The sequence below is a fragment of the Veillonella sp. T11011-6 genome, from assembly GCF_002959755.1.
Lineage (GTDB): Bacteria > Bacillota > Negativicutes > Veillonellales > Veillonellaceae > Veillonella.
Map to the genome: position 1 here is coordinate 57,672 of NZ_PPCW01000003.1, position 55,880 is coordinate 113,551.

At 40.6% G+C, this 55,880-nt stretch carries 50 protein-coding genes, 1 tRNA gene and 1 pseudogene (1 of these 52 only partly in view); 46 read left to right on the forward strand and 6 right to left on the reverse strand.

Annotated elements, in window-relative coordinates; genetic code table 11:
- The 11 genes and pseudogenes from VRHSUH10_RS04310 to VRHSUH10_RS04360 all read left to right on the forward strand — a co-directional run.
- Nucleotides 1-779 carry the final stretch of a tryptophan transporter gene (locus tag VRHSUH10_RS04310; RefSeq protein ID WP_105089589.1) on the forward strand. It extends 817 nt beyond the left edge of the window, so only the last 779 of its 1,596 coding nucleotides appear in the window; its start codon lies beyond the left edge, outside the window; the stop codon is at nucleotides 777-779.
- On the forward strand, nucleotides 772-1,584 hold the full coding sequence (locus VRHSUH10_RS04315) for an energy-coupling factor ABC transporter ATP-binding protein (protein WP_105089590.1): 813 nt from the start codon (nucleotides 772-774) through the stop codon (nucleotides 1,582-1,584). The genes VRHSUH10_RS04310 and VRHSUH10_RS04315 overlap by 8 nt, the downstream gene beginning before the upstream one ends.
- A 9-nt stretch (nucleotides 1,585-1,593) precedes the next feature.
- Nucleotides 1,594-2,262 carry an energy-coupling factor transporter transmembrane component T gene (locus tag VRHSUH10_RS04320; RefSeq protein WP_105089591.1) on the forward strand — a complete coding sequence of 223 codons (669 nt, stop codon included), beginning with the start codon at nucleotides 1,594-1,596 and terminating at the stop codon, nucleotides 2,260-2,262.
- 257 nt (nucleotides 2,263-2,519) lie between these two features.
- On the forward strand, nucleotides 2,520-3,020 hold the full coding sequence (locus VRHSUH10_RS04325) for a GNAT family N-acetyltransferase (protein WP_105089592.1): 501 nt from the start codon (nucleotides 2,520-2,522) through the stop codon (nucleotides 3,018-3,020).
- Between the two features lie 125 nt (nucleotides 3,021-3,145).
- Complete coding sequence (gene hisJ, locus VRHSUH10_RS04330; protein ID WP_105089593.1) at nucleotides 3,146-4,009, forward strand: histidinol-phosphatase HisJ; 864 nt, start codon at nucleotides 3,146-3,148, stop codon at nucleotides 4,007-4,009.
- Between the two features lie 145 nt (nucleotides 4,010-4,154).
- Nucleotides 4,155-4,424: pseudogene (locus VRHSUH10_RS04335) on the forward strand (HisA/HisF-related TIM barrel protein); the annotation flags it as partial.
- Between the two features lie 247 nt (nucleotides 4,425-4,671).
- A complete protein-coding gene (locus tag VRHSUH10_RS04340; RefSeq protein WP_105089594.1) occupies nucleotides 4,672-6,504 on the forward strand; it encodes a carbon starvation protein A in 1,833 nt (610 codons plus the stop codon).
- Nucleotides 6,505-6,749: 245 nt separating this feature from the next.
- The gene (locus VRHSUH10_RS04345; RefSeq protein ID WP_105089595.1) at nucleotides 6,750-8,027 is read left to right on the forward strand and encodes an ammonium transporter; all 1,278 of its coding nucleotides are present in this window, start codon (nucleotides 6,750-6,752) and stop codon (nucleotides 8,025-8,027) included.
- Between the two features lie 105 nt (nucleotides 8,028-8,132).
- Complete coding sequence (locus VRHSUH10_RS04350) at nucleotides 8,133-8,495, forward strand: P-II family nitrogen regulator (RefSeq protein ID WP_105086369.1); 363 nt, start codon at nucleotides 8,133-8,135, stop codon at nucleotides 8,493-8,495.
- 290 nt (nucleotides 8,496-8,785) lie between these two features.
- Nucleotides 8,786-10,399 carry a membrane biogenesis protein AsmA gene (locus VRHSUH10_RS04355; RefSeq protein WP_105089596.1) on the forward strand — a complete coding sequence of 538 codons (1,614 nt, stop codon included), beginning with the start codon at nucleotides 8,786-8,788 and terminating at the stop codon, nucleotides 10,397-10,399.
- A gap of 119 nt (nucleotides 10,400-10,518) precedes the next feature.
- Entirely contained in the window at nucleotides 10,519-10,914 is a 396-nt protein-coding gene (locus VRHSUH10_RS04360) for a hypothetical protein (RefSeq protein ID WP_105089597.1), read from the forward strand.
- A 137-nt stretch (nucleotides 10,915-11,051) separates the two neighbouring features.
- Here the strand turns inward: VRHSUH10_RS04360 and VRHSUH10_RS04365 are convergent, their stop codons facing one another.
- Complete coding sequence (locus VRHSUH10_RS04365) at nucleotides 11,052-11,798, reverse strand: copper amine oxidase N-terminal domain-containing protein (protein WP_105089598.1); 747 nt, start codon at nucleotides 11,796-11,798, stop codon at nucleotides 11,052-11,054.
- 300 nt (nucleotides 11,799-12,098) lie between these two features.
- Here VRHSUH10_RS04365 and queF point away from each other — a divergent pair, with 300 nt between their 5' ends.
- From queF to VRHSUH10_RS04450, 17 genes are all read left to right on the forward strand, one after another.
- Nucleotides 12,099-12,596 carry a preQ(1) synthase gene (queF, locus tag VRHSUH10_RS04370; RefSeq protein ID WP_005387511.1) on the forward strand — a complete coding sequence of 166 codons (498 nt, stop codon included), beginning with the start codon at nucleotides 12,099-12,101 and terminating at the stop codon, nucleotides 12,594-12,596.
- A 40-nt stretch (nucleotides 12,597-12,636) separates the two neighbouring features.
- Nucleotides 12,637-13,458 carry a hypothetical protein gene (locus VRHSUH10_RS04375; protein WP_233187075.1) on the forward strand — a complete coding sequence of 274 codons (822 nt, stop codon included), beginning with the start codon at nucleotides 12,637-12,639 and terminating at the stop codon, nucleotides 13,456-13,458.
- A 213-nt stretch (nucleotides 13,459-13,671) separates the two neighbouring features.
- Nucleotides 13,672-14,586: a cysteine synthase A gene (gene cysK, locus VRHSUH10_RS04380; protein WP_105089600.1), complete on the forward strand. Its 915-nt coding sequence runs from the start codon at nucleotides 13,672-13,674 to the stop codon at nucleotides 14,584-14,586.
- Nucleotides 14,587-14,688: 102 nt separating this feature from the next.
- Nucleotides 14,689-15,297, forward strand: coding sequence for a serine O-acetyltransferase EpsC (epsC, locus tag VRHSUH10_RS04385; RefSeq protein ID WP_005387517.1), 609 nt, complete (start codon nucleotides 14,689-14,691; stop codon nucleotides 15,295-15,297).
- Nucleotides 15,298-15,561: 264 nt separating this feature from the next.
- The gene (locus tag VRHSUH10_RS04390; RefSeq protein WP_005387520.1) at nucleotides 15,562-15,996 is read left to right on the forward strand and encodes a DNA starvation/stationary phase protection protein; all 435 of its coding nucleotides are present in this window, start codon (nucleotides 15,562-15,564) and stop codon (nucleotides 15,994-15,996) included.
- A gap of 50 nt (nucleotides 15,997-16,046) precedes the next feature.
- A tRNA-Ser gene (locus tag VRHSUH10_RS04395) sits at nucleotides 16,047-16,137 on the forward strand.
- Nucleotides 16,138-16,328: 191 nt separating this feature from the next.
- Nucleotides 16,329-16,790, forward strand: a complete 462-nt coding sequence (gene tnpA, locus VRHSUH10_RS04400; protein ID WP_005380067.1) for an IS200/IS605 family transposase — start codon at nucleotides 16,329-16,331, stop codon at nucleotides 16,788-16,790.
- 306 nt (nucleotides 16,791-17,096) lie between these two features.
- On the forward strand, nucleotides 17,097-17,849 hold the full coding sequence (locus VRHSUH10_RS04405; RefSeq protein WP_105089601.1) for a hypothetical protein: 753 nt from the start codon (nucleotides 17,097-17,099) through the stop codon (nucleotides 17,847-17,849).
- Between the two features lie 19 nt (nucleotides 17,850-17,868).
- On the forward strand, nucleotides 17,869-19,131 hold the full coding sequence (locus VRHSUH10_RS04410) for an Nramp family divalent metal transporter (RefSeq protein ID WP_105089602.1): 1,263 nt from the start codon (nucleotides 17,869-17,871) through the stop codon (nucleotides 19,129-19,131).
- A 296-nt stretch (nucleotides 19,132-19,427) separates the two neighbouring features.
- Nucleotides 19,428-20,030, forward strand: coding sequence for a hypothetical protein (locus VRHSUH10_RS04415; protein WP_105089603.1), 603 nt, complete (start codon nucleotides 19,428-19,430; stop codon nucleotides 20,028-20,030).
- Nucleotides 20,008-20,751, forward strand: a complete 744-nt coding sequence (locus tag VRHSUH10_RS04420; RefSeq protein WP_105089604.1) for a YaaA family protein — start codon at nucleotides 20,008-20,010, stop codon at nucleotides 20,749-20,751. The genes VRHSUH10_RS04415 and VRHSUH10_RS04420 overlap by 23 nt, the downstream gene beginning before the upstream one ends.
- A gap of 4 nt (nucleotides 20,752-20,755) precedes the next feature.
- Nucleotides 20,756-21,874, forward strand: coding sequence for a [FeFe] hydrogenase H-cluster radical SAM maturase HydE (gene hydE, locus VRHSUH10_RS04425; protein WP_105089629.1), 1,119 nt, complete (start codon nucleotides 20,756-20,758; stop codon nucleotides 21,872-21,874).
- Between the two features lie 92 nt (nucleotides 21,875-21,966).
- Nucleotides 21,967-22,632, forward strand: a complete 666-nt coding sequence (locus tag VRHSUH10_RS04430) for a hypothetical protein (protein ID WP_105089605.1) — start codon at nucleotides 21,967-21,969, stop codon at nucleotides 22,630-22,632.
- A gap of 134 nt (nucleotides 22,633-22,766) precedes the next feature.
- A complete protein-coding gene (gene fusA / locus VRHSUH10_RS04435) occupies nucleotides 22,767-24,833 on the forward strand; it encodes an elongation factor G (protein WP_060925032.1) in 2,067 nt (688 codons plus the stop codon).
- Nucleotides 24,834-25,188: 355 nt separating this feature from the next.
- Nucleotides 25,189-25,665, forward strand: a complete 477-nt coding sequence (locus VRHSUH10_RS04440; protein ID WP_060925033.1) for a YhcH/YjgK/YiaL family protein — start codon at nucleotides 25,189-25,191, stop codon at nucleotides 25,663-25,665.
- Nucleotides 25,666-25,669: 4 nt separating this feature from the next.
- Nucleotides 25,670-26,563 carry a DMT family transporter gene (locus VRHSUH10_RS04445; RefSeq protein ID WP_105089606.1) on the forward strand — a complete coding sequence of 298 codons (894 nt, stop codon included), beginning with the start codon at nucleotides 25,670-25,672 and terminating at the stop codon, nucleotides 26,561-26,563.
- 88 nt (nucleotides 26,564-26,651) lie between these two features.
- Nucleotides 26,652-27,593: a DMT family transporter gene (locus VRHSUH10_RS04450; protein ID WP_105089607.1), complete on the forward strand. Its 942-nt coding sequence runs from the start codon at nucleotides 26,652-26,654 to the stop codon at nucleotides 27,591-27,593.
- 52 nt (nucleotides 27,594-27,645) lie between these two features.
- On the opposite strand, the gene VRHSUH10_RS04455 is transcribed toward VRHSUH10_RS04450, so the two are convergent.
- On the reverse strand, nucleotides 27,646-27,963 hold the full coding sequence (locus VRHSUH10_RS04455) for a Fic family protein (RefSeq protein WP_316062022.1): 318 nt from the start codon (nucleotides 27,961-27,963) through the stop codon (nucleotides 27,646-27,648).
- Entirely contained in the window at nucleotides 27,903-28,091 is a 189-nt protein-coding gene (locus VRHSUH10_RS04460) for a hypothetical protein (RefSeq protein WP_060925036.1), read from the reverse strand. Before VRHSUH10_RS04460 ends, VRHSUH10_RS04455 begins: the two co-directional genes overlap by 61 nt.
- Nucleotides 28,092-28,226: 135 nt before the next feature.
- Between VRHSUH10_RS04460 and VRHSUH10_RS04465 the strand changes: the two genes are divergently transcribed.
- From VRHSUH10_RS04465 to dcuC, 3 genes are all read left to right on the forward strand, one after another.
- Nucleotides 28,227-29,522 (forward strand): amidohydrolase, encoded by a 1,296-nt coding sequence (locus VRHSUH10_RS04465; RefSeq protein WP_105089608.1) that lies wholly within the window; start codon nucleotides 28,227-28,229, stop codon nucleotides 29,520-29,522.
- Between the two features lie 177 nt (nucleotides 29,523-29,699).
- The gene (locus VRHSUH10_RS04470; protein WP_105089609.1) at nucleotides 29,700-30,944 is read left to right on the forward strand and encodes a M20 family metallo-hydrolase; all 1,245 of its coding nucleotides are present in this window, start codon (nucleotides 29,700-29,702) and stop codon (nucleotides 30,942-30,944) included.
- Between the two features lie 108 nt (nucleotides 30,945-31,052).
- A complete protein-coding gene (gene dcuC / locus VRHSUH10_RS04475; RefSeq protein ID WP_105089610.1) occupies nucleotides 31,053-32,306 on the forward strand; it encodes a C4-dicarboxylate transporter DcuC in 1,254 nt (417 codons plus the stop codon).
- Between the two features lie 163 nt (nucleotides 32,307-32,469).
- On the opposite strand, the gene VRHSUH10_RS04480 is transcribed toward dcuC, so the two are convergent.
- Nucleotides 32,470-33,648, reverse strand: a complete 1,179-nt coding sequence (locus tag VRHSUH10_RS04480) for an MFS transporter (RefSeq protein ID WP_105089611.1) — start codon at nucleotides 33,646-33,648, stop codon at nucleotides 32,470-32,472.
- Nucleotides 33,649-33,697: 49 nt separating this feature from the next.
- Nucleotides 33,698-35,911: an SEL1-like repeat protein gene (locus tag VRHSUH10_RS04485; RefSeq protein WP_105089612.1), complete on the reverse strand. Its 2,214-nt coding sequence runs from the start codon at nucleotides 35,909-35,911 to the stop codon at nucleotides 33,698-33,700.
- Between the two features lie 590 nt (nucleotides 35,912-36,501).
- On the opposite strand from VRHSUH10_RS04485, the gene VRHSUH10_RS04490 reads away from it, so the two are divergent.
- From VRHSUH10_RS04490 to trpA, 6 genes are all read left to right on the forward strand, one after another.
- Nucleotides 36,502-37,971 (forward strand): anthranilate synthase component I family protein, encoded by a 1,470-nt coding sequence (locus VRHSUH10_RS04490; RefSeq protein ID WP_105089613.1) that lies wholly within the window; start codon nucleotides 36,502-36,504, stop codon nucleotides 37,969-37,971.
- Nucleotides 37,971-38,537, forward strand: a complete 567-nt coding sequence (locus VRHSUH10_RS04495) for an aminodeoxychorismate/anthranilate synthase component II (RefSeq protein WP_105089614.1) — start codon at nucleotides 37,971-37,973, stop codon at nucleotides 38,535-38,537. Before VRHSUH10_RS04490 ends, VRHSUH10_RS04495 begins: the two co-directional genes overlap by 1 nt.
- 534 nt (nucleotides 38,538-39,071) lie before the next feature.
- Nucleotides 39,072-40,082 carry an anthranilate phosphoribosyltransferase gene (gene trpD / locus VRHSUH10_RS04500; protein WP_105089615.1) on the forward strand — a complete coding sequence of 337 codons (1,011 nt, stop codon included), beginning with the start codon at nucleotides 39,072-39,074 and terminating at the stop codon, nucleotides 40,080-40,082.
- A gap of 3 nt (nucleotides 40,083-40,085) precedes the next feature.
- Nucleotides 40,086-41,612 (forward strand): indole-3-glycerol phosphate synthase TrpC, encoded by a 1,527-nt coding sequence (trpC, locus tag VRHSUH10_RS09590; RefSeq protein WP_105089616.1) that lies wholly within the window; start codon nucleotides 40,086-40,088, stop codon nucleotides 41,610-41,612.
- A 172-nt stretch (nucleotides 41,613-41,784) separates the two neighbouring features.
- Nucleotides 41,785-42,978: a tryptophan synthase subunit beta gene (trpB, locus tag VRHSUH10_RS04510; RefSeq protein ID WP_105089617.1), complete on the forward strand. Its 1,194-nt coding sequence runs from the start codon at nucleotides 41,785-41,787 to the stop codon at nucleotides 42,976-42,978.
- Nucleotides 42,971-43,762, forward strand: a complete 792-nt coding sequence (trpA, locus tag VRHSUH10_RS04515; RefSeq protein ID WP_105089618.1) for a tryptophan synthase subunit alpha — start codon at nucleotides 42,971-42,973, stop codon at nucleotides 43,760-43,762. Before trpB ends, trpA begins: the two co-directional genes overlap by 8 nt.
- A gap of 138 nt (nucleotides 43,763-43,900) precedes the next feature.
- Here trpA and VRHSUH10_RS04520 read toward each other — a convergent pair whose 3' ends face one another.
- On the reverse strand, nucleotides 43,901-44,191 hold the full coding sequence (locus VRHSUH10_RS04520; RefSeq protein ID WP_105089619.1) for a hypothetical protein: 291 nt from the start codon (nucleotides 44,189-44,191) through the stop codon (nucleotides 43,901-43,903).
- A gap of 165 nt (nucleotides 44,192-44,356) precedes the next feature.
- On the opposite strand from VRHSUH10_RS04520, the gene VRHSUH10_RS04525 reads away from it, so the two are divergent.
- The 9 genes from VRHSUH10_RS04525 to tnpA (VRHSUH10_RS04565) all read left to right on the forward strand — a co-directional run bounded on the left by VRHSUH10_RS04525 (nucleotide 44,357) and on the right by tnpA (VRHSUH10_RS04565) (nucleotide 55,734).
- Nucleotides 44,357-45,280, forward strand: coding sequence for a DUF805 domain-containing protein (locus VRHSUH10_RS04525; RefSeq protein ID WP_105089620.1), 924 nt, complete (start codon nucleotides 44,357-44,359; stop codon nucleotides 45,278-45,280).
- Nucleotide 45,281: 1 nt separating this feature from the next.
- On the forward strand, nucleotides 45,282-45,851 hold the full coding sequence (locus tag VRHSUH10_RS04530; RefSeq protein WP_105089621.1) for a DUF805 domain-containing protein: 570 nt from the start codon (nucleotides 45,282-45,284) through the stop codon (nucleotides 45,849-45,851).
- Between the two features lie 217 nt (nucleotides 45,852-46,068).
- Entirely contained in the window at nucleotides 46,069-46,704 is a 636-nt protein-coding gene (locus VRHSUH10_RS04535) for a DUF805 domain-containing protein (protein WP_105089622.1), read from the forward strand.
- 101 nt (nucleotides 46,705-46,805) lie between these two features.
- Nucleotides 46,806-47,336 (forward strand): DUF805 domain-containing protein, encoded by a 531-nt coding sequence (locus VRHSUH10_RS04540; protein WP_105089623.1) that lies wholly within the window; start codon nucleotides 46,806-46,808, stop codon nucleotides 47,334-47,336.
- A gap of 425 nt (nucleotides 47,337-47,761) precedes the next feature.
- Nucleotides 47,762-50,596 carry an isoleucine--tRNA ligase gene (gene ileS / locus VRHSUH10_RS04545; protein WP_105089624.1) on the forward strand — a complete coding sequence of 945 codons (2,835 nt, stop codon included), beginning with the start codon at nucleotides 47,762-47,764 and terminating at the stop codon, nucleotides 50,594-50,596.
- 693 nt (nucleotides 50,597-51,289) lie between these two features.
- Nucleotides 51,290-52,420 (forward strand): inverse autotransporter beta domain-containing protein, encoded by a 1,131-nt coding sequence (locus VRHSUH10_RS04550; protein WP_105089625.1) that lies wholly within the window; start codon nucleotides 51,290-51,292, stop codon nucleotides 52,418-52,420.
- A gap of 24 nt (nucleotides 52,421-52,444) precedes the next feature.
- Complete coding sequence (locus VRHSUH10_RS04555; RefSeq protein WP_105089626.1) at nucleotides 52,445-53,710, forward strand: inverse autotransporter beta domain-containing protein; 1,266 nt, start codon at nucleotides 52,445-52,447, stop codon at nucleotides 53,708-53,710.
- Between the two features lie 62 nt (nucleotides 53,711-53,772).
- Entirely contained in the window at nucleotides 53,773-55,023 is a 1,251-nt protein-coding gene (locus VRHSUH10_RS04560) for an inverse autotransporter beta domain-containing protein (protein WP_105089627.1), read from the forward strand.
- 246 nt (nucleotides 55,024-55,269) lie between these two features.
- Nucleotides 55,270-55,734, forward strand: a complete 465-nt coding sequence (gene tnpA / locus VRHSUH10_RS04565; RefSeq protein WP_038125930.1) for an IS200/IS605 family transposase — start codon at nucleotides 55,270-55,272, stop codon at nucleotides 55,732-55,734.
- Nucleotides 55,735-55,880: the final 146 nt, after the last annotated feature.

The following is a 55,880-nucleotide window of genomic DNA, read 5'->3' on the forward strand; positions in this document are numbered from 1 at the left end:
TGGTCTTTGTAGATGGTAAAGCGACTACGCAAATGGAAATTCCAGAGCTTGCGAACCATATCGGTGTTGTTCTTGCCGACTATGATACGCAACTCGTAACGATGACAGTTCGTGAAGAAGTAGCTTTTGCTATGGAAAACCGCGGTTATGATCGTGAAACGATTAAAGCTCGTTCTGAAGAGGTGTTTAAGCAAGTTGGCCTTGTAGGCTTAGAAGATCGCAAGATTACAAGCTTGTCTGGTGGTCAACGCCAACGTTTGGCCATCGCTTCCGTATTGGCTACGAACCCAACAGTTCTTGTGCTTGATGAACCAACAAGCTCCCTCGACCCAGATGGGACTGCCGAATTATATCGCCTCGTAGGTGATTTAAATCAAAAACACGGTATTACCGTTGTTGTTATCGACCATGATTTGCACGCTGTATTGCCGTATGCAAACCGCATGGCTCTCATGGTGGATGGCTCTATCGCATGTGATGCGGATGTACCGACTACACTTCGATACATGTACGAACACAATATTCACGTAGATGCATTGCCATCTGTGTTCACAACGTACATGGAACTTGAACAAGCGGGCTTCCACAGTGATGAACCTTGGCTTAGCATCGAGTCTGCTATCAAGGGCTTGCACCAAATTGAAATGGCTCACGCTATTCAAAACGAGGTGCATGGTGAAAGCAAGTCTCCAGCTAATCAATCTAATACAGTAGAAAATAAACAACCAATTCAACGCGTTGATGATGTACAAGGAAAGGACGGTGGCGCTCATGCTTAAGGTTGAAAACATCCGCTTTGGCTATGTGCCATCCGTAGACATCTTCCGAGATGTGACTTTCACCATCGAAGGCGGCGAATATATTGCTATCGGTGGTCGTAATGGTTGTGGTAAAACGACTATCACTCGTTTGCTCGTAGGTCTTGAAAAGGCTAGCGAAGGCCGCATGTACTATAACGGCACAGATATTACATCTATGCCACCATCTAAACGTGGTCAATTTATCGGTTATGTATTCCAACAACCGGATCGCCAAATGTTCAGACCAACAGTAGCCACAGAGGTTGCTTTCGGTCCTGAATCACTAGGTCGCAGTAAATCTGAAGTGAAACGCATCGTTGATGAAGTGTTGGAACGTACAGGTATCGCTCACTTACGTGAAGCCTATCCTCCAACATTGCGTCGTGGCGAAAAACAACGCGTTGCTATCGCATCCGCATTAGCAATGCAATCTAAAATCCTCATTCTCGACGAACCAACAAGTGGTCAAGATGGTAAGGAAACTAAAGAGTTGTTAGCTTTATTGCGTCAACTTAATCAAGAAGGTATTACGATCCTTCTCATTACACATGATATGGAAATCATGGCTAGCGAATGTAGCCGTGCACTCATCATGGGTAACCAAACCGTTGCCTTTGATGGCAGTCCAGAAGAATTATTCAAGAAATCTACAGACGAATTGCAAGACCTAGGCCTTACAAAACCGCCAAGTGTGGAACTTTCACTAGCGGTACCATCTCTAGGCTATTGCAAATCTATGGATGAATTGAAATCTAAGTTAGTGGCTCAGTTGAGCGGGAAATAGGAGGGACATATGGAACGTTTAGTACCGTTAACAAAAATCTTGATGACCCTCGCCGTATCCGTGTGGGCCATTCTCTTGCGCGACTGGCAATCTCTATTGGCCTTAGTCGTTGTAGAACTTGTCGTGTTATTCGTTGCAGGTCTATTGATCAAACAACGTAAGGCCGTAGTGGCATTGACTAGCTTTGCCGTATTCCTTGGGGTTGTTCAATTCCTCGGCAGCGGTGATGTAACATCTGCTATCGTATCTGGCTTGCGCATGCTCGCCATGACGCTTGTATTCATCTGCTTGTTGGCAACTACAAAATTGCAAGACCTTACAGCGGCGCTCGTAACACAATGCAAAATTCCTTATGAATATGCATTTATGTTCACTGCCGCACTTCGCTTCGTGCCTGACTTCATTGCTGAAAGCCATGCAGTACAAGAGGCACAAGCTTGCCGTGGTTTATCCTTAGAAGGCAACTTCATTAAACGCATCAAATCCTATGCGTCTGTAATCCAACCATTGCTCTTAAAATCCTTGGGCCGCTCCGAAACAATGGCGCTATCCCTAGAACTACGTGGCTTTGGCGGTCCTACACATAGCTTTGCAGCATCTGTAGGATTGAAAACTATTGATTACAGCGTGATTGGGGCTTTGATTGTTATTACAGTACTTTTATTTCTAGTAGTTTAATCTTCTCATATATTTACAATTAAAACTTAAATACATAAACTGAGTGGTAAAAATTGATATTTTTACCACTCAGTTTTGTTGTATTGGGGATATAGAAGTAAAATATGCAATTTTTACTTCTTAAAAATGCAGAAATGTGAAATGGTATGTACTACGAATAGTTCATCCTTTTTCTTGCGTATTGGAGTTATTTTTATATATTATGTTATATAGAAATAATTTTAGTTTTGGAATACCAGCTATTTTGAGGAATTCTTATGAGTGAATTAGTAATACAACCAATTACAAAGGATGATATACCATCTTGTTTAGATATTTATAATTACGAGGTTGTAAATGGCGTAGCCACCCTTGATCTTGAACCTCGTACGTTGCCAGAATGGCAGGAGTGGTTTGAGGCGCATCAGACAGCGGAGCACTGCATTTTTGTAGGGCTTATGGACGATGTTGTAGTAGGCTATGCATCGCTTTCACCATATAGAACAAAGGATGCTTTCAAAAGTACCGTCGAATTATCTATTTACATCCACGAAGATTATAGAGGTAAGGGCGTGGCATCTAAATTGATGGCCCATATATTAGAACATGCCAAAGAAACGGACACATTACATACGGTAGTGTCTGTTATTACTGCAGGAAATGCAGCGAGTACGGCATTGCATGAGCGCTTTGGATTTACCTATTGTGGTCTAACACCTCAAGTTGGTTTTAAACATGGTAAATATCAGGATACCGAAACATACGCATTATTGGTATAATAAAACGTAGATAATAATACATATATAATAAACGATATATAAATGGAAATATTAATTAGATATATTAATAAAGTACAGAAGATAGATAAGGGTTCGCTACGGGTTAGGGCGAATAGGGTGATTGAATGAACATGAAAGATGAACGACAGTTCGTTGGCTATAGCAAGTATCGCAGCCGACTTGTGGACGGTCATGTACATACAGAGTTGTGTCCCCATGGTAGTGGGGACCGGACTGCAATGATGATCGAAAAGGCTATTGAGTTGCGTATTGAGAAAGTATGCCTTACAGAGCATGCGCCATTGCCAAAGGCTTTTGCCGTTGAATACGGTGGTGACCAAAAGGCCTATGATACAGCGTCTTTGAAATTGAACCAAGTAGATACCTACTTAGAATTAGGTCGCCAACTACAACGTGCTTATGGCACACATATCGACATCTCTCTCGGTTTTGAAGTGGATTATATTCCAGGCTTTGAGACAGATATTCAAGAGTTCCTCAACCGTTATGGTCCGTTGACAGATGATAATATTTTATCCGTTCACTTCATGGAAGGCGTGAATAATGCCTTTTATTGCTTAGACTATAGCCCTGAAGAATTTGAAAAGGGCTTTGGTCCGTGGATTCAAAAGCAATATGAGTTATATTACAAATATTACTCCACCGTGCGCCAAGCCGTACGTGCTGACCTCGGTGAATATACGCCAAAACGAATTGGTCACTTTGATTTAATTAAGAAATACCAACACCACTTTGGCTTTGAGCGTCACTTAGATCGCCGCAATGCACAGGTGGTAAGCGATATCTTGCATATCATGCGCGTACAAGGTCGCGAACTAGACTACAATATGAGCGGCTTCTTCAAACCGGATTGCCGTGAAATGTATCCAAGCCGCTTTATTCAAGGTATGGCTGCTATCATTGGGGTACCATTTGTACTAGGCTCTGATGCACATAGCATAGCTGATATAGAAAAAATTTGGGGCTAGATTGATGAGAAAGTTTTTTCTTGGGATTATTATTCTCATAACTCTAATAACAGCTTTTATAGCTTATATGTTTTATCATGAACCATCATCTGATGAGCTAGTTGGTCGCAGTGTGGCTTTAGAATGAGCAACAGAAGCGGTAGGCCATGGTGCAGGTGAGTTATTGGTAACGAGTATCGATAGGCATGGCACGGGGCTTAGCTTTGATATTGAATTATATCAAGCTTTAGCAGAGGTTGTAGATGTACCTGTAATAGCCTTTGGCGGTGCTGGGAATATACAGCATTTTGTGGATTTATTTACAAAAACAAATGTAACTGGAGCCCTCGCTAGTGCATTGTTACACAATAAGGTTTTAACTATAAAAGATATTAAAAAGGCTCTTCACAAAGCAGGCATCGTCGTAAGACAATAGATAATTACTATCAAAATAAAACGCTAAAAGCATTCTCTTATTAACGGAGAATGCTTTTTAATTATGCTTTTAACTCATAATGTACATTCAAAATGAGAAATCGATAATTGACACTTTTATGTTTAGATATACAATAATTATTGTAAGTACTAAAAGTTTAGAGAGCCAATGTGGCATGGATGTGCAAAAGATTTATCAGATATTTTTATATAACACCATGTCACACAAGACAATTGGAGGTGTTTATATGGTTATGAATGGTATTTACTTAGTTATAGCCTCCGCGTGTATTCTAATTTTAGCGTACCGCTTTTACGGGGCTTTCATAGCGGCGAAAGTATTAACATTGGATGAATATCGTCCAACGCCAGCTATGGTTCACAACGACGGTCACGATTACGTGCCAACTAACAAATGGGTAACATTTGGTCATCACTTTGCAGCGATTGCTGGTGCAGGTCCTCTTGTAGGTCCTGTTATCGCAGCCCAGTTCGGGTATTTGCCTGGTGCATTATGGATCCTTATCGGTTCCGTATTAGCCGGCGCTGTACATGACATGGTTATCTTGTTCGCATCTGTTCGCTATGATGGTAAATCTATTGCGGATATTGCACGGGAAGAAATCAGTAAATTTGCTGGTTTCGGTGCTATGCTTGCTACATTGTTCCTATTGATCATCACCCTTGCTGGTATGGCCGTAGTAGTAGCTAACGCATTGCATAACTCCCCATGGGGTTTCTTCTCCGTATTTGCTACAATTCCAATCGCTATTTTCATTGGTATTTATTTGAAATGGTTGCGTCCTGGTAAAATTCAAGAAGCAACTATTATCGGTGTAGCGTTGATCTTCGCAGCTATTATCTACGGTCCAAACGTAGCAGCTAGCGAATATGCTTCTTGGTTCACATATGACTTGCAAACTATTGAAATCATGCTTGCAGTCTATGGTTTCTTTGCAGCAGCATTGCCAGTATGGTTATTGCTTGCTCCTCGTGACTATTTGTCCACATACCTTAAAATCGGTACAATCGGCGCATTGGCTCTTGGTATTATCATCGTAATGCCTGAAATTCAAATGCCAGCTGTTACTCCTTATATCTGGGGCGGCGGTCCTGTATTGAAAGGTTCTGTATTCCCTTACATTTTCATTACTATCGCATGTGGTGCGTTGTCTGGTTTCCATACTGTTATCGCAACAGGTACAACACCTAAAATGCTTACTAATGAAAAAGAAATCTTGCCTATCGGCTATGGTGCAATGTTAACAGAAGGCTTCATCGCTATGATGGCGTTGATCGCAGCTACTGCATTGCATCCAGATGATTACTTCGCAATTAACTCCACTGTTGAATCCTTCAAAGCCTTAGGCCTTCAAGTTCATGAATTGCCAGCATTGTCCGCAATGGTTGGTGAAGACTTGATGCATCGTCCTGGTGGCGCCGTATCCCTTGCAGTAGGTATGGCTCATATCTTCTCCAGATTGCCTAACATGGATCACTTATTGGGTTACTGGTATCACTTCTGTATCATGTTCGAAGCATTGTTCATCATGACTTTGATCGATGCTGGTACTCGCGTAGGTCGTTACTTACTTCAAGAATTATTAGGTCATTTCCATCCTAAATTCAACGACCAACATTGGGCTCCTGGCGTTTATGGTTGTGCAGCTTTAATTTGTATTTTGTGGGGCTACCTAGTTCTACAAGGTAACATCGGTATTATCTGGCCTCTATTCGGCGTATCTAACCAATTATTAGGTACTATGACATTGGCTGTAGGTACTACAGTTATCATGCGACTTGGCCGCAAACGTTATGCATGGGTAACAGGTATTCCTTGTATCCTCATGGCTATCGTGGCTATCGCTGCAGACTTTGAAAACGTATTTAACAGCTATATCCCAGCTGGTAAATGGATCCTAGTAGCATTTAGTGCTGCCATGTTCCTCATGATTCTTATCGTATTAGTAGAAGCAGTTCGTAGCTGGATTCGTTTGGCGGACATTCCTCAAGACTATCGCACTCAAGAAGAAATTGAAGCTGAAAGCCTTGTAAAATACGGTAAACAAGCAAAAGCATAATAGCTTGTTTTATTAAACATTTAAAAGGGCACTCATAACGAGTGCTCTTTTTTATATAATTAGTGTATTTCATAGAAATCTATGGAGCTGAAAATAAAATTCTATAGAATTTATTGACATGAATAGAAATGTAATATAGGATGTATGTAGTGATGTTTATTACTACAATAAAATAGTTAGGTAACGGTGCCTTGCATGCAGAGTTTCTGCGAGCAAGGCGCTTTTTGTATGGAAAGGAGTATCTTATGGTCAATATGATTGATACGGGCAACACAGCATGGGTCTTGTTGTGTGCTGCTTTAGTATTCTTTATGACACCTGGTTTAGCGTTGTTTTATGGTGGGATGGCGCGTAGTAAAAATGTGCTAGGTACGATCATGCAGAGCTTCTTTTTGATTGGTGTCATCTCTGTTGAGTTTATTTTGATTGGCTATACGCTAATTTTTGGTGATGATCTACATGGCATCATCGGTGACTTTAGTAAATTTGGCCTTGGTGGTGCGGAGACAGCCGTCTTAAGTGATACACATATTCCTGAGCTTGCCTTTGTAGCATTCCAATGCATGTTTGCTGTTATCACACCAGCCATCATGAGTGGCTCTATTACAGGGCGTATGCGCTTTGCCCCCTTTGTAGTATTTGCTTTGCTATGGTCTATCTTTGTATATAATCCGGTGGCCCATTGGATTTGGGGCGGTGGCTTCCTCAGTGATTTAGGCGCATTAGACTTCGCCGGAGGACTTGCGATTCACGTGTTATCCGGTGTGTCTGGTTTGACCTTGTGTATGCTGCTAGGCCGTCGTCGCGGCTATGGACGCATGCCTATGCTGCCTCACCACTTGCCGATGACAATTCTTGGGGCCGCTATTCTATGGTTCGGTTGGTTTGGCTTTAATGCAGGATCTGCTCTTGGCGTAGGATTCCTTGCGGCTAATGCAGTGTTAACTACACAAATCTCTGCAGCTGTTGGTATTGTGGGATGGGTGCTAGTAGAAATGATGCACCGCGGTAAACCTACTGTATTAGGGGCTGCCTCTGGCGGTGTATCTGGCCTTGTAGCCATTACACCAGCGGCAGGCTTTGTAATGCCTATGGCGGCCATTATAATTGGCTTTGTAGGTGCTGTTGTGTGTTATCTTGCTGTCGCAATTATTAAAAACCGCCTTGGTTACGATGACTCTCTTGATGCATTTGGTATTCATGGCGTAGGTGGCACGTGGGGCGCTATTGCTACAGGTTTATGGGCTACCACAATGATTAATCCTGATGGGGCCAATGGTTTGTTCTATGGCGGCTCCTTATTAGGCCCTCAATTACTTTCACTTGTTACTGCCTATGTATTTGCCGTTCTAGGTACATTTATACTATTTAAAATCGTCAGCGCCTTTATGGATATGCGCGTTAGCATTGGCTCTGAATCACTTGGCATCGATATTAGTGAACATGGCGAAGGTGCTTATAATCAATCTGAATTTAAAAGCTCAGGGCGATTTATTTCGTCCAATCAAACGTCATTGTTATGATTTGTGATAGATACATAGTAAGGTACAATTGGATGTATATATGCTGTAATTGGTGAAAGTTAGGTTATATAATGCGTACTTCTGTACCACATAGGAGATAGATATATGAAACGAATGAAAAAGGTAGATATAATCGCTCGTGCAGAGCAGCTAGAGGATTTAAAAGAGGCGTTAAACAAGATTGGTATTCAAGGCATGACGGTGTCACAAGTCTTTGGCTGTGGCTTACAAAAGGGCCATACCGAAGTATATCGGGGCCAACAATATGATGTGAATTTAATTCCTATGGTAAAAGTTGAAACCGTTGTGTGTGATGTGCCTGTGGATCTCGTGATGGATACAGCACGTAATACATTACAAACTGGTGAAGTAGGGGACGGTAAAATTTTTGTATACGATGTAGAAGACGCGATGCGTATACGGACAGGTACAAGAGGCACCAAGGCCGTAACCGACGACGAAGCATGATAAATGAATACTAAAATAGAAAAGAGACGAGGTTTACCCTCGTCTTTTTTCTGTTTAACTCTTTTCGAGTAATGCTTCATATCATTATTATTATCAGAGTTTAGGAATATATTTTATTTTAATGGGACACCTTTGTAACAAACGTTATGAAATGAGTGGTCTATACATAATGAGCGACTTAGCTCGCTTTGGAGCGAAGTTGTATAGACCACTCATTTCAATATACCGGCCGCTACGTTTTAGGGCCCCATTAAAATAAAATTATAAATGCATCATGATATAATAATGCTATGAAACATTACATACGTTCCTATTGGACAAAATATAAACAATTGTATAAGAAAGGTCTAAAAGGCATTGCTGCTTTTCTTGCCATTGGAGCGATTATTTTCTTTGTATTGGCTACGATAGCGAGTCGTGGGATGGGCGTTATCTTCAACGAGGTTATGGCTCGACAAACGATGATGCGTGGTTCTGTAACCGTAGAGAGCTTAACTGCAACGCCGTGGGGGACATTATCCTTTACCGATTTGGTGTGGAAGGATCCAGAAGGTCGTGAATTACTGACCGTTCCAAGTGGTAAGATTCGCGTTAATATGTGGGACGTAGTCACTCGTAACTTTAAGGCTTCTGCCATAAACGGGATCGAGTTAAATGATGCGACCATTGTGGTCGATTTGGACGATGATAACCGGCTCGACTTCGTACCTGCCTCGCCAGATGTGAATAAGCCTCTCGATGAGGTAGAACCGCGTCCTAAGCCGCCTAAAAAGACTACGCAAGATCGGCAAGAGGAATTGGCGAAGAAGGTTCGTAATTTTAATTGGGAAGGCCAACATTTGGACCTTACCATTACACTTAGAAATAATCAGTTAGAAATCTTTCAGAAAAATCGTCACTATGTGATGAAGAATGTAGAGGCTAAAATTCATCTTGATAGTAAGCGCGCTATTCGCGTTGATATGGAAACTGGTAAGTTTGGTGGAACCGCTATTGGTGATGGAATGACACTAAAAGGACGCGTTGATTTAAAGGATGTGTTGAAGCATCGCATGCCTCAACTGGATTTACAGTTTGATGTGAAAGGCGTAGACCCAGCATCCCTTGGTTTTGGCGATAATATTCACGATGCTATGACCTTGTTGACAAAGGTAACAGGTGATTTTAATCGACCGTTGGCTAAAGGCCGTGTAACGATGCCTATTTTACGTATTCCTGCGCTTACCTTTGAAAACGTCGTGGGTGATGTAACGTACCAAGATGGCATTTTAAATTTTGAAAATGTTAATGCTAATGTATACAGTGGCAAATTAGAGGCAAAAGGGGTATACAATTTAGATACAAGAGCCTATACGATTACAGGTGTAGCTAAGGATTTAGATAGTAGCGAAGCCCTTAAAACACCTGAGTTCGTCGTTCCTGTATCGGCTAATTTGAACTTTAAGAGCGAAGGGAAGCCTCGTGATATGGAGGTATGGGGGAATTTCTGGTCTGGTGAAGGCCATTATATGCTCATTCCAATTAAAAATATTACAGGAAACTTTCACAATAAGGGGCGTCATTTATCCTTTAGTGATGTGACAGTTAATACGAATATTACGACCATTTCCACAGATGCGTTGCGCATCGATAATGGGCAGCTCACCATGGGGCCTCTCAACATTACATCCCATGGGGGCAGTAATTTTATCCTCTATGACGAGTCCTTCGATGAGATTGATGAGAACATGGATCGGATTAAAGTTGGGATGAAGCAAGCTGGTGAAAATAGTAAGCGTGCCTCTGATTCAGCTAAAGGTATAGATAGTATCAAGGTTCCCGATGATGTAAAAGAATCTGTTGGTGATGTAAAACGCCAAATGAATGAGGTGAAAGATGCTTTCAAAGGTATCAAAATAAAGTGATAAATGAAATATAAATGATATTAACTCTCTTTCATTGTGCATTTATTTAGATGGTTTATAATAAATCTCCGTTATCATAATTTTTGATAAAATACTTTTGTGTTATTTGGAGGTTTTTTATGAAAGCATCAAAACAATTCTCTATCGTTTTGGCCGCAGCTGTACTTGCTTTTGGCGCTGTTACAGTAGCACCACAACAAGCAGACGCTTCTTATGGCTACAAATATACTGATTCCCAACGTCCGCCAGTATCTACTCCAACAGGTTATGTTAATCCAGCTATGGGTTCTACAGTAACTGTTACAAATCCTGCACCTACTACAAATAAATTGACTACTCCTAAAGCTAGTACTACTATTGAAAACATTACTGTGACTAATGTTGCACCAAAATACTCTGATTACAATGATATTGCAGCATACTCTCTAGCAGTAGCTGACTATTTCATGGCGAAGATCATGGCTATATATGGTAGTGGTAATACGGCACTTAACCGTTATGGTTTTGGCAGATAATATAGTCATCAAATTTAGTAAAACTAATTTCGAATAATTATATATGCTATATAATAAAAAGGTCCCGTATGGGACCTTTTTATTTGCATAAATTTTTTAATGCGTTGAGAGCTTGCTCAACAATCTCTTAATTTCGGTTATCGATCTAATCCGTTAGCACGTTGGTATTCAGATTTGTCTGTAGATTGAGCTTGATCATCTGTAGTTACAGTATCTTTAGCTAAGGATTTCTTAATTTTAATAAGAGGTTTTTCTGTAGCCTTTGGATCTTCTTTTTTCTTTACATCATTTTGAGCTGGTGGCAAGAATGTGTTGAGTTCATTCTTGTGAGATACCTCTGTGTTTGTAGTAGATGCTAATTGTGCACGTTGAGGGGCGATGAAGATTTCATCCTTTGTAATTTTTACATCGTTCAATAATAATTTGAATACTTGTGGTTTTACAAAGATAGTACCATCTACCTTGCGAGCTGTAGGCAAGAAGGATTCGGAAGTATCAAGGTTAATGATTTTTAATTTACCATGACGGACAACTTCTGCAGAATCTGGTTGGATTGCCAGTGTAGCAATGTTCATGTCCACTAATGCTGTTTTAGTAGGCTCATCCCATGCCACCTTATAGCCTAAAGCTTCAGATACTTGGCGTAATGCTACGAGTGGCTGACCATCTACATAGATTACATTTTGTTGACCGTTGATAGGTTCAACCACTTTACCATCTACATTGATATGATGAGCAGTTGTAACAGATGCCGGTTTTTCAAGGTTCATAGCTGGACCTGGATTCTCCATGCCAATAGCCGCTTGTGCAGGTTGTGCCGTGCCAAATGTGAAAGCTAATGCACCTACAGCGATGCTAGATAAAATAAGCTGTTTTAATTTCATAAGTGACCTCCATAAGGTATTATATCGTTCTGAATAAACTAACATTACCAAATGTATATGAATATTTTATTATAAATTTTAATTTTACACAATCTATATGTGAGCGCAATATAATTGAACTAGAGTATGGGGATAGGATAGTTTATGCAGAGACATAGGATGAACTGGTCATTTAACTATAGTCTGAAATCGTTTATCTCTATAAGTAGTGTATTCTTTTGTATGCTATAATTAAGTATTACATGAATTATTCAATATATTTAATTATAGAGTTTTAGAAGATATAGAAAGAGGTTCCTTATGGCATCCGGCAGATCTGAAAAAGAGTTACAAGGGGTAACGATGTTAGGTCACAAGACCGATTACCCAACTGATTATGCACCACAGGTATTAGAGGCATTTGATAACAAGCACCCAGACAACGATTACTTCGTTAAGTTTAATTGTCCTGAGTTCACTAGCTTGTGTCCTATGACAGGTCAACCTGACTTTGCCACAATCTATATTTCTTATGTACCAGATAAGAAAATGGTTGAGTCCAAGTCTTTGAAATTGTATTTATTTAGCTTCCGTAATCATGGGGACTTCCACGAAGATTGCATCAATATCATCATGAAAGACCTCATCAAGTTGATGGATCCTAAGTACATCGAGGTATGGGGCAAGTTTACACCACGCGGTGGTTTGTCCATCGATCCATACGCAAACTACGGCAAGCCTGGTACAGAGTGGGAGAAGACGGCAAAAGAGCGCCTTCATTTTCACGACATGCAGCCTGAACGCGTAGCATACCGTTAATATGGTATATGAATATATAACAATGGGCACATCGTTCATAATGTTTTTTATGATCGGTGTGATCTTGTCTATTCACCCTGCATCCATAATCGTAGGGGAGCATACACAGTTGTCACATCTTAGCAGATGGACTCGGTGGAATGGGTATCTTATTTTTATATTGACCCTATTTATCGTGGATGTACTCATAACAAATGGCATATATGCTGCATTTTATGATGTGTATGGTAATTTATCGTCTTTGAGTGAGCTAACATTTGACCCGATGGCGATATTCTTTAGTGAAAGCTTCCAAATAGGCGTTGTTTTCGTCTTTGTTTTAGTTTTGTTACAAGTGTTAGGCCTCGTCGATTTGGCTCATGGTGAAAGAAACTTATCATTTCATTATGACCAACTACATCAAGGCAAAGAGCAACCTTCCTGGATGGAGCGGTACATGGCCCGTGAAAAGGGCGGGTTGGGCTTAGCTTTTGTAGGATTGCTTTACATGATGCGGATGACCATGAGAACTATGTGGCCTTATATTATATGCCTTGTGTGGTTCAAGCTTATAGCTATACTCACTAATGTGTTACTTTCACCAGTCATCAATCGATTAATGCATGTTGAATTGATGGCATCAACGCATATCATATTGGACCCTTATGTAGCGACATATTTGATAGTAGGATTTCTATGGGGTTATGTAGCACTGCACTATGACATAGACAAGGCTTATAACGTAGCGAATAGTACTGTGATAGCCATCATTCCACGGCTTACCGTTATAATAGGGGCAGTCATCTTTATTGGGCTTGCGCTAGCTATTATTATGGTGCCTATTACCTGGAATGTGGTGGTAGACACGTTGACAAAGCTATAAATAAACCTAGTTATTTCCTGTATTTTTAGGGTTTTAAAAGCGGTTCTCATTCTCTTGACAATGCATAGATGCAGGTGATAGAGTATGAGTGTATTTATGAGAATACACAAATGGTTATATCCAGTGTATAGAGAATAACAAGGTGAAATTCATATCGTCCTTGGGATGTTCCTGAGGACGATTTTTATCATCTATCGCCAAAAGGAGGATCAGATGAGCATAGTCACAAATCAAACAACTGAACTGATTGGTAAAACTCCGGTATATCAATTACCAAACACCAATATCTATGTAAAACTTGAAAAATATAATGTAGGCGGTTCTGTGAAAGACCGTGCTGTACTTGGCATGTTGCAAGACGCTAAGGAAAAAGGACGCCTTCACGAAGATAGCATTATCGTTGAAGCTACAAGCGGTAATACAGGCATTGCTCTTGCCATGGTGGGCGCTATCTTGCATATTAAAACTGTTATTATTATGCCTGAAAGCATGAGTAAAGAACGCCGTGAACTTATTAAGGCCTATGGTGCACAGCTCATATTAACGCCGAAAGAAACGGGGATGAGAGGTGCTCTTGAACGCGCTAATGAAATTTTAGATAAATATCCAAATGCTTTCACATTGGGCCAATTCGTAAACCCTGCAAACCCAGATATGCATTATCGTACAACTGGTGCTGAAATCGTAGAACAAGTGCCAAATGTAGATGTATTCATAGCTGGTATCGGTACTGGGGGGACTTTCACAGGCGTTGCAAAACGTTTGAAAGAACATAATCCTAACTTGAAAGCCATCGCCGTAGAGCCAACAGGTTCTCCAGCCATTACGGAAGGTAAGGGCGGCCCTCACAAAATTCAAGGCATTGGGGCAGGCTTTATTCCTGAAAACTTTGATCAAAGCTTAATGGACGGTGTACAAACTGTAAGCGATGAAGAGGCTTTCAGCGAAGTGCAAACCTTTATGCGTGAAAGCGGTGTTTCTATTGGCCTTTCCTCAGGGGCTGCTATCGTTGCGGCAAAGCGTATTGCGCGGGAAGAGCCAAAGGCTAATATTGTGGTGATTGCGCCAGATGGGGTAGAAAAATATTTATCCCTTTTGGACTTCGCCAATAATGAATATGTAAAGTAACGGATTTCGCATAGATAAAGCATCTTATGTATAGGAATACATACCACATATGTTGTATACTATATATTATATATGAGTAGAGTTATTTGAGATGGAGTCGCTATGATACAAGGTTTACGCGAATTATGGGGCAAAATTCAATATAATATTAAGCGCGTAATGGATTCTGACCCGGCAGCAACGAATGTGTGGATGGTCATTTGGACATACCCGCATATTACAGCCTTGTTTTGGCATTTCTTTGCGCATCGCCTCTATAAGGCGGGTTGGCCAACCTTGGCTCGTCGTGTAGCACTTCATTCTCGTCACGTAACCGGCATTGAAATCCATCCAGGTGCTACCATCGGTCGTGGTTTATTTATCGACCATGGCATGGGTGTCGTTATCGGTGAAACGGCAATCGTAGGGGATAATGTGACCTTGTTCCACCAAGTGACGTTAGGCGGCATGTCTTCTAAAAAGGTAAAACGTCATCCGACCATCGAAGACGAAGTGCTCATCGGTACAGGCACGAAAATCTTAGGGGATATTACTATTGGGGCGCGTACTAAAATCGGTTGTAACCTCGTTATCAAACACGATATCCCTAAAGATATGGTTATCTTTGAAACGGATCCGGAAAATATGTATGTCCGTAAACCTCGTCGTACTAATAATGGCCAGGCAGAGGAAAAGAAAATTCCTGACGATTACATAGAATACTATATTTAATATAGTGTAATAAAACCGCATATAATATAGAAGGATAGAACCTCTAACTATTAGTTGAACCAGTAGTTAGAGGTTTTTTTATAAAAATATTCAAAAAAATCGATTTAATGTATTGACAAGGAAAATCATTATTGATAAAATAAGTCATGTAATCAATACTGATTACAAATTAGATAAACGAATTGATGGCATAGAAGCCGACTGGGTTTATTCTAGATTTTGAATAAACTATATTTGAGAATTAAAAGAAAAAGGAGAATTACTATGAAAAACTTACAGCAAGTAAACCAATATTTAGCAGATCTTTCCGTATGGAACGTAAAATTACATAACCTACATTTCAACGTAACAGGTCCACAATTCAAATCCATTCATGAATATTTGGAATCCATCTATGATGAAGCGTTTGAATACTTCGATGCAGTAGCAGAACACGTGAAAATGCAAGGTCAATTCCCATTGGTTAATTCTGCAGAATACGCTAAATTGACTAAAATTGAAGAATTGGGTCAAGAAGATATCCCTCAAGCGAAAGTAATTGAAATTCTTCTTAAAGACTTCAAATACATGAATGATCAAGCTGTAGCAATCCGTGCAGCTGCCGATGAAGAAGGTGACTTCTTGCTCGTAAGCATGATGGAAGATCACGTTGCATACTATGTAAAACAAATCTGGTTCATTGAATCCATGTTGAAATAATACGATTGACAATGCCTTATTGGGTATGATATGATTACCCAGTAAAGCATGGAGGATTACTCAAGAGGCTGAAGAGGACGGTTTGCTAAATCGTTAGGGCGGGTTACCGTCGCTAGGGTTCGAATCCCTAATCCTCCGCCATGCTGAGACCTCACATCACGCGATGTGAGGTCTTTTTGTTATTGTCTTTAGACTGGTTCGCGACGTAGTCGCGAATCATTAAACCACCCGCTATGCGGGTGCGGCAACGAAAGTTATACAAAAAAATCACCTTGCTTAAGTATAATGTAGGTGTTCAAGCCGCATTATATGCAAAAGAAAGGTGATTTTATATGGCAACAAAGACACAGAGCCTTGCGCACACAAAATGGTTATGCAAATACCACATAGTATTTACACCTAAGTATAGACGTAAAGTTATATATAATCAATACAGAAATAGTTTACGTGAAATATTGAGACGTTTATGTGAATATAAGGGCGTCAAGATAATAGAGGGGGAGCTTATGGCTGATCATGTGCATATGCTAGTATTAATCCCACCTAAAATATCAGTATCATCTTTTATGGGATACTTAAAAGGGAAAAGTGCACTAATGATGTTCGATAAACACGCAAACTTAAAGTATAAATTTGGAAATAGACACTTTTGGTCCGAGGGGTATTATGTTAGTACGGTAGGTTTAAATGAGGCTACAGTAAAGAAATATATACGTGAGCAAGAGTTACATGACCAAATGAAAGATAAACTTAGTGTAAAAGAATATGAGGACCCTTTTAAGGGTAGCAAGTAATACACATCCCCTTTAAGGGGAACGTTACGAGTCAATGGCTATGCGGCTTGAACGTAGTGAAAGCCAGCGCCTTTAGACGCTGGCCTAGTACTACGGGCTTATAGCCCGTGAGCAAACCACCCGTTTTACGGGTGGTTCTGATTTATTGTGGAATTTACTGGGTATAGACCTAAAGGTGTAAGGGCTCAAGTGAGCCTGAGGTCTTATAAATATTGATTTATACAGGTGTGTAAGGTTATAGAGTTGACGTATGATAAGGGGTTTCATATAATAGATTGTATCAAATGTAATTTTAAGGAGACTCTTATGAATACAAAATATACACGTCACATACATTTACTTCGTCGCACTGTTGGTATCGGTGCATTATGTCTCGTTGCTTCTGTTGGTTTTGTTCATGCTGAAAGCATTTCTATTCCAAGTGCACGTCCTATGGTAGATGGGGTGAGTGCTGATGTAGAAACTGTTAGTAGCTCTAGCAAAGCACAACATCACGTGAGTGCAGGTGTGATTACGCCAAGTGATTGGACGTATACAGCATTACAAACATTAGTTAAGCACGGTGCTATTACAGATACACATGGTTTTGTCTTTGATGGCAATACAAGCTATACAAAGGATGAACTCATGCCTCTTATCGATGAAGTTGTAACTAAACGGGAGCAAATGAACGATAACGACCGCCAATATGCATTGCGTATTTATCAAGAAAATATGCGTGATGTAATGGATTATCGTATTGCTCGCGATAAGAAGGTTACGCAAGAGCGCCGTCAAAAATTAGACGAAAAACGTGCTGAAAAAGCTAAGAAATCTGGTAAAACATACCAAGTATCTAAATCGCAACAAGAGGCTTTAGATACAGCTAATGACGAAGTGGCAAAACCAGAAGAGCGCGCTTTAACTGATGAACAAATCAAAGAAAAAATGAAGAAGTTCAAAATTGATGACTCTCGCGTTAAAGTAAATAATAATGTGCGTATCCGTTATACAGGTGGTAAGGATACAAAATCTAAAACCGATGCTCGCATGCAAACGGAGATGACTTTCACTCTATAACCCTATTTAAGGAGTTATAATGATTGATTTTTTAAAGAAACAGCTGTTTACCGTCCACCAAAACGGTAAGCAACAGGTGAGCGAGGTCTTTAAATACATAGGGCCTGGCATCATCGTCACAGTTGGGTTCATCGACCCTGGCAATTGGGCGGCCAATCTAGCTGCTGGTGCTAGTTATGGCTATGAACTATTGTGGGTAGTTACGCTATCTACGATTATGCTCATTTTATTGCAACATAACGTGGCCCACTTAGGCATTGTACGAGGGCAATGTTTATCCGAATGTGCTTATGAATTCTTGCCGCGTTATGTATCTCGATTCGTATTGAGTACGGCGGGCATTGCAGCGGCAGCAACGGCACTGGCCGAGTTTATCGGTGCAGCTATCGCATTGAAAATGCTTTTTGGCATTCCTCTTTTGATAGGCAGTATCTTGACGGCTGTAATCTGTACCATTATGCTCATTACCAATTCCTATCGGAAGCTAGAGCGCATCATTGCAGGATTCGTATCCCTCATTGCGTTGGCGTACCTCGTAGAGGTCAATATGGTCAATGTAGATTGGGCGGCAGCTGGTATAGGTTGGGTAGATCCTAAGGTTCCTAATGAATCGATGCTCGTTATTTTGAGTATCTTAGGGGCTGTTATTATGCCTCACAATTTGTTCTTGCACTCAGAAATCATTCAAAGTCGCCAGTTCAACACACAAGATCCTTCTGTAATGAAGCGCCAATTGCGTTATGAATTTCTAGACACCCTATTATCTATGGGTATTGGCTGGATGATTAACTCTGCCATGATTTTATTGGCGGCGGCAGTGTTCTTTGCTCATGGCATTGAAGTAACGGAGCTTGAACAGGCTGAGGAGTTGTTACGACCTCTCATTGGACCTGCAGCAGGTACAATCTTTGCTATCGCATTGCTCTTTGCGGGCTTTGCATCGTCTGCTACGGCAGGTATGGCAGGGGCGAGTATCTTTGCCGGTATGTTTGGTGAGTCTTACGATATGAAAGACTTCCATACAAGATTAGGCTTGGCACTAACATATATTCCAGCATTGCTTTTGATTGTATTCGTTACTGATTCATTCCAAGCCTTGTTAATCTCTCAAATGTTCTTGAGCTTGCAATTGCCTATTACGATTTTCTTGCAGCTATATATGACTAGTAGCCGCAAGGTAATGGGGCAATATGCGAACCATACATATACGAATGTGCTATTATGGGGCATTGGTATTGTGGTAACCGCTATGAACATCTACCTACTCTATGTAGGCGCATAACATATAAGCTTATAGTAGGTGTATAATACACAATCTCATATTTGCATGAAGCTAGTAGACTAGTCGTAAGGCTGAGAAGATAATCGAATCGTTAGCTCATAATGTAAAGCTAATAATGATAGAGAAAAAGACCGCGTTGGCGGTCTTTTTTCATATTCGGTTATGTATATTGATTATGTAAAAAGCGTATCCAAGAATACCCATGTGGGCTATAAAATATGTTACAATTAAAGATAGTATAAATCTGTAGGGAGAATTCCCTCACCAGTGTAATAGATAGAAATTAGGAGGACCTAATGGCAGACGAAGTAAAAGTACAAGATGCAATGCAATCTGATTTTAGTGTTGTAGTAAACGACATTGCAGAGGAATTATTAACGCGCCTAAATATGGATGAGGATGGCTCTGTTATCGACATGTTCCAAACAGGTTCTTTTGATCCTTGGCAATTATTCGTGTTCTTTGGCGCTTTAGAAAAAGCTCTCGTTGATTTTAGAACTGATAAACGCAAGAAAACAGTTATTGTTCACGCCCAACCTGAGGCTCTTATCGGCATTGGTCGTGTGGTAACACCTGTATCTACTATGCTCGAGCATGTGTTGATGTCTCGTTTGAACGACATGAGTGAAGGTCGTTTGGAAACTGGTATGCTTACAGTATCTGCTGGCAGCATCGACTACGAAGGTGTTAATCTAAAAGGCCGTCACGTTGTGATCGTATGCGACCTTGTAGATGATGATTCTGATTACCTCAAAGAATGCATTAATTTATGTAAAGAAATGAAAGCTAGCCATGTAGTGGCTGTGCCTCTTATGTTGTGGAATCCTGAGTTGATCGACAATTTGACAGAGGAAACTATCAAGGCGGAATTATCCCATGAAAATCGTCCTCTCTCCTAGTAAGACAAAAACGATTACTACTGTTGGCAGTGATGGGGCAGTACATAGTGCAGTTCAGGACGGTCAATTTCAACCGCACATTACGCAAGACCTTGTAAAACATGTACAGTCCCTAGATGTGGCGGCCCTTGGTAAGGCTTTGAAACTCAAGGATGATAAGGCACAGGCGTTCTTTGATTTTTACCAAGACTTTAAGTCCCATCCTGTTGGGCATGCTTGTGAAAGCTACGATGGTATTGCTTTTAAATATTTGAACTGGTCGAATTTGTCTGAAAAGGCTAAGGCCTTTGGTGAAAGCCATCTTGTTGTGATGTCTGCCTTGTACGGCGTTGTAGAGCCTATGATGGGCGTACGCGATTATCGACTAGATATGGTCGATAAGGTAGGTATTAATTTATACGATACGTGGCGCGAAACGGTGGATGCATACTTTCACAAGGAAGATTGGATCCTCAATCTAGCGTCTAAAGAATATGCGAAAATGGTGAACCATCCAAAGGTGGTAACTATTGAATTTTGGGAATTGCGAGGAGACACATTTAAACAGATGAGTACGTCCTCCAAAATGAGTCGTGGCATGATGGCTCATGCATGTTTGATGAAGCAAGTGAAACATGTACGAGATTTGCCCCGTGAAATTAATGGATTTATCTGTGTTACAGATATTGAATCCATTACCATACCAAGCGAATCGATGACGATTCGTTATGAAAGGAAGTGATTGTTTGCAAGTGCAAGATATTCTCGGGAAAGACCTCGTTGGCGATGAATGGCTAACAGAGGATGAGCTAAGATTTCTCATGTCTGTAACTGATGAAGAACAGTTGCAGTTAATATATAAAAAGGCTTACGAAGTAAAGGCGAAATATGTACAACCCGTAGCGTACTATCGTGGCCTCATCGAGTTCTCGAACCGATGCATCAAAAACTGTAATTATTGCGGTATTCGTCGTGAAAATGATAAGACGGAACGCTTTGATATGAATCGTGAAGATATTATCAAGATGGCACAGTGGGCCTATGACCATGAATATGGTTCTATTACGCTCCAATCTGGTGAACGCTGTGATGATGTCTTCGTTGATTATGTGGTGGATTTAATTCGCGATATTAAAGCCATCGGCGATGGTTCTCTAGGCATTACGATGTGCGTAGGGGAACAAAGTGAAGAGGCGTACCGCCGCATGCGTGAAGCCGGTGCTAGTCGTTATTTATTGCGCATTGAAACAACAAATAAAGAACTGTACCATAAAATTCATCCTCAAGATGAATTGCACTCCTTTGAAACGCGCGTTGAATGCTTACGTAGCTTGCGCCGCGTAGGCTTCCAAGTAGGTACAGGCGTCATGATAGGTTTGCCTGGTCAAACTGAAGAAGACCTAGTAAATGATATCTTGTTCTATCGTGACATGGATATTGACATGATTGGCATGGGACCTTATGTGGTACATCACGATACGCCGCTAGGCCAAGAAGCATTAGCTATGGGCATCGATGATGAAGCTGGTAAATTGCGCCGTATTCAATTAGGCCTTAAGATGATTGCGTTAACCCGTCTGTTCTTGAAAGATGTCAATATTGCAGCTACTACGGCATTACAAGCTTTGGATAAACTAGGCCGTGAAAAAGGCCTTGCTGCAGGTGCCAATATTTTGATGCCTATCATTACCATTCCGGAACATCGGGCAAAGTATTTGCTATATGATAACAAACCTTGTGTAGATGACAATGCAGACAAATGTAAAGACTGCTTAACGCGCCGCGTTATGTCCATCGGTGATACCGTAGGTTGGAAGCAAAATGGTGACTCCAAACATTACGGCAAGCGTACGGGAGAGTTTTAGTTTTCTCTGTGTAGCTAATTCATTGATTCTATTATAAGTTTTGGGGTAGTTTTACCTATATATAGATGGGGCCCCATTACATGAGGTGTATTATGAAGACAAAATGGTATTCTGATTTTTGGCGGTTGTTTGTGAGTCCTTTTAGCGGCGGTATTGATCAAGTTGTACAATCGGGGACATTGCAAAAAGGATTCTGGGGCACTGTATTTCTGTGGGCTATTCCATATATTATATTAGCTTTATTTGGGACTATGCTAATTCCATTTCTCCCTCATAATGAATTTACTGGTTTAACCTATTTACTCGGTATCGGTGCCAGCTTTATGTTCATCTTTGCATGGCTTATTTGTATCGGCTGGTCCTTTGTGGTGGTGGCCATCGGTTCCTATGTATATAACTGGGTTATCACTAAGATGGGTGGTACCGACAATGTACAAGCTATTATGAAAGTTAGTTGGTATCTACAAGGGTATGGCGTACTATTATTTAGTATTGGTTATACGATAATCTTGGTTTTAATGGGCATGTTAGGTTTAGCATTCGATAGTAGGGCTTTTGCTGGTGTCATCTATTTTGTAGGAACAATAGCCTTATTTGTTATATCCATTTGGGTATCCTTAGAACTTATGGCAACACAAGTAATGCTTACTAAAATGAAAGTATTCATTGCTAGTATCTTAACGTCCATAATCTTCGCTATAATTTGGGCACTTTTCATGGCACTTCTTAGTGGCTGTGCCTCTTTAATGGGTAGATAATACTGATTTATAAATTAATATTAATAAAGAGTCCTCTTTTTTTGATAAATTTTTTCGGAAAAAGAGGACTTTTCTATTTGGGTGTCGAAATGTATTAGCAAAAGCCGTAATTTGCCATTAAGGAGGCGATTCCGATGAAAGAGTACAGTAGTGATAAAATTAGAAACGTTGCTGTTGTTTCCCACGATGGTGCAGGTAAAACAGCTCTTGTTGAATCCTTGTTGTTAACCTCTGGTGCGGTTGATTTCGTAGGTAAAGGCCAAGACAATAAACATATTATGGACTTTGAACCTGAAGAAATTAAACGTAACGTAACAATTCAATTGGGCATGGCTCCATGTGAATGGCATGACCACAAGGTTAACTTCGTAGATACTCCAGGCTATAATGAATTCCATGGCGAAGTTCGTGCCGCTTTGCGTGCGTGCGATGGTATGTTAATGGTACTATCCGCCACATCTGGTGTAGAAACTGACACAGTTCGCGCTTGGGATTATGCAGTGGAATTACAAATGCCACGCATGGCATTTATCAATAAAATGGATGTTGATGGTGCCGATTTCTTCGGTACTATTGAAAGAATGCGGGAATTATTTGGTAAGGGCATTATGCCATTGCAGATTCCTATCGGTGAAGGCGCCAACTTTGAAGGCGTCGTAGACGTAGCAAAAATGACTGCGTTTACTTACAAGGACGGCCAACCAACAGAGATTGCTGTACCAGCTCACCTTATCGAAAAGGCTCAAGAAATTCGGGAAATGACCGTAGAAGCCGCGGCTGAAGGTAGCGATGAATTGTTGGAAAAATATTTAGAAGGCGAAGAATTATCCTTAGAGGAAATTCGCCAAGGCTTGCGTGAAGGGATGATTAGTGGCCGTGTGTGCCCAATCATGTGTGGCAGTGCCACATCTCGTATTGGCCTAGATCAAGTATTGGATCGTATGATTCGTTACATGCCGGATGCAACTAAAAAAGTGATGACCGCAACTGATGCGGAAACCGGCGAACAATGTGTAGTACATGTAGATAAACCTTTAACTGCATTCGTATTTAAAACATTGTTAGACCCATTCGCAGGCAAACAAAGCTTTGTACGTATCTTCTCTGGTGAACTAAAAGAAGGCGATCGCCTTTATGATGTAAACCAAGGTGTAGAAGAAAAATGGGGCAAGATGGTTACCCTTATCGGGAAGCAACAAATCCCTGTATCTGCCGCTAAAGCTGGCGATATCGTAGTGATACCGAAATTAGCTAATGCTAAAACTGGTGATACTTTAACTGCTCCTGACTTTAAAGTAACATACGATGCTATCCGATTCCCTCAACCTCTATACACAGTGGCATTAGAACCTGTGAAAAAAGGTGAGGAGGAAAAATTAGCTGGTGCTGTTCTAAAAGTAGCAGAAGAAGATCCTACTTGTGTAGTAGTGAAAAATGCTGAGGCCCGTCAACTACAAATCGATTGTATGGGCGAGGTTCATCTCGAGCATATCCTCAACAAAATGGATCGTAAATATGGCGTACAAGCTAAACTTGTGACTCCATACATTCCATACCGCGAAACCATTAAAGGCTCCGCTGAAACCGAGTCTAAATATAAGAAACAAAGTGGCGGTCATGGTCAATATGGTCACGTTAAGATTCAAGTGGACCCATTATATGATGGTAGCGAATTTGCGTTTGTAGACAAAATCTTTGGTGGTGCTGTACCTAAACAATACATACCAGCAGTGGAAAAGGGTGCCAAAGAAACCCTAGATAAAGGCTTAATTGCGGGATATCCTATGATTGGCGTGCAAGTGACACTCTTGGATGGATCTTACCATAGCGTAGACTCCTCAGAGTTAGCATTCAAAGTAGCTACGTCACAGGCTATCAAGGATGTAATTCCTAAGGCGAAACCAGTCCTATTAGAACCAATCTATGAAGTTAACGTGTTTGCGCCAGATGCTTTCATGGGCGACATCATGGGTGATTTAAATAGCCGTCGAGGTCGTGTATTAGGCATGGAACAAAGTGAAAGAACAGGTATTTCTGTTGTTAAAGCTCAAGTACCATTGGCTGAAATGGCCGACTATGTGACAGCATTGCGCTCCATCACTCAAGGACAAGGCGTATTTAACCGTCAGTTCTATACTTATGAAGAGGTTCCACATAAGCAAGCGGAAGAAATTATCGCTGCTCGTAAGACTCAAGAATAAAGTAAGACCATGTCCACGTACTGTATCAAATACAGTTAGAATCACTACAACTGAATAGATAATTGCATATCGTAACAACTTAATAGCATAACAATTGACGTAAGTCATAAATTTGAATAGTATTTTACACGAGCCCTCCATATATGTAGCGTATGGAGGGCTTTTACTATATTTGAAATAGATTAGGATAGAGCTTAATCGATACCGGAGAATATGGGGACCTAATCATTGGTATGTATAGATGCAGTGGAAATCATAGAATTGCTAGTCCTTTATGTATATATGTGCTAACATTAAGATAATATAATTGCTTATGTATCGTGTGTTATTTCCATATATCGGGAAAGGATCATATATGTTTTTCTCTAGCATTACTGCAGATTATACAAAAATGGGTTATCCTAAAGCCATCGTACGAGCTTTAGATTTCTTAAAAAATACAGATTTGAAAGCATTGCCAGGCGGTCGTCATGCCATTGAAGGGGACATGATGTACGCCAATGTAGACGATGTAGAAACAAAATTGTTTGAAACTACAAAACCTGAGTCTCATCGCAACTATGTAGATATTCAATTCATGGTAGATGGGGAAGAAAATATGGGCTTTTTCGTAGATAAAGGCCTCGTAAAGCCTGTGGAGTCTTATCCAGATCGTGATTGCTATTTCTACCCAAACGAAGCTGTTGATGAAGGACATATCCACTGTCCAGAAGGGTACTATACAGTATTCTTCCCATCTGATATCCATAGACCACTATTAGCTGTTAATGATAAGCCTATTAAAATTCGCAAGGTTGTTGTAAAAGTACATGTAGATCTCTTAGGCGACTAATCCTATGAAGCGATATGAAATTATAGGTGTCTTACTAACCCTATTAGGTGCTGTTTTATGGGGCGTATCAGGTGCTTCAGTACAGTTCTTAAGTAACTTTAGGGATATGAACTTGGAATGGCTAGTCACCATGCGATTAATTACAGCAGGACTATTGACTGTTATCTATGCATGGTTTAAATATGGTAATTCTATCTTCCATGTCTTTCGTAGTTTAAAAGATACAGCAGGCCTTATCGTTTTTGGCGTATTTGGCATGGCTTTATGCCAATATACATACTTTAAATCCATTGCTTTAGCAGGGGCCGGTATTGCGACGGTGCTTCAATACTTGGCGCCATCAATGATTATTATTTATATGCTTGCCCGTTATGGTAAACGTCCTTCTAAAGGGGAGATTATTTCTGTTATATTGGCCTTGGTAGGTACGATTTGTTTGATGGGGAATGATGGCTTTTCTTTTGAAAGCTTCCCTCTTGCAGTGCTTATGTGGGGCCTCTTGTCGGCTGTAGGCGTCGCTGTATATAGTGTTTCTCCCGTAGATTTACTATATAAATATGGGACCTTACCGATTGTAGGCTTTGGTATGCTCCTCAGTGGTATTGTGGCGGCTATCTTGTTCCACCAACCAAATTCGTATGCCTTGTGGGATGTATGGACAGTTATTGGCTGTTTCAATGTTGTCTTTCTTGGGACCATTGTATCCTTTAATGCTTATTTAGAAGGTGTTAAACGAATAGGTGCAGTACCAGGATCCATCTTGTCGTCTATTGAACCGATTTCGGCGGCTTTCTTTGGATGGGCATTTTTAGACAACCAATTTAGTGCATTAGGGCTAATTGGCATGGCCATGATCATTGCTACTGTTATTATAATTGCTCTAGAAAAACGTACATAGTTTGAGGTCTCTTTGCTGGATATTGCGGTTTAGAGGCCTCTTTGTTATGATTGTACATAATATAAAAGTAGTTGTGATAGGAGGTTGTATGGAGAAAAAACAATGGAAAGGTATGGCCCTTGCCATTTTAGGTGCCCTATTTTGGGGGCTATCAGGCACATCTGTACAATTCCTAGAAAATGCAAAGCATATCAATGTGGAGTGGCTACTAGAAGCGCGTTTGCTCATAGCAGGTATATTGACGATAGGACTTGCTTATATAAGGGATGGTAAGCGTATTTTCTCTATCTTTACAGAACCTAAGGATATAGGAAAATTATTAGTATTTGGTATTTTAGGTATTGCTTTATCTCAGTACTCATATTTCAAGGCCATTGCCATTTCAGGCGTCGGTATTGCTACGGTCCTTCAATATGTTGCGCCTACGCTGATCATTATCTATTTGTTTTTGAGATACTTTAAAAAGCCATCTGTACCAGAGTTTTTCTGTATTGTATTAGCCTTAGTGGGAACACTCTGTATCGTCATGCAAGAAGGGCTAGATGTTTCAAACTTTAATGTGCTTGCTTTATTCTGGGGGCTTGTATCGGCAGCTAGTATCTGTGTATATACATTGCAACCTATTGAGCTATTAAAGAAATATGGCACTACATCCATTGTGGGCTTTGCCATGTTTATCTGTGGTATTTTATCTTTAGCTATGTTTCAACAAGTAGAATCGGAAGCCCTCTGGGATGGCATGACCTGGTTAGGATTATTCGCCATCATCATACTTGGTACGGTCGTATCCTTTAATGCTTATATGGAAGGGGTTAGACTCATTGGTGCTATACAAGGCTCTATACTTTCATCATTAGAACCAATCTCAGCAGCAATCTTTGGATGGGTATTGCTAGGGAATCGTTTTACGCTGGTCGGTATTTTTGGCATGATTTGTATCATTGCAACCGTATTCATTATCGCTTGGGATCGACACCGTCAAATCAAACGAGAAGTACTAGAAAAACTGAATAAAGTAGAAATGAAATAAACAAACGAAAACACATATACCATGAGGTATATGTGTTTTTTGTAATCAAATGTTATATTTTTTCTAATATTTTCTCAAATAATAGTTCTAGTTTCTGTAAGTCGCCATGTACGGTTCCGTCCATATAGGTATTATATACAGTATCATCTTCAGAAACACGAATTTGAGCTTTATACCCCTTTGATAATGCTAATACTCGAATAACTTCACGTTGTGTGCGACCATTACCTTCCCTAAATGGATGAAAGAAATTTAGGCAATCTAAGATTTTAGCTAAGTTCTTAATTATACTTTCTTTTGTATTGGTTCTTAGCCAATTTGTAGTTCCTTCCTTCTGTTTGTAACATAATTTTTTAATTCTAGAACTGATTCAGTTGTAGGAGTGAAGTCTTCAATCATAGATGAACCTACGGCATACCAAACTGCATCAAAGTCCTCATAATTATCAAATTGTACATCTAAAATGGTGAGTTTTTCTTTATTAACATTTAATGTCATAGGCACCTTCTTTGTTACTATTATTATATCATAGCTAGTCTCTTTATATTGTATACATGACCTATTTGGTTGACTATTTACTTATCTATTCATATAGTTAATATATAAGTACTAATTAATTTTTAGGAGGTTCCTATGTCTGTAAAAGATTTCGTACAACAACGCCGCGATGATTTTATCGCTATGCGTCGAGATTTTCATATGTATCCAGAGCCAGCTTGGCTCGAATATCGTTCTGCCGCTAAAGTAGCTGAAAAGCTAATTGCTTTGGGTTATGATGTGGCACTCGGTGCAGAAGTGCTTGATTTAGATTCTCGTATGGGCTTGCCTAGCGAGGATGTTATGAAAGCAGCAATGGCTCGTGCTATGGATGAAGGTGCTGATCCTGAACTAGTAGAGAAGATGGGCTATGGTAAAACAGCTATTGTGGCAACTATGAAGTTTAGTGATGATGGTCCTGTAGTAGCGTTCCGTGCAGATATGGATTCCAATGATGTAATCGAATCTAAAGCATCTAACCATATTCCTGCTAAGAATGGTTTCCGTTCCCGCCATGAGAAGGCTATGCATGCTTGTGGTCATGATACACATATGACAATGGGCCTTGGCCTTGCTGAATATATTGCTACACATAAGGATGGCTTGAAGGGTACTATTAAACTAATCTTCCAACCAGCAGAGGAAGGCGTACGTGGTGCTAAAGCGATGGTAGAGGCTGGCGTAGTAGATGATGTTGACTTGATGTTCGGCATGCATATTGGATTTAATGAAAATCTATCCAATTGTTTTGCGTGTAGCGACCATGGTTTCTTAGCGACAACAAAACTTGATGCGGTGTTCCGCGGTTATTCTGCTCATGCTGGAGGCTCTCCAGAAAAAGCACAAAATGCTATGCTTGCAGGCTGTACAGCCGTTATTAACTTACAAGCCATTGCTCGCCATAGTGGGGGCGCATCTCGTATGAATGTAGGCGTTTTTGAAAGTGGTACAGGTCGCAATGTTACTCCTGATGTAGCGACACTTAAATTAGAAACTCGTGGTGCTACTACAGAAATCAATGATTACATGATTGAACGTACTAAAACGATTATTAAAGGTGCTGCAGAAATGCATGATTGCACCTTTGAAATTACAAAACAAGGTGAAACTCCTGCAGGACGTATTAGCGATGATTTAGCTCGCGAAGTACAATCTATCATTGAACCATTAGGTATCTTTAAAGAAGTTCCATTCGATTATAGCGGCGGTGGCAGTGAAGACTGTGCCTATTTCTTAAACCGTGTTATTGATCGTGGTGGTCGAGCAACCTATATGGTATTGGGCTCAGCTATTAAAGCACCTCATCATAATCCATTATTCGATATCGACGAAGAAGATATGCTAAATGGTATTGTTGCATTAGGTACTATTGCAACTCACTATTTAAAATAAGAATTATTGACTGATAGATTAATTTCTAAATAGTGATTCGATATATCTATGATATAGATCATAGTTATTCTGTAGTACTAGTAGAATGGATATGGTATACAGTTGCCAATATGTATGATATTCAATTGATACCATATAATTTATCAGTAATTGATGTATTCGATTGTGAGGTGTTATATGATTCAACGAGAGCGTTTAGCTAACGATTTTGAAGCTATGTCACAGTTTACTGGACCTGGTGAAGGCATTCATCGTCTTGCTTTTACCGATGCAGACTGGGCAGGTCGCCAATATATTATAGATCGCATGATTGATGCGGGACTAACTGTTGAAACGGATGGATTTGGCAATGTCATTGGCTATAAGCTTGGTAAGAATCCAGAATTACCAGTAGTCATGGTTGGTTCTCATACGGACAGCGTGCCTAATGGGGGCAATTATGATGGTGTTGTGGGTGTATTATCTGCTATCGAAGCGGTTCGCAGTATGATTGATGATGGTTTTGAACATGACCATACCATTGCAGTAGTAGACTTTATGTGTGAAGAGTCTAGCCGCTTTGGAGCAGCCACATTGGGTAGTAAAGCTATGCGCGGTGAATTGACATTACAAGATTTACATCGCTTAGTAGATAAACAAGGCATTTCCTTGTATGATGCATTGAAAGAGCGTAATTTAAATCCAGATGCTATTGAGCATATGGAATATAAGAGACCTGTAAAGTCTTTCACAGAAATTCATATCGAACAAGGTAAGGTGTTAGAGCACGAAGCGAAACCTATCGGCGTTGTAACTGGTATTGCCGCACCAGAACGGTTCTATGTAACCATTCGTGGTAATGCCGATCATAGCGGTGCTACACCGATGAACTTGCGCCATGATGCGCTCTGTGGGGCGTCTAAAATTATCCTTGGCATCGAGGAAATCGCCGCTATGCAAGAGGAGCCTCCAGTAGTTGGCACAGTCGGTGTTGTTGAGGTTATGCCAGGAGCGATGAACGTCATTCCTGGAGCGGTGAAGCTAGGAATAGATATTCGCAGTATTTCTAAGGTGGCCCGTGATTCTGTAGTTACCCTCATTAAGGAATTTATTGATGTTATTGCAGAGAAACGAGGCTTATCCTATACGATTGAGCCTATCGCACAGGATCATCCTGTAGCGATGCATCCGGCCATGATTCGAGAAATCGAAGAGGCTGTTAAGTCTGTAGGTGTAGACTATATGACCATGCCAAGCGGTGCTGGTCATGATGCTATGCACTGGGCCGATGATGTTCCAACTGGGATGATTTTTATCCCATGCCGCGAAGGTATTAGTCATAATCCAGCTGAATTTGCGGAAATGGATGACATCGTTACAGGCGCTAAGGTATTGGATACAGTGCTTAGAAAACTTAGTTTAGAAACTACAAAACTTGTGTAAGTAGAGATATCCGTTGATATCAGATTGTGTAAAAGTGTATTTCAAATTTAAGATGTAATAGAGTATTGTTAGCCGTTTTAAGTTGAAAGTACACGGATTGGAGAGAATATGGTTATTGCTGGTATTGTTATCGTAGTGGCGACGTTTATTGCCATTATTAAACAGTTTGAAACACGGCTCGTTTTATTGCTATCGGGCTTATTAATGTGCTTTATTGGTGGGCAACTTGGTGCTGGTACGACAGCCTTTGTAAAAGAACTTACAAATCCAGGTCTTGTACCAACCATTTGTACAGTACTTGGTTTTAGTTATGTTATGGAATATACAAAATGTACAGAGCACATGGTATATTTCATCTCTGCAGGCCTTAAAAAGATGACTAAAATCATCATCCCTGGTGCTGTTATTATTACGTTCTTGATCAACATTGCGTTGCCTACTGCAGCAGGCTGTGCAGCTGCTGTGGGCGCATTGCTAATTCCTGCATTGATTCGCTCTGGTGTGCATCCTGCCATGGCAGGCTCTGCTATTTTCTTAGGAACTTGGGGTAGTGCATTGAGCCCAGGCCTTATGTTTAACCCACAAGTAGCACAACTAGCCGGTGAAGACGTAATGACCGTTATTGCTAGCTTCTCTATGCAAGCTATAATCGGCATTGTAGTAGCGGCGATCTTGCTCAATATCGTAGCTATCGTTAAGAAGGAACATACAGGGTATGTATTGAAAGATGCTAACGAAGAAGAAGGCAAAGAATTCAAGGTAAATTACTTATATGCCATCATCCCAATCATTCCTCTTGTATTACTCGTACTTGGTAGTAAACAAGTAGCAGTGATTCCAGAGATTTCCGTTCCTGTGTCCATGTTAATTGGTACGGCTATCGGTATTATTGCAGTACGACCTAATGTAACAGATGCAGTTAAGAAATTCTTCCGTGGTACTGGCGATGGCATGTGCGATGTAGTTGGTCTTATGGCTGCAGCAGCGTGCTTTACAGCAGGTATGCAATACATCGGCCTTACAAGTGCACTCATTGATGGCATGAAGAACTCTCAACAAATTGCTCAAATCGGTGCTGCCTTTGGTCCATTCTTATTAGCTGTTATTTCTGGTTCTGGTAATGCAGCAGCCCTTGCGTTTAACGGTGCGGTAACACCTCATGCAGCTGACTTTGGCTATGGCATTATGCAACTGGGCTCCATGGCCCAATTAGGTGCTGGTATCGGTCGTAGTATGAGTCCAGTAGCAGGTGCAGGTATCATCATTGCCGGCCTTGCTGGTATCAATCCTATGGAAATGGCAAAACGTAATGCTGTACCATGTATTATTGCTACAGTAGTGATTATGCTATTGTTACTATAATTAGATAACATGTAGTTGTGCAACTATAATGATATAAAGTTAAACAGCTTAAAGCTTTTAAATTTAAAATGCATAAGAAAAGAACCCCATTATGATTAACATCATGAAGGGGTTCTCTTTATATTGTAGAGTTATGTGGTTCTATTTATATTGTAAATTTCTATTATTTTAGTTTGAAACCAATCCATAGAGCGGAAATAATAAATAAGCCACCACTAACCCAGAATAGTGTAGTAAAGCCTAGCCATGCCATAAGGCTAGCACCGCCGACAGATCCTAAGAAATAGCCAAAGAATAGACAGGATTGATTATAGGAGAATACTTGGCCTGTAAATTCTCGAGGTGTTTTGGAAGATAGGTAGGTGTTTAAAGCTGGAAGCATACCACCTAAACCAAAACCTTGTAGGAATCTGATGATGGCAAGTTGATATACATCAGAAACATAGGCTTGAGGGATATTTAAAACCCCTACATAGATAAGAGAGACTACTAACACTTTACGGGGGCCAATTTTATCGACTAATTTACCTAGTGGAGAGCTACTCATAAGTTGAGCAATACCCATAGCGGAGAATACGGCACCTGCAATAAATGCGAGATTTTCTGTGTCGCTAGGAACGATTCCTTTAATATATACGGAGATAACAGGTTGTAAGGACATAATACATATTGCGTAGATAAAGGAGGCTACACATAATGCGACAATGCTATTAAATTCTGGTATTTGCTCTTTTAACTTGCGGATGGAAAGTTTTTCAGGATTAGGCTTTGGTACATAATTTTCATGGATGAATATAGTAGCTAGCACACCAGCTAAACCCATGAGCGTACCGACGATGATGAAGTCATTACGAATGCCTACTGTATCTGCAATATATCCACCCAATAAAGGCCCTATTAGTGAACCTGCAAGATTGGCAGAGGCTAATAAACCTAAGGCCCAACCTGTTCGTTCAATAGGAGTTTCCGACGCAATCAAGGTGATTGATGCAGAGTAAAAGCCACTCACAAGACCTTGGATTAAACGAATTAGTACGACTCCCTCTGGGGTTGTTTGAAAGGCAATCAAAGCATTACATAAGGCCATGCCAAAGCTAGATCGTATTAATGTAATTTTTCGACCTTTTTTGTCCGCCACACGCCCCCAAAATGGTGCTGCTAAGCAAACGATTATGTAGGTTGCACCGGTTGCTAAACCAGACCATAAGGACATTGCTTCTGGTGTTTGGACGCCTAAATCGTGAAAGTATAAAGGCAGGATTGGAGCTAGCTGACTTACACCAAAGGCTGTACAGAATACACAGACTAAACTGATGTATACCGTTCGTTTCCACGTTTCCAACGTATTCCTCCTTTCTTAGTCGTAGTATGTTCTTAATAAAATAATACTCTTATTTTTGTTTTATTTCATCCCAATCACTTAAATCCGGTAGTTTGTTGCTTGTTATAGATTCCTGAATCCAGTAGTTAATGGAGGTTAAGTTGCAAGATTCTCGTTCGAAGACATATTCGTTGTCCTCGTCTACAGTGGCATAGAGTTGAATGCGTAAGTTTTTACCTTTTTTGCGCTCGATATAATAGCTAATGCATTGATCATCAATGCTAGAAGGGCGAACCGAAATCATATCATACTTACCATTCGCTACGCCTTCTAAGGCATCCTTAATCATTTGATTTGAAAATTCATATTGATTGAGGTAGAAAATATCGTTGTCGCAAGTTAATACGTATTCCCGAGGAGGCGTAGTGTTTTTGTACTCTTTCTCCCAACTTTCATCAATAACAGGCAATGTAGCATGATCATAGAATTCCTTAATTAAAGCGAGACCTTCAGGAATGGACATCTCCTTGAAGTATCGTATTTCGTATACCGTAGGCTCCAAGGTTTCATCGCGTTCCGTTGGATTGTCAATATAGCCATATAGATAGATGGTACAAGCATTTTTATCTTCATTGTGGAACATAACGATGCTGTACACATCGTGAATAACGTTTCCTATGGATTGGCGATTATCATAGATGATAAAGCTGAGATATTTTTGTGTATCCCATTCCCGTTGAATGAAATTCCAGTCGTATTTATTCGTGCGCCAACCAGTTGTAGAGTCCTCAAAGATTTCTAAGACGTCAACAGAGTTTTGCGGCCAAGCAGGTGGCATAGGATTGCACGTTGTAGAAGATTGTGTGACACCTTCTTTGTACTGATAATGTCCGTTAACGAGTTCAAAGGCGTCTAATCGTTCAGATGCTTCGTCAGGAATTACCAACGGTTCACCAGTACCAAAACAATTATCAGTTCTTGTGTTGAGACGGTTGATGCTTTCACGAGCATGCTCGTAGAAGGTAACGGCTAGGTCTAACTCCGGCTTTTTGGTAATGGCACCAGTTTCGTAGCAATAGCCCGCTGCCAGTTGCCATAGATGGTCCGCATAGTCATAACTGCCGTATCTATCGTAACATTTGCTAGACTGATCAACGCACTCTACGGCGGTTTCTATGGCAGGGGTATTACCTTTTTTGAACGTAAATACATAAGCGAGATATGGCCAAAGGCTATCGAGACTGTAAATAGCTGGATGTTGCAATAAGTGAGCAATGCGAGACCAGTCTTGGGATTGCCCATCGATGTTCAATGTACGAAGAATGATGGCTTGCATTGTAACATAAGCGTGGTCATTAAAGTCTAAATAATCTGGGCTTATAGCGGCACGTTCATAGTATTTGAGGGCCTTTTGAATATCTTGAGGGATTCTTTTGTGAGACTCACCTGGTTTCGCATAATATTCAGCAGCTTCACGCAAGCACAGGCCATTATTCATGGCTGCGCCGCGCTCAAAATACTCGAGAGCTCGTTCATGCTCTCCACGCGACTTACATATATCGCCTGCTAAATACATCATGAGTGGCAAACCTGCTGCAGCCCCTTCAAAAATGACTTGTTCTTCCATTGCCCTATTATTTTGCTCGGCATAGGTAAGGCGCAAGTTGCGGTACGCAATGACAAGACCTGCCGCTGCAGATTTATGTAACCATTGCTGCGCAATGGCCGTTACTTTATTTGCCAATCTACGTTGATCTACTTGTACAAATAAAGATTTTAAAAAATGGACAACACCAGATGGTTCACCTTCATTAACTATCTTTCGTGCAGATGGCAAGAGGCGGTAATCGCCCCATTGGAATACATTGGCAATGGCGTAGGCACAGTAGGAACAACCTTTTTGGGCGCCCTCATAGACGCGCTGGAATGCTTGGTCCTTCGTCATAGGCAACTCTTTTTCAATAGTTGGCGTGAGGGCACCAGAGGTACGCATAGCTTGTAAAATAGCGATGGCACTGCCTTTGCGAATAGCCGTATGTAAATAACTATACGCCTTTGTGTCATCCTCAGGAAAGCCTGCTTCAATCCAGGTGAACTGAGGGCCAGAATAGACGCGTGCCAAAATAGCGTACACATCGCCAATACCAGGAATCTTTTGGCCTTCCTCGTCAAGTTTCACAAGTGCGTCAAGCTCAGCTTTGCCCGCCCAAGCTATATCTTTATTACACTGGTGGAATATTTTATTGAAAGACTGTTGTATTTGATCAGTGAAATAAAAACTCATGCTCTCTCCTCCGCATAATAATCAGTAAAACCTGATAACATATGTAGTTTCAGTATACTATTAGTATTTAGAGGAACACAATATAAATATTCTGAATTTGGAGGGGACTAGGGAAATCAGTAATTGGATTATATATGGGTATTAGGTGATGAACGAATGTAAGGATAAGGTGAAAGTTGAGATTTTTCTTGACTTTCATTCTATAGAAATATTATAATCAGATTATAATTTTATACTCGCCTAAAAGAAACCGATGAGGTGGAGATAAAAATAGGAAATGCACTCACAGAGAGCGGGATTAGCTGAGAACCCGTAGTACGCAGCTTATTAAATGGACCACCGAGGGCGCATGGAACAGAATGAATTTCATTCCTAGTATGGTGCGACGTCACACGAGCGTTAGTCGTGAGGGATATGTTAGTATCCTGCGAAAGAGGAATGCGCTGCATTCAAACAAGGTGGTACCGCGATTTATAGCATAATACAAGTATTTTCTAATACTCTTGTAAAAATAGAACTATAGACTCGTCCTTGACGTTATATTGTCATGGGCGAGTTTTTTTATTGGCCAACGCCAGATGGAGGTTCTCATGATTTTTCCTAGTCTTGACCGTGTGAAAGCTATCGCACCGGGCTACGATATCGTGCCTGTATATATGGAAATTTTATCCGACGTACGCACACCGATTAGCGTGTTGAAAGCGTTAAAACAAGTGAGCAGTCATACGTACTTGCTTGAAAGTGCGGATAATAGTAATCATTGGGGCCGTTACTCCTTCTTGGGCTATGATCCTAAGATTGAGCTCTTCTGCAAAAATCATCAAATGACTATCAAAGACGGTACAACACGTACCTTTGATTGTTCAGACCCAGCTGCAGAGATTCGCAATATTTTGAGCCAATATAAAAGCCCTCGCTTAGAAGAATTACCAACATTCACAGGCGGCTTTGTAGGTTACTTTGCTTGCGAATATATCCGCTATATCGAGCCAACCCTCGATTTCCCAACACCAGATGATGACCCTGCTATGGTCAACGATGTAGACCTTATGCTCTTCGATAAGGTAATCGCATTCGACCATTACAAAAACAAAATCTACCTGATTGCTAACATCAGCACAAATGATTTGGAACGTAACTACAACAAGGCTGAGCTTGAACTTAAAGCATTAGCTGATCTCGTAGTAAACGGCAAAGAGGCGGACATTCCAAAAGGCATCCTTAAAACAGAGTTCACTTCTGAATTTACAAAGGACGAGTTTGAAGCAGTTGTTAAAAAGACACAGCATTACATTAAGGAAGGGGATATCTTCCAATGTGTTGTATCTAACCGCCGTGAAGCTGAGTTCGATGGCAGCTTGTTAAATGCATACCGCGTATTGCGTACGTTGAACCCATCTCCATACATGTTCTACCTATCTGGTGGCGATGTAGAGCTTACAGGTGCCTCTCCAGAAACATTGGTAAAATTGACGGATGGTAAAATGTACACCTTCCCAATTGCAGGTACTATGCGCCGCGGTAAAACCGAAGCAGAGGACATCGCTATTGAAGAAAAACTCATTAACGACGAGAAAGAGTTGGCTGAACATAACATGCTCGTTGACCTTGGCCGTAACGATTTAGGTAAAATTGCTAAATTCGGTTCCGTACAAGTAGAGGCGTTACATATGTTGCAACGTTTCTCTCATGTTATTCACATTACATCTACTGTAAGCGGTGACATTCAAGACGGTAAAGATGCTCTCGATGCTATCGGGGCTACATTGCCAGCTGGCACATTGTCCGGGGCTCCTAAAATTCGCGCTATTGAAATCTTACACGAACTAGAAAAAAGCCCGCGCGGTGTATACGGCGGCGCTGTAGGTTACATCGACTTCTCTGGTAACATGGACGTATGTATCGGCATCCGTATGGCTATGAATAAAGGCGGTAAGGTTTATGTTCGCGCTGGTGCAGGTATCGTTCGTGATAGCGTACCTGCAAGCGAATACAATGAAACTTTGATGAAAGGCCAATCCATGATTTCCGCAATTACAGATGCACAGGAGGTAGAATAATGGTACTCCTTATAGATAATTACGATAGCTTCTCCTTCAATTTATACCAATTAGTAGGCTCTATCGATCCAGATATTAAAGTCATCCGCAGCGATGAATTAACAGTTGAAGAAATCCGCGCGTTGAAACCAGATTACGTGATACTTTCACCAGGACCTGGCAGACCAGCTGATGCGGGCGTATACGAAGATCTATTGCGCGAATGCAAAGGTGAGTTCCCAATCCTCGGCGTATGCCTTGGTCACCAAGCCATCGGCGAAGTATTCGGTGGCACCGTTTCCTATGCAAAACAAGTTATGCACGGCAAACAAAGCGTAGCCAAACAAGTGCACCCATCCAAAATCCTTAAAGATGTACCTGAACAATTTGAAGTAGCACGCTACCACTCCTTGGCGATTATTGACGAAACCATGCCAAGCGAACTCATCGTTACATCCATTACCGACGACGGCGAAGTAATGAGCGTAGAACACAAAGACTACCCAATCTATGGCGTGCAATTCCATCCGGAATCTATCATGACGCCGAACGGGGAACAAATGATCCGCAATTTCTTATCTAAGTAGTACTGTGGACCGGCATTTGCTTTAAATACCTTAGTAGTCGAGCTAGTGGCCCTAAAGCCTCCACTGGCCAGGTCTATCCCTTCGGGATAGGGCCAAAGTCGTTTTATGACCACCATCTCGACTAAACCTTAATTTAGATCCAAATGCAGTCCTATCATTACCATAAATAAAAAATTGCAAATCATCATAAGGGAAGAGAACGGCTACGCCGTTCTATACTCCCACCCTCTATAAAGAAATGACCTGTGCGTTACTCCATATAATGCGCAGGATCATTTGAGAGATATTGAATTGTTGTTCATTTTATTGCGATTGGGACGGTGAGTAGGGCATATAAAAGATTAAATGTCATAGTGTTTATGTGAGTTCACGGGGTTCTAGGCCCGACTTTGGCCCTGCGAAGGCCGTAGGCCGTAGTCAGACCCGGCCAGTGGAGGGCATAGGTCCACGTGAATCACATGTAGTATTAACGCAGGTATATGCCCTATTATCGTTGAACCGAAGTAAAATGAACAACAAGTAAGGAGCTATAAAATGATTAAAGACGCATTATATGCAGTAACTCATGGTCAAGATTTATCCTACGACCTTGCTAAAGATACAATGAACAAGATTATGAGCGGCGAGGTAGCCGAGGTTCCTATGGCTGGCTTCTTGTGCGCTTTGGCAGCGAAAGGCCCTACTGTAGATGAGGTTACAGCCTTTGCTGAGGTTATGCGTGAGAAGGCAGGTTCTGTACCTCATGAAGGTACTGTTGTAGAAATCGTAGGTACTGGCGGGGACGAAGCGAATACGTTCAACATTTCTACTACATCTGGTTTCATCATTTCTGCAGCAGGTATTCCTGTAGCAAAACATGGTAACCGCAGTGTATCCAGTAAATGTGGTGCTGCTGATTTAATCGAAGCATTAGGCGCTAAATTAGAGCTTAATGGTGAACAAAATGAGGCAGTCCTCAACAAAGCAAATATGTGCTTCATGTTTGCTCCTGTATACCACCAAGCTATGAAATATGCAGGCCCTGTACGTAAAGCGTTAGGCGTTCGTACTGTATTCAACATTCTTGGACCATTGGCGAACCCAGCAGGTGCTACTGTGGAGTTGATGGGCGTGTACGATAAATCTTTGGTAGAACCATTGGCTCGTGTATTGGCTAATCTTGGCGTTAAACGCGGTGCTGTGGTACACGGCTTCGATGGCCTTGATGAAATTACAGCTACCAACAAAACGTACGTATGCGAAATTAATAATGGTACTTTCACAAGCTACGAATTCGATCCTAAGGACTATGGTTTCGAATACGCTGATAAAACTGAGCTTGAAGGTGGCGACGCAACAGCAAATGCTGAGATTACACGCCGCGTTCTCGGTGGTGAGCAAGGCGGTAAACGCACCGCAGTTCTTCTCAATGCTGGTATGGCGATTTACCTTGCAAAAGAGGGCCTTACATTAGCAGAGGGCATTGAAGAGGCGAAAAACATGATCGACTCTGGCAAGGCGCTTGCTACAATGGAACAGTTTGTGAAAGCAACACAAGAGGTATAACCATTGATTTTAGATAAAATTGTAGAGGCTACTAAAGTTCGAGTGGCCAAAGAAAAAGAGGTGGACACGCCTGAGGCTGTGAAAGTAGCGGCCTTAGCGTTACCATCGGATACAGGATTTCCTTTTGAAGCAGCACTTCGTCAGCAAGACTTTAACTTCATTTGTGAAGTAAAGAAGGCATCTCCATCAAAAGGCATCATAGCAGAGCACTTCCCGTATTTAGACATCGCCAAAGAATATGAGGTTGCTGGTGCAGCAGCCATTTCTGTACTGACAGAGCCAGACTTCTTTAAAGGTGATAAAAAATACTTACAAGAAATTGCTAGCACTGTAAAAATTCCTGTATTACGCAAGGATTTCATTATCGATGAATACCAAATCTACCAAGCAAAGGTATGGGGCGCTAGTGCAATCCTCTTAATCTGTGCATGCCTCGATGTACCAACATTGACCAAGTTCCGTAAGTTAGCGGACTCTCTTGGCTTATCTTCTTTGGTTGAGGCTCATGACGAAAAAGAAGTACAAATGGCTATTGATTGCGGTGCCCGTATTATTGGCGTTAACAACCGTAATTTGAAAGACTTTACTGTAGATGTACAAAATAGTGTACGCTTGCGCAATCTCGTTCAAGACGATGTGATCTTTGTATCTGAAAGCGGTCTAGAAACGCCAGAGGATATCCAAGTGTTGCGGGATAACAATATTGGAGTAGCCTTGATGGGGGAAACGTTTATGCGTTCTCCTAACAAGGTTGAAAAGTTGGCATATCTCTATGGGCCCACATACTACACACCAAAGGTTAAGATGTGCGGTATTTCTAAGGTGGAAACAATCCCTGCAGTAGTAGAGGCAAAACCAGATTACATGGGCCTTGTATTCGCACCAAGTAAACGGCAAGTGACGGTAGACCAAGCTAAAACATTAGTGGAAGAACTACATAAGCAATATGCAGATAAATACGATACAGATGTAACACAATGCAATGATGATACAGTACAAGCTGGAACAGTAGGGATTAAAGCATCAGAAAACGTGCAGATCTTTGAAGAAAATACTAATTCTGACGCTATTAAAACGGTAGGTGTCTTCGTCAATGAAATACTAGATAACCTCGTTACAATTGCTAAAGAAGCCAATCTTGATGCGGTGCAATTGCACGGCGATGAAGATGAAGCTTTCATCCAAGCTCTCAAAGAGAAAACGGATGTAGAAGTTTGGAAGGCTGTTCAAATCCGCAGTGCTGCAGATGCAGAGGCGTGGATCGATAGCAGTGCGGATATGCTATTATTTGATGCGTACCACAAGGACGAGCGCGGCGGTACGGGCGAAGTATTCGACTGGTCTTGCTTAGATGAGTTTGAACGTCCCTTTATGCTCGCAGGTGGTATCGACAGTACTAACGTGGCACGTGCTATCCGCACAGTTCGCCCTTATGGCATAGATATTAGTAGCGGCATTGAAACAGATGGCGCGAAAGACGATGAGAAGATTAAAGCTTTCACAAACATCGTGAGAACCATAGCTCACTAAATGTTGAGAGAATAAGGTCTATTATAGGCGAGTAATCATAGAAAATACATAAATCTAAGATATAATAATATTTTAGACACATCCGATGGAATTCATCGATTGTTGAAATCGATGCCAATAGTAACGCTATATAGGCGTGCTAGCAGGAATGGTATATGGAAAGGTAAGTTATATGAGTGAACAAAGACATGGTTATTTTGGCTCCTTCGGTGGCCAATTTATGCCAGAAACATTGATGAATGCAGTCATCGAATTGGAAGAGGCATACAACAAATACAAAGATGATCCTGATTTCGTGCGCGAACTTGAGGATTTACATAAAAAATATACAGGTCGTCCATCCCTTTTATACTATGCAGATCGCATGACAAAAGACCTTGGTGGTGCCAAAATTTATTTGAAACGTGAAGATTTGAACCATACTGGGTCTCATAAATTGAACAATGTAATCGGTCAAATGTTATTGGCAAAACGGATGGGTAAAACTCGCGTTATTGCTGAAACTGGTGCAGGTCAACATGGTGTGGCAACGGCTACTATCGCTGCGTTGATGGGCATGGAATGCGAAGTATACATGGGCGCTGAGGACTGTGAACGTCAAGCACTTAACGTATATCGCATGGAATTATTGGGCGCTAAGGTGCATCCTGTAACAACTGGTACAAGCACATTAAAAGATGCTGTATCCGAAGCGATGCGCGAATGGACAAACCGTATGTCTGATACGCACTATGTATTGGGCTCTGTTATGGGTGCTCATCCATTCCCTATGATCGTTCGCGATTTCCAATCCATCATCAGCCGCGAAGCGCGTGAGCAAATCCTTGAAGCAGAAGGCAAATTGCCAACAGCTGTTATGGCTTGCGTAGGCGGTGGCTCCAATGCGATGGGCATGTTCTATCACTTCATTCCTGATGAAGGGGTTCGCCTCATCGGTTGTGAAGCAGCTGGTCGTGGTGTTGATACAGAGGAACATGCAGCAACAATCGCAAAAGGCTCTGTGGGTATCTTCCATGGCATGAAATCTTACTTCTGCCAAGACGAAGATGGTCAAATTGCTCCAGTATATTCTATCTCTGCAGGCCTTGACTACCCTGGCATCGGTCCTGAACATGCGTACTTGCACGATAGCGGTCGTGCTGAATACGTACCTGTAACGGATGATGAAGCGGTGGATGCATTCGAATACTTGTCTCGTTTAGAAGGCATTATTCCAGCTATTGAAAGTGCTCATGCAGTGGCACATGCTCGTAAAATTGCTCCTACTATGAGCAAGGACGATATCATTATTATTTGTTTATCTGGTCGCGGTGACAAAGACGTAGCGGCTATGGCGAAATACAGAGGGGTGGATCTTCATGAGTAAAATTAAAGACGCTTTCACAAAGGGCAAGGCATTCATCCCGTTTATCAGCGCTGGTGATCATGGCATCGAGAATACAGAACGTTATATTCGCGTCATGGTGAAAGCTGGCGCCGACATGGTAGAAATTGGTATTCCCTTCTCTGATCCAACAGCGGAAGGTCCAGTTATCCAAGAAGCGAGCACACGCGCATTATCTACAGGCGTAAAAATTCACGATATCTTTGATATGGTGCGTCGTTTGCGCACAGGTGAAGATGCAGTGACTATCCCACTCGTGTTCATGACCTACTTGAACCCAATCTATGTATTCGGTCGTGAAAAATTCTTTACCCTCTGCGAAGAGGTTGGTATCTCTGGTGTTATCGTGCCAGATATGCCGTTTGAAGAAAAAGGTGAACTCGCTAGCGTTGCTAATAAACATGGTGTTGAAGTGGTATCCTTGATTGCTCCTACATCTGAAAACCGCATTGAAATGATCGCAAAAGACGCAGAAGGCTTTGTATACTGCGTATCTTCCCTCGGGGTTACAGGCATGCGTAGCGAAATCAAAACGGATATTAAATCCATCGTTGAAACCATTCGCAAATATACAGATATTCCTGTAGCCGTTGGCTTCGGTATTTCTAAGCCAGAACAAGCGGAAGCAATGGCGCGCGTATCTGACGGTGCTATCGTGGGCTCTGCTATCGTTAAAATCGTTGCAGAACACGGTGAACATGCTGACCAAGCGTTATTTGACTACGTACAATCTATGAAACAAGCTGTGCTAAAAGCTGACGCATAATAACAGCTACCGCATAATAAAATAGATAATACAATACATACTAAAAAGGACGTTATACATGTGTATAACGTCCTTTTTAGGTTAGTTAGTTTAGTTATGTGTTATATGACTGGATAACCAGTTATGAAAGGGGAATGATTAGCCATTTGTAGATTCGGAACGTTGATGTTGTTCACTGCGTTTAGCAGTGGCATTTTTATCATGTTTTTCACGTTCAGAAATTTTGTGTTTTCTATGTTTCTTTTGATCTGGTTTGAACCATGGATGAGCACTGCTGTCTACTGTACCATCATCGTTTTTTTCCATGCGATGGTTTTCACCAATTTTGAAGTGGTAATCTTTAGCTTGAGCCACATTAGCACCAATGCCTACTGTTAAGAATGCTGCCAAGCTGGCCATAGCTACTATTTTAGTCAATTTAGCGTTCATAAGTATATCTCCTACACAAACTTAATTGCACGAATTTTAGTTGTAAAAAATATATTATTAGTATAGAGAAAATTAATGAATAAAAAATGAAAGTTGTGGTTTGGAAAAGCATAGTATAATAGTAATATCTAAGTTTGTATCATATCTAAATATAGTAGGAGTTTTATGAAACAGAGAGTATATGAAATCCTCTATCGCGAGCTAGTAGAAAACTATGCAAATGGTAAAGGACGAACAACTACAGCGGACTTTTGGCTTACCATAAGCGCTATGACCTTTATATACAGTCTAGTTACATTCATAACAGGTCTTGCGACCTTCATACCTTATGGGTTTTTATATGCCATATCCTTAGGGGGCGGCGTATTGACGGCATTGACGGTATTGTTTACATTGCCGACCATTATGCTCGTTGCAAGACGGTTACGAGATTCCAATAATGATCCAACATTGATGATTCTTATTTTTGTTCCTTTTATTGGATGGTTGGTTTTGCTCTACCTATTATGTAAACGGTCGGCTTCAACACAAGAAGTAAATGTAACTAATGAACAGATATCTGTAGAATCTAGCATAAGCAAAAATCGGTCTGTTTCGGGTGTCTTCATCGTGGCTATCCTTGTTTTAGGTTGGATTGCTAGCAGTGTAGGGACCTCTATGATGGGGCATAATTATATGGTAGAAGAAACAGCCTTTGGTAATTTAGGGCAGGGGGCTTTTACCAAAAAAGCAAACCGTTTACTAAATAGTGATTCTGCTACAACAGAAGGCTATCTAGTTGTAAAAGAGTATTACCAAGCGCTGGTTAACGGAGACTATCACAGTGCCTATCGTGAGTTGAGCAGTCGTGAAATGGAACGGTATGGTACCTTTGATCTCTGGCAGCAAGCTAAGGCGAAGGAACAACGTTCTGCTGTAGAATCTATACGATTGGATTATGTGTCTCAAGATGTTGATGATGATGTAACGGTGGATTATATCGGATATAGAGTGGACTTTGTAGATAAAAAACCATCTATGTTAGTACGTTTATATAACGTGGGTAACGGCTGGAAAATCGTTGGTTTTGAAGAGTTTGAGGAGGACTAGTATGGCATCTGTAAATGTATACGATTTAAACTATACCGATGCCTTCGTGCTAGGCATCAAAAACTACGCTAATTTTAAAGGTCGTGCGAGCCGTAGTGAATACTGGCGGTTCATGGCTGGAATGATGATGGTTCAAGGAGTGCTAGGGGTTGTAGCGATCCTCTGTAAAGGTGTGGGTCTCTATAATTTTGAGTCTATAATTGACACGATTACTCTATTAGTAACTCTGTTTTTCGTGATTCCTAATATTGCCATCACAACGCGACGTATGCATGATATTGGGCGCAGTGGCTGGACCCAGATAATTTCCTTTATTCCAATTATTGGGTTATTTATATTCTTAACCTATGAATTGAAACGTGGCGATGAAGGGGAGAATGGTTACGGTGAAAGAACTGCCTATATTCCTATTACTACTAGTATAAGTCAATCCACGGGTCTCGAAGAAACTCCATCTCGAAAACAAGACTGGATTATGGGTATTACCATCTTTGTTCTTCAATCCATCGTCTTTGGTGATACTATCGGTGATATATTATGGTATGGCATTAATGCCAATGGCTATATATAGTAATAACCTGTATCAAATAGCATACTTATTATTTTATTTTATAAAAGTTTAACAACTCCTTTATAGACAATATAACACTTTGTAGTAAAATGAAATCAAGATGAATTCAAAAATATAGATATGATTACTTCAAAACATATCTAAGTTACTATATGTGTTAAAGCAACAGGACTTTATGAGCTTCACTGTTTCCTGCTGTGGATGGAAGGAGTTTATTATGAGACCTTGTCCATATTGTGGACATGAGGTGTTAAAAAGTGAACGATACTGTCCAAACTGTGGACGTATCCGCAAAGCACCTATTTCGTTAGATAAGTATAGTCTAGGCATGATTGAAAACTTTAAACAATGCTTTGTTTATAAATACGCTGACTTTGAAGGCCGTGCTAGCCGTAGCGAATATTGGAATTTCTTTTTGATGTACCAATTGCTATTTGTAGCCATTCTGTTTACCTGTGCGTTCTTGAGCTATATTAGTCCGCTCTCTAGTGCCGTTGGCGTAGGCTTCGGGCTAGTTATTCTTGTACTTATGTCCGTTGTTATGGTCATTCCTGGCGTAGCTGTTGCAGTACGACGCTTGCACGATCAAGGCCGTTCTGGCGGACTTGTGTTTATTGGTGTTGTTCCTGTCATTGGTACAATTATATTGTTAGTATTAATGGCTCTTCCTGGTGAAAGCCATGACAATCGATTCGGATCACCAACAGGCCGTGTTGTTCTAACAAAACAAATGGCCCATGAAATTGGCTTAATAGATGCGACACCTACTACAGGCCTTACGGCAGGACTACTATGTGCTATCTTTGTGCTATGGTTCCTAGTAGATCGATTGTTAATGACTAGTGCAATGTAGAAATAAAATACATATACAAATAACAGCCTCTTGCATGGTGCAGGAGGCTGTTTTGTTGTATAATAAATTAATTTCAATTTGTCATTTTATAGGAGAGAATTATGACTGATTTAAACATTAAAAATTTGGCGTATGTTGATAACTTCAAGCACTCTGTAGTTGGTAATTTTGTTAATTTTAGTGGTAGAGCAAGCCGCAGTGAATATTGGCGATTTGTAGCGGTTTCAGTTGTCATAGGTTTTGTATTTAGTGTATTAAGATTTATTTTTGGTAATACATTCTTGGGATCCCTCTTTAATTTATTATCCTTTGCTTACACTTGTGCTGTATTCTTACCGTATACTGGTATTGCAGTTCGTCGTTTACATGATATAAATAAATCTGGATGGTTTTTGCTACTTCCATTTGTTCCAATCATCGGTCTTGTATATGTCATCTATTTATTGGCTAAACCGGGTGATGTAGGCGATAACCAATATGGTTCTCCAACAAGCTATGAAACAATTACAGCTGAAGAAGCTGCTCGTACGGGCCTCAAAGAAACACCATCTGAAAGCATGGACCAAAAAGCAATGATTGTGTGCCTCTGCCTTTGGGTTCTTAATATTTGGATATCCTTTTTAGCACTATAATAGAAAGTTTAGTTATATGAATATGCCACCTTTATTGGAACATAATAAAGGTGGCATTTTTATGTGTTACATCTATAAATTTAAACTATCTATACAGTTGACAATTCCCCCTAATGAGACCTATAATTATCTATTATATGAATATTGCGTTGAAAAAGACGGCATGTCTCAGACGGATTTAGTAGAGACCAAACTCATGGGCTGAAAGGTTTGGAAATCTAGAGATTTGCGGATCACTTTGGAGCAAGCAGGAACCCTGCCGGTGAACACCGTTATATGTCTAAGTGGCTTTCACAAAATGAAGCCTAGTTATTTCGTATGCTCGGAATATTCTAGCTTTCACAGAAGGTCAGTAGGGTGGTACCACGGATATTACGTCCGTCCCTTCGGGGACGGGCGATTTTTTTATGTAAAAGGAGCACATCATGGATTACGGTAAGACGTTACATTTGCCTGAAACAGAATTCCCAATGCGCGGCAATTTGCCTAAGCGCGAACCAGAAATCTTAAAGTTCTGGGAAGACAACAAAATTTATCAAAAACGTTTGGAATTGCGTAAAGACGCAAAACCTTTCATTTTGCATGATGGCCCTCCATATGCGAACGGTAAATTGCACATCGGTCATGCCCTCAACAAAACGTTGAAGGACATCATCATGAAATACAAGACTATGACTGGTCACTATACACGTTATATCCCTGGTTGGGATACACATGGTTTGCCAATCGAGCATGCGGTTATTAAAAACACTGGTCTTAACCGTCATGAAATGGCTCCATTGGACTTGCGCAACAAATGTAAGGAATATGCATTAGAATGCGTAGAAAACCAAAAACAAGACTTCATTCGCTTTGGTGTATTAGGCGAATGGGAACGTCCTTATTTGACATTGCGCCCTGAGTTCGAAGTAAAACAACTTGGTATCTTCGGCGAAATGGCAAAACGCGGCCATATCTACAAAGGTCTTAAAACTGTATACTGGTGTACGCACTGCGAAACTGCATTGGCAGAAGCAGAAATCGAATACGCTGAGAAAAAATCCTTCTCCATCTACGTAAAATTCCCTTACGTGTCTGAGAAAAAGGTGACATTGCCAGCTGGCGTAGATCCAAAACAAGCATATTCTGTTATTTGGACAACTACTCCTTGGACAATGCCTGCCAACGTAGCTATTTCCGTTAATCCTGACCTTGAATATGGCTGGGTAAAAGTAGGCGACGAATACTACTTGATGGCCACTGAACTCGTTGATGCAGCTATGAAAGATATCGGCATCGAAGACTACGAAATCGTAAATCGTTTCTCTGGCGCAGACTTAGAATTGGCTGAATTCAAACATCCATTCGTAGAACGCACATCCACTGTATTGTGTGGCGATCATGTAACACTTGAAGCAGGTACTGGTTGCGTACATACAGCTCCTGCACACGGTGAAGACGACTTTAACATCGTTATGCGTTATAACAAGGAAGGTAAAACTGAACTTCCTATAGTATCCCTTGTTAATGAAACTGGTAACTACACTAAACAAGTAGATGACAACCGTTATGGCGATACTGAATTCCCATTGGCTGGCGTAGAAATTCACGATGCAGAAGTGCCTGTAATCAAAATCTTGGCGCACAACAATGCATTGCTTCACAAATCTAGCTTGCGTCACCAATACGCTCACTGCTGGCGTTGTAAAAACCCTGTAATCTACCGTGCCACAGAGCAATGGTTCTCCTCTGTAGATGGTTACCGTCAACAAGCTCTAGATGCGATCGACAATCAAGTACAATGGATTCCTAAATGGGGCCATGACCGTATCTTCAACATGGTTCGCGACCGTGGTGACTGGGTAATTTCCCGTCAACGTATTTGGGGCGTGCCAATTCCTATTTACTATTGTGAAAGCTGCGGCGAGCACATCATCAACGATGATACTATCAAAGCATTACAAGAAAAAGTAGCTGTAGAAGGCTCCGATGCTTGGTGGGCTCACAGTGCAAAAGAATTATTGCCAGAAGGTTTCAAATGTCCTCATTGCGGTCATGATGAGTTCAAAAAAGAAACAGACATCATGGACGTATGGTTCGACTCTGGTTCCTCTTGGGCTGGCGTACTTGAAGTTAACGGTTTAGATGTACCATGTGCTATGTACCTTGAAGGTTCTGACCAACATCGCGGCTGGTTCAACTCTTCCTTGTTAACTGCAGTAGCAACAACAGGTAAAGCACCATACAACTCCGTATTGACTCACGGTTTCGTTGTGGACGGCGAAGGTCGCAAAATGTCTAAATCTGTAGGTAATACAGTAGCACCAAGCGACATCATCGACGTATACGGCGCCGACGTTATGCGTTTGTGGGTATCCTCCGCAGATTACCAAGCAGACGTACGTTTGTCCAAAGACATCGTAAAACAATTATCCGAAGTATACCGTAAGATCCGTAATACATTCCGCTTCTTATTAGGCAACTTGGATGACTTCAATCCAAACACTGACAAAGTGGCTTACGCAGATATGTCCGAATTCGATAAATGGGCATTGTTGCGCTTAGAAGAAGTACGTCAAAAGGTTACTGAAGCATATGAAAACTATGAATTCCACATGTTGTATCATGCAATTCATAACTTCTGTACAGTAGACTTGAGCTCCATCTACCTTGATGTAATGAAAGATACTATGTATGCTGAAAGCAAAAACAACGTAGCTCGTCGTTCTGCTCAAACAGCTATGTATGAAATCTTGAAAACATTAGTAGCAATGGTATCTCCAGTACTTTCCTTCACAGCAGAAGAAGTTTGGAAATACATGCCTAAAGAAGAAGGCATGCCTGAATCCGTTATGCTTCAAGATTGGCCACAAGGTCATCCTGAACACTTCAACCAAGAATTGGCTGATAAATGGAACCAATTATTAGACTTGCGTACATCCGTACAAAAAGCATTGGAATTGGCTCGTCAAAACAAAACAATCGGTCACCCATTGGATGCATCCGTTACAGTATACGCTGAAGGCGCTGCATTCGACGCATTGAACGCTCTTGGTAAAGACGGCTTGGCTAAACTCGTTATCGTATCCGAAGCTCACATCGTAAATGGCGCTGCTCCAGCAGAGGCTGTAAAAGACGAAGAAACAGGCGTTGCAACAGTAGTTGCTCCATCTGAACTTGAAAAATGTGAACGCTGCTGGATCCACCGCGATACAGTAGGCAAAGATAGCGAACACCCTACACTTTGCCATCGCTGTGCAGAGGTTGTTAAATCTCTATAATCTGTAAATAAGAAACCCTTCTCTAACACGTTAGTTAATTTCAGACTAAGGTGGAATAGAGAAGGGTTTTTATTTTGTTTTGATAGGTTTGCTTTGACTGGTTGGTATTATTGTAATTATATTATGATTCGAAGTAGGTACAATAATTACATTGTTTTATAAACTATTAAAATTTTATAGAAAATTATGAATTCATTGCATGCTATCTTTCTCATAAAACTATCTATAGTAATTACTACCTTCTTATTTTCCTCATGAAAAATTAATGTGTAAAAATTTACTCATTTCATATTAAACTTAATATCCTAGTTTAAGATGTTTATAGTTAGTTTAGTTATTGTGCTTATATGAGAAGGAGGAAGAGCAATGGTAGCAACTATCGTTAAAGCAATTTTGGCTGCACTTACTGGTTTAGCAAACGCAATCTTGCCTTTATTCAAATAACAATTTCATTCCCCAGAAAAAAGACCACCCAGCTTGCGGGTGGTCTTTTTCTTATGCTTGAAAATAGAAATCAATTTGTAACATAATGATTTAGAGAATCTTTAAGTGTCGTTTAACTATAAGGCGTTATATTGACTATAGAAACAAGCATACCTATAATGAAGATGAATTAACCATGAAATGAACGTGAAGAACGGGCAGTATAGTGTGGTTTTATTTCTTATGCAAAACGAGGGGAGCGTATAAGTCATGAGAAGAAACATAATTATTAAGGCGTTGGTGTTAGGGGCTATAGGATGTGCGTTTAGTGCTATAGGTTTTGCAGCAGATGTACAAAATGGACATGGCCAAGGTATTACAGATTCTACTACAGAAGTAAATGGGGCTAAGCATGAAGCGGTTCGTTCTAGTTGGTTGGATCGGACAGATATTACTGTAGGAGCTCAATCAAATGTGGGGACTCAAGTTTCGGTAGAAACATTACAACCCTTAACCCATTATGATGAAAACTCTAAATCAGTTCTATTCGTACAAGGTGGCATCGGTAAAGGCGGACAAGAGGATCAAGCTAGCTATTTCTCTGGTGGCAATGGGGGATATTGGTATCCATACAATCCAGTTACTAAAAAAGGCGAACAACGGTATAGACCTGAAGAACATCACAATACTAAATCATTGGGAGCTGTTGCTAATGTCGGATTAGGCTATCGTATTCTCAGTAAACATGAACATGCGTATGTAGGTGTGAATACGTTCTATGATCATTCCTTCTCGAAAAAATATAACCGTATCAGCGGTGGCTTGGAATATGTATCTGGCCTTAACGAAGTTCGCGCTAATATCTATAAAGGATTAAATAGTACAAAATCTGAACCTTATAATGTACCTTTATATGAAGGTTATTTTGAATTCTTGTTAGATGGTGGCACTGCAGGTTATACAGTTTACAAGTCTCAAAAAGCATTGTCCGGATATGATGTAAGCTATGCGCGCACCTTTAAGAATGCTCGCTGGGCACGTGCTTATGTAGGTGCTTATCATTGGAATGGCTTAGGCGCCACAACACATGGTGAAGGTCCTGCCTTAACTCTTAATGTTGGTAAAAGCCACGGCTGGCAAGCTGGTACTACATTACAACTTACACCACATGTTTCTCTAGATGTAGGGTATACATCAGATAATAACAACTCTAGTGGTGCCTATGGTTTTGTTAAATACACATTAGGTACATCCAAGTTTGCTTGGCATGGTGGTAAGCATAGTGATGATACTATTACCAATGCACGGGCTAGAATGTTAGATAAAGTAGATCGCAGTCCGATGCGAGTAGGTAATACCTATGAAGAATTCTGGATGGTAGTACCTTATGATCACTTATAAAGGCTAGTGGGGAGACAGTAATATATGATAAGCAAGTTAGTATTTAGAGCCATGGTTTTAGGTGCTGTAGCATGTGCATTTAGTGCTACAGGTTTTGCAGCAGACGTACAAAATGGACATGGACAAGGTATTGCAGATTCTACTACAGAAGTGAATGGGGCTAAGCATGAAGCAGTTCGTTCCAATTGGTTAGATCGAACAGATATTGCCGTAGGTGTTCAAACTGGTGGTACATCTGATTCGCATAAGGGGATGTTCCCTAGTGATTATAATAATAACTTTTACAATACAAAATCAGATTACGGGAATATCACTAAAGCCTATATAGAAACATTGCAACCTATTACTCATTATGATGAAAATTCTAAGAGTGTTGTGTTCATACAAGGTCGTATCGGACGTGGTGGTGAGAAAATCTCCTCTAAAGAGGTAAGAGGTTATTTTACCCCAGACCTTGTAATGTCACCATTTGGATTTGATGTTTTTACGGAAATCAATACAGATGAAAAAACATCTGAGTCGTTAGGAACGGTTGGTAGCTTAGGTGCTGGTTATCGTATTCTTAGTAAACATGAACATGCTTATGTAGGTGTTAACGCTTTTGTAGATCGTGCTTTCACAGGAAATTACAATCGTATCAGCGGTGGTGTAGAGTATGTGAATGGACTCAACGAAGTGTATGCCAATGTGTATAGAGGCCTTGGTGATAAGGAACTCGTAAAAGGCGGTGGCGGTAATCCATATCCTAAACGGTTGTATCCTAATGGCTATCCAGATACATTCCCATACAATACCATCCCTAGTGAAAATTATAATACCTATGTAGGTGGTGGCGTGTTAGATGGCTATGAAATAGGGATTGTAAGGTCCTTTAAAAATGCACGTTGGGCTCGTGCCTATGTAAATGGTTATCGTTGGAACGGCAATGGATTTAGCCATAAACAAGAATATAATTGGGGACGTCCAGGTCATTGGTCTGTGCCGTGGTTTACTACACGAAATGCTAACCATTATAAAGGCATTAAAATCGGTGCTGAATTACAGTTGACGCCACATATATCCTTAGATATTGGGTATAACAATGCTAATAATATGTCGAAAGGTATGTATGGTACTCTTAAATATACATTAGGTACATCTAAATTTGCCTTCTGGGGTGGTAAGCATAGTGATGATACGATTACTACAGCTCGCTCTAAAATGCTAAATAAGGTACGTCGTCAAGACATGATTGTAGAGTCCTTTGATGACATTGAATACGATTATTTGGCGCCAATAGATCATTTATAATACCACTGTAGTTTAGATTATAGATATTAAATAAGACATGTAATAATAGGAAAGTAATTTATATGAGCAAGACATTAATGATAAAAGCAATGGTTTTAGGTGCTGTAGCATGTGCATTTAGTGCTACAGGTTTTGCAGCAGATGTACAAAATGGACATGGCCAAGGTATTGCAGATTCTACTGCAGAGGTGAATGGGGCTAAGCATGAAGCCGTTCGTTCTAGCTGGATGGATCGCACAGATATCGTAGTCGGCGTTGGTATGAAAAAGTCTGAAGAGTCGAGTAGTCATCACTTCCATGATTTTACAGTTTGGGATAAGTACCCTCTTATTGGGACATCTGATAAGTCTAAGTCTACAGAACTCAATAAGCTATACATTGAGACATTACAACCTATAACCCATTACGATGAAAATGCTAAAAGTGTTGTCTTTGTACAAGGTCGTATTGGACGCAGTGGAGAAAAGATATCCTCTAATAAATTAAATAATTATTGGGTTCCAGCTAGACCTGCAGGGACGTTTACGGTATATAATGGGCAAACAGATAAGGAAGAGTCCTTAGGTGTAAATGCTAATGTTGGTGTAGGGTATCGTCGCCTTAGTAAAGGTGAGCATGCTTACGTTGGTGTCAATGCATTCTATGACCATGCATTTAAAAATGGATATAAACGTGTTAGTGGTGGCTTAGAATATGTGGTAGGGCTTAATGAATTCCATGCCAATATTTATAAAAATTTAGGATCTAATGAAAGAAAATATATAGGCCTTCATGGGCGAACTGATACATGGTATGATCCTACAGGATTGTATCCATATGGAATGGATCCTGATCAAAGTCTTTATGATTATGCTAGGGTTGATTATGAAAATCACTGGGCTCTAAGTGAAAATACTGTAGCTAGAGGTTATGATATTGGCTATGCTCGAACATTTAAAAATGCTAGATGGGCTCGTGTCTATGCAGACTATTATAACTGGCGTGGTAGAGAGGCTGTAAAAGTAGGGTATTATAAATTACCTAAACGCGATGCTATTAAAGGCTTTAAAGTGGGGGCAGAATTCCATATTACACCACATCTTACTCTTGATGCGGGTTATAAAACAGCGTCTCATCATTTGAGTGGTCCTTATGCAACTTTGAAATATACAATCGGTACATCCAAGTTTGCTTGGCGTGGTGGTAAACATAGTGAAAGTGCCATTACAACAGCTCGCTCTAAGATGCTTGATAAGGTACGTCGCAGTGATATGGTTGTACAAGAAACTGTAGAAGAAACTTATGATCATGGCGTTGTCGATGTAGGCTTATAGGGGCTTTTGCGTACATTATCCTCATGATCATTTATAATAGTTTAGCTTGTTCATAGTTTATAAAAAAGGAGCTAGTACATTTTATGTACTAGCTCTTTTTATGTTTGTACGCCGAATAGGCATGACTAAACCCCCAGTTAAACTGGGGGTCGGTAAAAATTCTTAGAGAAAAGGAAAGAACCTCCTAATGATAGAATGAAGTTGGTCTGGCAACCACAACATTTCAACATAGGAGGTTCAATGTCAATGAATGACGTAAAAAGCTTATCACATAGTAAATGGAGATGTAAATATCATATTGTTTTTGCTCCAAAGTATAGAAGACAAATAATTTATGGTCGGATAAAAGCTGATGTAGGTAAAATCTTACGAGATTTATGTAAGAGGAAAAATGTAGAGATTATAGAAGCGGAATGCTGTCCGGATCATATTCATATGCTAGTAACGATACCACCACATTTAAGCGTATCGAGTTTTATGGGATATTTAAAAAGTAAAAGTAGCCTCATGATATTCGATAAACACGCAAATTTAAAATATAAGTATGGAAATAGACATTTCTGGTGTAGAGGATATTATGTGGATACGGTAGGACGATATGAAGGAGCGATAAAAGAGTATATTCGCAATCAACTACAAGAGGATATAGCGCAAGATACATTAAACTTTAAAGAATACACCGACCCGTTTACGGGTGAGCCAGTAAAATAGGCAAAATAAAAGCCCCCGAGTAGGGGGCAGCCAGTGGTAATAGAGTGGTTGTCAGATCATTCAATGCCCTCTTTAGAGGGCCACCACTAGAGAAAGACCCTTATAGGGTCAGAGCAAACCACCCGTTCTACGGGTGGTTATGATTT

Excerpts from the sequence above, each read along its gene's own strand:
- VRHSUH10_RS04420 (WP_105089604.1), top strand. The coding sequence starts at position 20,008 with ATGAAAATCGTCCTCTCTCCTAGTAAGACAAAAACGATTACTACTGTT.
- VRHSUH10_RS04405 (WP_105089601.1), top strand. The coding sequence starts at position 17,097 with ATGAATACAAAATATACACGTCACATACATTTACTTCGTCGCACTGTT.
- VRHSUH10_RS04495 (WP_105089614.1), top strand. The coding sequence starts at position 37,971 with ATGGTACTCCTTATAGATAATTACGATAGCTTCTCCTTCAATTTATAC.
- VRHSUH10_RS04470 (WP_105089609.1), top strand. The coding sequence starts at position 29,700 with ATGATTCAACGAGAGCGTTTAGCTAACGATTTTGAAGCTATGTCACAG.
- VRHSUH10_RS04315 (WP_105089590.1), top strand. The coding sequence starts at position 772 with ATGCTTAAGGTTGAAAACATCCGCTTTGGCTATGTGCCATCCGTAGAC.
- VRHSUH10_RS04525 (WP_105089620.1), top strand. The coding sequence starts at position 44,357 with ATGAAACAGAGAGTATATGAAATCCTCTATCGCGAGCTAGTAGAAAAC.
- VRHSUH10_RS04360 (WP_105089597.1), top strand. The coding sequence starts at position 10,519 with ATGAAAGCATCAAAACAATTCTCTATCGTTTTGGCCGCAGCTGTACTT.
- dcuC (WP_105089610.1), top strand. The coding sequence starts at position 31,053 with ATGGTTATTGCTGGTATTGTTATCGTAGTGGCGACGTTTATTGCCATT.
- VRHSUH10_RS04460 (WP_060925036.1), bottom strand. The coding sequence starts at position 28,091 with ATGACATTAAATGTTAATAAAGAAAAACTCACCATTTTAGATGTACAA.
- VRHSUH10_RS04485 (WP_105089612.1), bottom strand. The coding sequence starts at position 35,911 with ATGAGTTTTTATTTCACTGATCAAATACAACAGTCTTTCAATAAAATA.
- cysK (WP_105089600.1), top strand. The coding sequence starts at position 13,672 with ATGAGCATAGTCACAAATCAAACAACTGAACTGATTGGTAAAACTCCG.
- VRHSUH10_RS04340 (WP_105089594.1), top strand. The coding sequence starts at position 4,672 with ATGGTTATGAATGGTATTTACTTAGTTATAGCCTCCGCGTGTATTCTA.
- tnpA (WP_005380067.1), top strand. The coding sequence starts at position 16,329 with ATGGCAACAAAGACACAGAGCCTTGCGCACACAAAATGGTTATGCAAA.
- VRHSUH10_RS04530 (WP_105089621.1), top strand. The coding sequence starts at position 45,282 with ATGGCATCTGTAAATGTATACGATTTAAACTATACCGATGCCTTCGTG.
- VRHSUH10_RS04520 (WP_105089619.1), bottom strand. The coding sequence starts at position 44,191 with ATGAACGCTAAATTGACTAAAATAGTAGCTATGGCCAGCTTGGCAGCA.
- VRHSUH10_RS04535 (WP_105089622.1), top strand. The coding sequence starts at position 46,069 with ATGAGACCTTGTCCATATTGTGGACATGAGGTGTTAAAAAGTGAACGA.
- VRHSUH10_RS04490 (WP_105089613.1), top strand. The coding sequence starts at position 36,502 with ATGATTTTTCCTAGTCTTGACCGTGTGAAAGCTATCGCACCGGGCTAC.
- VRHSUH10_RS04375 (WP_233187075.1), top strand. The coding sequence starts at position 12,637 with ATGTTTTTTATGATCGGTGTGATCTTGTCTATTCACCCTGCATCCATA.
- VRHSUH10_RS04445 (WP_105089606.1), top strand. The coding sequence starts at position 25,670 with ATGAAGCGATATGAAATTATAGGTGTCTTACTAACCCTATTAGGTGCT.
- VRHSUH10_RS04560 (WP_105089627.1), top strand. The coding sequence starts at position 53,773 with ATGAGCAAGACATTAATGATAAAAGCAATGGTTTTAGGTGCTGTAGCA.
- VRHSUH10_RS04450 (WP_105089607.1), top strand. The coding sequence starts at position 26,652 with ATGGAGAAAAAACAATGGAAAGGTATGGCCCTTGCCATTTTAGGTGCC.
- trpB (WP_105089617.1), top strand. The coding sequence starts at position 41,785 with ATGAGTGAACAAAGACATGGTTATTTTGGCTCCTTCGGTGGCCAATTT.
- VRHSUH10_RS04355 (WP_105089596.1), top strand. The coding sequence starts at position 8,786 with ATGAAACATTACATACGTTCCTATTGGACAAAATATAAACAATTGTAT.
- VRHSUH10_RS04430 (WP_105089605.1), top strand. The coding sequence starts at position 21,967 with ATGAAGACAAAATGGTATTCTGATTTTTGGCGGTTGTTTGTGAGTCCT.
- VRHSUH10_RS04365 (WP_105089598.1), bottom strand. The coding sequence starts at position 11,798 with ATGAAATTAAAACAGCTTATTTTATCTAGCATCGCTGTAGGTGCATTA.
- fusA (WP_060925032.1), top strand. The coding sequence starts at position 22,767 with ATGAAAGAGTACAGTAGTGATAAAATTAGAAACGTTGCTGTTGTTTCC.
- VRHSUH10_RS04540 (WP_105089623.1), top strand. The coding sequence starts at position 46,806 with ATGACTGATTTAAACATTAAAAATTTGGCGTATGTTGATAACTTCAAG.
- hisJ (WP_105089593.1), top strand. The coding sequence starts at position 3,146 with ATGAACATGAAAGATGAACGACAGTTCGTTGGCTATAGCAAGTATCGC.
- epsC (WP_005387517.1), top strand. The coding sequence starts at position 14,689 with ATGATACAAGGTTTACGCGAATTATGGGGCAAAATTCAATATAATATT.
- VRHSUH10_RS04390 (WP_005387520.1), top strand. The coding sequence starts at position 15,562 with ATGAAAAACTTACAGCAAGTAAACCAATATTTAGCAGATCTTTCCGTA.
- VRHSUH10_RS04415 (WP_105089603.1), top strand. The coding sequence starts at position 19,428 with ATGGCAGACGAAGTAAAAGTACAAGATGCAATGCAATCTGATTTTAGT.
- trpD (WP_105089615.1), top strand. The coding sequence starts at position 39,072 with ATGATTAAAGACGCATTATATGCAGTAACTCATGGTCAAGATTTATCC.
- ileS (WP_105089624.1), top strand. The coding sequence starts at position 47,762 with ATGGATTACGGTAAGACGTTACATTTGCCTGAAACAGAATTCCCAATG.
- VRHSUH10_RS04350 (WP_105086369.1), top strand. The coding sequence starts at position 8,133 with ATGAAACGAATGAAAAAGGTAGATATAATCGCTCGTGCAGAGCAGCTA.
- VRHSUH10_RS04550 (WP_105089625.1), top strand. The coding sequence starts at position 51,290 with ATGAGAAGAAACATAATTATTAAGGCGTTGGTGTTAGGGGCTATAGGA.
- VRHSUH10_RS04345 (WP_105089595.1), top strand. The coding sequence starts at position 6,750 with ATGGTCAATATGATTGATACGGGCAACACAGCATGGGTCTTGTTGTGT.
- trpA (WP_105089618.1), top strand. The coding sequence starts at position 42,971 with ATGAGTAAAATTAAAGACGCTTTCACAAAGGGCAAGGCATTCATCCCG.
- VRHSUH10_RS04555 (WP_105089626.1), top strand. The coding sequence starts at position 52,445 with ATGATAAGCAAGTTAGTATTTAGAGCCATGGTTTTAGGTGCTGTAGCA.
- VRHSUH10_RS04440 (WP_060925033.1), top strand. The coding sequence starts at position 25,189 with ATGTTTTTCTCTAGCATTACTGCAGATTATACAAAAATGGGTTATCCT.
- tnpA (WP_038125930.1), top strand. The coding sequence starts at position 55,270 with ATGAATGACGTAAAAAGCTTATCACATAGTAAATGGAGATGTAAATAT.
- VRHSUH10_RS04320 (WP_105089591.1), top strand. The coding sequence starts at position 1,594 with ATGGAACGTTTAGTACCGTTAACAAAAATCTTGATGACCCTCGCCGTA.
- VRHSUH10_RS04325 (WP_105089592.1), top strand. The coding sequence starts at position 2,520 with ATGAGTGAATTAGTAATACAACCAATTACAAAGGATGATATACCATCT.
- VRHSUH10_RS04465 (WP_105089608.1), top strand. The coding sequence starts at position 28,227 with ATGTCTGTAAAAGATTTCGTACAACAACGCCGCGATGATTTTATCGCT.
- VRHSUH10_RS04410 (WP_105089602.1), top strand. The coding sequence starts at position 17,869 with ATGATTGATTTTTTAAAGAAACAGCTGTTTACCGTCCACCAAAACGGT.
- queF (WP_005387511.1), top strand. The coding sequence starts at position 12,099 with ATGGCATCCGGCAGATCTGAAAAAGAGTTACAAGGGGTAACGATGTTA.